Origin of the sequence: Siccirubricoccus soli (assembly GCF_024178315.1) — a bacterium.
Lineage (GTDB): Bacteria > Pseudomonadota > Alphaproteobacteria > Acetobacterales > Acetobacteraceae > Siccirubricoccus > Siccirubricoccus soli.
Map to the genome: position 1 here is coordinate 1 of NZ_JAMZIK010000023.1, position 55,597 is coordinate 55,597.

52 protein-coding genes and 1 pseudogene are annotated in these 55,597 nt (G+C 71.9%); 25 read left to right on the forward strand and 28 right to left on the reverse strand.

Annotation, left to right across the window (positions count from 1 at the left end; genetic code table 11):
* Positions 1–131 precede the first annotated feature (131 nt).
* The 5 genes from NJ376_RS03725 to NJ376_RS03745 form a co-directional block, all read right to left on the reverse strand.
* Positions 132–680, reverse strand: coding sequence for a Smr/MutS family protein (locus NJ376_RS03725; RefSeq protein ID WP_252951883.1), 549 nt, complete (start codon positions 678–680; stop codon positions 132–134).
* The gene (locus NJ376_RS03730) at positions 680–1,390 is read right to left on the reverse strand and encodes a LutC/YkgG family protein (RefSeq protein WP_252951884.1); all 711 of its coding nucleotides are present in this window, start codon (positions 1,388–1,390) and stop codon (positions 680–682) included. Before NJ376_RS03730 ends, NJ376_RS03725 begins: the two co-directional genes overlap by 1 nt.
* Positions 1,387–2,820, reverse strand: a complete 1,434-nt coding sequence (locus NJ376_RS03735) for a LutB/LldF family L-lactate oxidation iron-sulfur protein (protein WP_252951885.1) — start codon at positions 2,818–2,820, stop codon at positions 1,387–1,389. The genes NJ376_RS03730 and NJ376_RS03735 overlap by 4 nt, the downstream gene beginning before the upstream one ends.
* Positions 2,821–3,422: 602 nt before the next feature.
* Positions 3,423–4,427 carry a 2-hydroxyacid dehydrogenase gene (locus NJ376_RS03740; protein WP_252951886.1) on the reverse strand — a complete coding sequence of 335 codons (1,005 nt, stop codon included), beginning with the start codon at positions 4,425–4,427 and terminating at the stop codon, positions 3,423–3,425.
* 298 nt (positions 4,428–4,725) lie between these two features.
* On the reverse strand, positions 4,726–6,015 hold the full coding sequence (locus NJ376_RS03745) for a methyl-accepting chemotaxis protein (protein ID WP_252951887.1): 1,290 nt from the start codon (positions 6,013–6,015) through the stop codon (positions 4,726–4,728).
* Positions 6,016–6,389: 374 nt separating this feature from the next.
* Here NJ376_RS03745 and leuS point away from each other — a divergent pair, with 374 nt between their 5' ends.
* From leuS to holA, 3 genes are read left to right on the forward strand one after another with little or no spacing between them, the layout of a single operon-like run.
* On the forward strand, positions 6,390–8,996 hold the full coding sequence (gene leuS / locus NJ376_RS03750; RefSeq protein WP_252951888.1) for a leucine--tRNA ligase: 2,607 nt from the start codon (positions 6,390–6,392) through the stop codon (positions 8,994–8,996).
* The gene (lptE, locus tag NJ376_RS03755; RefSeq protein ID WP_252951889.1) at positions 8,962–9,543 is read left to right on the forward strand and encodes an LPS assembly lipoprotein LptE; all 582 of its coding nucleotides are present in this window, start codon (positions 8,962–8,964) and stop codon (positions 9,541–9,543) included. The genes leuS and lptE overlap by 35 nt, the downstream gene beginning before the upstream one ends.
* A gap of 6 nt (positions 9,544–9,549) precedes the next feature.
* Complete coding sequence (holA, locus tag NJ376_RS03760) at positions 9,550–10,569, forward strand: DNA polymerase III subunit delta (RefSeq protein WP_252951890.1); 1,020 nt, start codon at positions 9,550–9,552, stop codon at positions 10,567–10,569.
* Here the strand turns inward: holA and NJ376_RS03765 are convergent, their stop codons facing one another.
* The 7 genes from NJ376_RS03765 to NJ376_RS03795 form a co-directional block, all read right to left on the reverse strand.
* Positions 10,570–11,424 (reverse strand): ParB/RepB/Spo0J family partition protein, encoded by an 855-nt coding sequence (locus tag NJ376_RS03765; protein WP_252951891.1) that lies wholly within the window; start codon positions 11,422–11,424, stop codon positions 10,570–10,572.
* Positions 11,421–12,230, reverse strand: coding sequence for a ParA family protein (locus tag NJ376_RS03770; protein ID WP_252951973.1), 810 nt, complete (start codon positions 12,228–12,230; stop codon positions 11,421–11,423). Before NJ376_RS03770 ends, NJ376_RS03765 begins: the two co-directional genes overlap by 4 nt.
* On the reverse strand, positions 12,211–12,831 hold the full coding sequence (gene rsmG, locus NJ376_RS03775; protein WP_252951892.1) for a 16S rRNA (guanine(527)-N(7))-methyltransferase RsmG: 621 nt from the start codon (positions 12,829–12,831) through the stop codon (positions 12,211–12,213). Before rsmG ends, NJ376_RS03770 begins: the two co-directional genes overlap by 20 nt.
* Entirely contained in the window at positions 12,828–14,696 is a 1,869-nt protein-coding gene (mnmG, locus tag NJ376_RS03780) for a tRNA uridine-5-carboxymethylaminomethyl(34) synthesis enzyme MnmG (protein WP_252951893.1), read from the reverse strand. Before mnmG ends, rsmG begins: the two co-directional genes overlap by 4 nt.
* 74 nt (positions 14,697–14,770) lie before the next feature.
* Positions 14,771–15,406, reverse strand: coding sequence for a hypothetical protein (locus tag NJ376_RS03785; RefSeq protein ID WP_252951894.1), 636 nt, complete (start codon positions 15,404–15,406; stop codon positions 14,771–14,773).
* A 4-nt stretch (positions 15,407–15,410) separates the two neighbouring features.
* On the reverse strand, positions 15,411–16,727 hold the full coding sequence (gene mnmE, locus NJ376_RS03790) for a tRNA uridine-5-carboxymethylaminomethyl(34) synthesis GTPase MnmE (RefSeq protein WP_370287842.1): 1,317 nt from the start codon (positions 16,725–16,727) through the stop codon (positions 15,411–15,413).
* Positions 16,727–17,095 (reverse strand): (2Fe-2S) ferredoxin domain-containing protein, encoded by a 369-nt coding sequence (locus tag NJ376_RS03795; RefSeq protein ID WP_252951896.1) that lies wholly within the window; start codon positions 17,093–17,095, stop codon positions 16,727–16,729. The genes mnmE and NJ376_RS03795 overlap by 1 nt, the downstream gene beginning before the upstream one ends.
* Positions 17,096–17,219: 124 nt before the next feature.
* Between NJ376_RS03795 and NJ376_RS03800 the strand changes: the two genes are divergently transcribed.
* From NJ376_RS03800 to NJ376_RS03810, 3 genes are all read left to right on the forward strand, one after another.
* Positions 17,220–17,738 (forward strand): methylated-DNA--[protein]-cysteine S-methyltransferase, encoded by a 519-nt coding sequence (locus tag NJ376_RS03800; protein WP_252951897.1) that lies wholly within the window; start codon positions 17,220–17,222, stop codon positions 17,736–17,738.
* A gap of 12 nt (positions 17,739–17,750) precedes the next feature.
* Positions 17,751–18,719: a quinone oxidoreductase family protein gene (locus NJ376_RS03805; protein WP_252951898.1), complete on the forward strand. Its 969-nt coding sequence runs from the start codon at positions 17,751–17,753 to the stop codon at positions 18,717–18,719.
* A 170-nt stretch (positions 18,720–18,889) separates the two neighbouring features.
* Positions 18,890–19,801, forward strand: coding sequence for a LysR family transcriptional regulator (locus NJ376_RS03810; RefSeq protein ID WP_252951899.1), 912 nt, complete (start codon positions 18,890–18,892; stop codon positions 19,799–19,801).
* A 168-nt stretch (positions 19,802–19,969) separates the two neighbouring features.
* Here NJ376_RS03810 and NJ376_RS03815 read toward each other — a convergent pair whose 3' ends face one another.
* A complete protein-coding gene (locus tag NJ376_RS03815) occupies positions 19,970–20,779 on the reverse strand; it encodes a GNAT family N-acetyltransferase (protein ID WP_252951900.1) in 810 nt (269 codons plus the stop codon).
* Between the two features lie 31 nt (positions 20,780–20,810).
* Positions 20,811–21,152, reverse strand: a complete 342-nt coding sequence (locus NJ376_RS03820) for a type 2 periplasmic-binding domain-containing protein (RefSeq protein ID WP_252951901.1) — start codon at positions 21,150–21,152, stop codon at positions 20,811–20,813.
* On the opposite strand from NJ376_RS03820, the pseudogene NJ376_RS29135 reads away from it, so the two are divergent.
* Positions 21,087–21,251, forward strand: a pseudogene (locus NJ376_RS29135) (hypothetical protein); the annotation flags it as partial. The gene NJ376_RS03820 and the pseudogene NJ376_RS29135 overlap by 66 nt on opposite strands.
* On the opposite strand, the gene NJ376_RS03825 reads toward NJ376_RS29135, so the two are convergent.
* A complete protein-coding gene (locus NJ376_RS03825; RefSeq protein WP_252951902.1) occupies positions 21,176–21,364 on the reverse strand; it encodes a hypothetical protein in 189 nt (62 codons plus the stop codon). The pseudogene NJ376_RS29135 and the gene NJ376_RS03825 overlap by 76 nt on opposite strands.
* Positions 21,365–21,442: 78 nt before the next feature.
* Between NJ376_RS03825 and NJ376_RS03830 the strand changes: the two genes are divergently transcribed.
* From NJ376_RS03830 to NJ376_RS03850, 6 genes are all read left to right on the forward strand, one after another.
* A complete protein-coding gene (locus NJ376_RS03830) occupies positions 21,443–21,715 on the forward strand; it encodes an SRPBCC family protein (protein WP_252951903.1) in 273 nt (90 codons plus the stop codon).
* A gap of 15 nt (positions 21,716–21,730) precedes the next feature.
* Positions 21,731–22,303, forward strand: a complete 573-nt coding sequence (locus NJ376_RS03835) for a DUF1989 domain-containing protein (protein WP_370287844.1) — start codon at positions 21,731–21,733, stop codon at positions 22,301–22,303.
* A gap of 5 nt (positions 22,304–22,308) precedes the next feature.
* Positions 22,309–22,407 (forward strand): urea carboxylase-associated family protein, encoded by a 99-nt coding sequence (locus NJ376_RS03840; protein ID WP_252951905.1) that lies wholly within the window; start codon positions 22,309–22,311, stop codon positions 22,405–22,407.
* 34 nt (positions 22,408–22,441) lie between these two features.
* Positions 22,442–22,615, forward strand: coding sequence for a hypothetical protein (locus NJ376_RS29140; RefSeq protein ID WP_370287846.1), 174 nt, complete (start codon positions 22,442–22,444; stop codon positions 22,613–22,615).
* Entirely contained in the window at positions 22,573–22,782 is a 210-nt protein-coding gene (locus NJ376_RS03845) for a DUF1989 domain-containing protein (RefSeq protein WP_252951906.1), read from the forward strand. Before NJ376_RS29140 ends, NJ376_RS03845 begins: the two co-directional genes overlap by 43 nt.
* Positions 22,783–22,891: 109 nt before the next feature.
* Positions 22,892–23,455, forward strand: a complete 564-nt coding sequence (locus NJ376_RS03850) for a DNA-3-methyladenine glycosylase I (RefSeq protein WP_252951907.1) — start codon at positions 22,892–22,894, stop codon at positions 23,453–23,455.
* On the opposite strand, the gene NJ376_RS03855 is transcribed toward NJ376_RS03850, so the two are convergent.
* The 6 genes from NJ376_RS03855 to NJ376_RS03880 all read right to left on the reverse strand — a co-directional run bounded on the left by NJ376_RS03855 (position 23,444) and on the right by NJ376_RS03880 (position 29,078).
* Positions 23,444–24,178, reverse strand: coding sequence for an ABC transporter ATP-binding protein (locus NJ376_RS03855; RefSeq protein WP_256476131.1), 735 nt, complete (start codon positions 24,176–24,178; stop codon positions 23,444–23,446). The genes NJ376_RS03850 and NJ376_RS03855 overlap by 12 nt on opposite strands.
* Positions 24,165–24,905: an ABC transporter ATP-binding protein gene (locus tag NJ376_RS03860; protein ID WP_252951908.1), complete on the reverse strand. Its 741-nt coding sequence runs from the start codon at positions 24,903–24,905 to the stop codon at positions 24,165–24,167. The genes NJ376_RS03855 and NJ376_RS03860 overlap by 14 nt, the downstream gene beginning before the upstream one ends.
* Complete coding sequence (locus NJ376_RS03865) at positions 24,902–25,915, reverse strand: branched-chain amino acid ABC transporter permease (protein WP_252951909.1); 1,014 nt, start codon at positions 25,913–25,915, stop codon at positions 24,902–24,904. Before NJ376_RS03865 ends, NJ376_RS03860 begins: the two co-directional genes overlap by 4 nt.
* On the reverse strand, positions 25,912–26,793 hold the full coding sequence (locus NJ376_RS03870; protein ID WP_252951910.1) for a branched-chain amino acid ABC transporter permease: 882 nt from the start codon (positions 26,791–26,793) through the stop codon (positions 25,912–25,914). The genes NJ376_RS03865 and NJ376_RS03870 overlap by 4 nt, the downstream gene beginning before the upstream one ends.
* A 9-nt stretch (positions 26,794–26,802) precedes the next feature.
* Entirely contained in the window at positions 26,803–28,077 is a 1,275-nt protein-coding gene (locus NJ376_RS03875; protein WP_252951911.1) for an amino acid ABC transporter substrate-binding protein, read from the reverse strand.
* A gap of 86 nt (positions 28,078–28,163) precedes the next feature.
* Positions 28,164–29,078 (reverse strand): dioxygenase family protein, encoded by a 915-nt coding sequence (locus tag NJ376_RS03880; RefSeq protein ID WP_252951912.1) that lies wholly within the window; start codon positions 29,076–29,078, stop codon positions 28,164–28,166.
* 1,321 nt (positions 29,079–30,399) lie between these two features.
* Between NJ376_RS03880 and bcsQ the strand changes: the two genes are divergently transcribed.
* Positions 30,400–31,233 carry a cellulose biosynthesis protein BcsQ gene (gene bcsQ, locus NJ376_RS03885; protein ID WP_252951913.1) on the forward strand — a complete coding sequence of 278 codons (834 nt, stop codon included), beginning with the start codon at positions 30,400–30,402 and terminating at the stop codon, positions 31,231–31,233.
* Between the two features lie 527 nt (positions 31,234–31,760).
* A complete protein-coding gene (locus NJ376_RS03890; protein WP_252951914.1) occupies positions 31,761–32,081 on the forward strand; it encodes a hypothetical protein in 321 nt (106 codons plus the stop codon).
* A gap of 257 nt (positions 32,082–32,338) precedes the next feature.
* Here NJ376_RS03890 and NJ376_RS03895 read toward each other — a convergent pair whose 3' ends face one another.
* On the reverse strand, positions 32,339–33,187 hold the full coding sequence (locus NJ376_RS03895; protein ID WP_252951915.1) for a lysophospholipid acyltransferase family protein: 849 nt from the start codon (positions 33,185–33,187) through the stop codon (positions 32,339–32,341).
* Positions 33,184–34,608, reverse strand: a complete 1,425-nt coding sequence (locus tag NJ376_RS03900) for a cytochrome P450 (RefSeq protein WP_252951916.1) — start codon at positions 34,606–34,608, stop codon at positions 33,184–33,186. Before NJ376_RS03900 ends, NJ376_RS03895 begins: the two co-directional genes overlap by 4 nt.
* Positions 34,609–35,101: 493 nt before the next feature.
* Between NJ376_RS03900 and NJ376_RS03905 the strand changes: the two genes are divergently transcribed.
* From NJ376_RS03905 to NJ376_RS03915, 3 genes are read left to right on the forward strand one after another with little or no spacing between them, the layout of a single operon-like run.
* Positions 35,102–36,247, forward strand: a complete 1,146-nt coding sequence (locus NJ376_RS03905) for an efflux RND transporter periplasmic adaptor subunit (protein WP_252951917.1) — start codon at positions 35,102–35,104, stop codon at positions 36,245–36,247.
* Positions 36,248–36,251: 4 nt separating this feature from the next.
* A complete protein-coding gene (locus tag NJ376_RS03910; protein ID WP_252951918.1) occupies positions 36,252–39,377 on the forward strand; it encodes an efflux RND transporter permease subunit in 3,126 nt (1,041 codons plus the stop codon).
* A gap of 5 nt (positions 39,378–39,382) precedes the next feature.
* Entirely contained in the window at positions 39,383–40,708 is a 1,326-nt protein-coding gene (locus NJ376_RS03915; RefSeq protein WP_252951919.1) for a TolC family protein, read from the forward strand.
* A gap of 71 nt (positions 40,709–40,779) precedes the next feature.
* On the opposite strand, the gene NJ376_RS03920 is transcribed toward NJ376_RS03915, so the two are convergent.
* Both NJ376_RS03920 and NJ376_RS03925 read right to left on the reverse strand, forming a co-directional pair.
* The gene (locus tag NJ376_RS03920; RefSeq protein ID WP_252951920.1) at positions 40,780–41,247 is read right to left on the reverse strand and encodes a hypothetical protein; all 468 of its coding nucleotides are present in this window, start codon (positions 41,245–41,247) and stop codon (positions 40,780–40,782) included.
* A gap of 57 nt (positions 41,248–41,304) precedes the next feature.
* Positions 41,305–42,600: a thiolase family protein gene (locus NJ376_RS03925; RefSeq protein WP_252951921.1), complete on the reverse strand. Its 1,296-nt coding sequence runs from the start codon at positions 42,598–42,600 to the stop codon at positions 41,305–41,307.
* Between the two features lie 211 nt (positions 42,601–42,811).
* On the opposite strand from NJ376_RS03925, the gene NJ376_RS03930 reads away from it, so the two are divergent.
* On the forward strand, positions 42,812–44,866 hold the full coding sequence (locus NJ376_RS03930; protein ID WP_252951922.1) for an HWE histidine kinase domain-containing protein: 2,055 nt from the start codon (positions 42,812–42,814) through the stop codon (positions 44,864–44,866).
* 304 nt (positions 44,867–45,170) lie between these two features.
* Here NJ376_RS03930 and NJ376_RS03935 read toward each other — a convergent pair whose 3' ends face one another.
* A complete protein-coding gene (locus NJ376_RS03935) occupies positions 45,171–45,764 on the reverse strand; it encodes an ABC transporter substrate-binding protein (protein ID WP_252951923.1) in 594 nt (197 codons plus the stop codon).
* Positions 45,765–45,874: 110 nt separating this feature from the next.
* Here NJ376_RS03935 and hpnA point away from each other — a divergent pair, with 110 nt between their 5' ends.
* From hpnA to NJ376_RS03955, 4 genes are all read left to right on the forward strand, one after another.
* Positions 45,875–46,867 (forward strand): hopanoid-associated sugar epimerase, encoded by a 993-nt coding sequence (gene hpnA / locus NJ376_RS03940; RefSeq protein WP_252951924.1) that lies wholly within the window; start codon positions 45,875–45,877, stop codon positions 46,865–46,867.
* Complete coding sequence (locus tag NJ376_RS03945) at positions 46,867–48,021, forward strand: glycosyltransferase (protein ID WP_252951975.1); 1,155 nt, start codon at positions 46,867–46,869, stop codon at positions 48,019–48,021. The genes hpnA and NJ376_RS03945 overlap by 1 nt, the downstream gene beginning before the upstream one ends.
* A 28-nt stretch (positions 48,022–48,049) precedes the next feature.
* On the forward strand, positions 48,050–50,068 hold the full coding sequence (gene shc, locus NJ376_RS03950; protein WP_252951925.1) for a squalene--hopene cyclase: 2,019 nt from the start codon (positions 48,050–48,052) through the stop codon (positions 50,066–50,068).
* A gap of 68 nt (positions 50,069–50,136) precedes the next feature.
* Positions 50,137–50,799, forward strand: a complete 663-nt coding sequence (locus NJ376_RS03955) for a phosphorylase family protein (protein ID WP_252951926.1) — start codon at positions 50,137–50,139, stop codon at positions 50,797–50,799.
* A 39-nt stretch (positions 50,800–50,838) separates the two neighbouring features.
* Here the strand turns inward: NJ376_RS03955 and hpnH are convergent, their stop codons facing one another.
* Positions 50,839–52,008 (reverse strand): adenosyl-hopene transferase HpnH, encoded by a 1,170-nt coding sequence (hpnH, locus tag NJ376_RS03960; protein WP_252951927.1) that lies wholly within the window; start codon positions 52,006–52,008, stop codon positions 50,839–50,841.
* A gap of 205 nt (positions 52,009–52,213) precedes the next feature.
* Complete coding sequence (gene ispH / locus NJ376_RS03965) at positions 52,214–53,158, reverse strand: 4-hydroxy-3-methylbut-2-enyl diphosphate reductase (protein WP_252951928.1); 945 nt, start codon at positions 53,156–53,158, stop codon at positions 52,214–52,216.
* Between the two features lie 285 nt (positions 53,159–53,443).
* On the opposite strand from ispH, the gene NJ376_RS03970 reads away from it, so the two are divergent.
* Positions 53,444–53,824, forward strand: a complete 381-nt coding sequence (locus NJ376_RS03970; protein ID WP_252951929.1) for a copper resistance CopC family protein — start codon at positions 53,444–53,446, stop codon at positions 53,822–53,824.
* Entirely contained in the window at positions 53,824–55,482 is a 1,659-nt protein-coding gene (locus NJ376_RS03975; protein WP_252951930.1) for a CopD family protein, read from the forward strand. Before NJ376_RS03970 ends, NJ376_RS03975 begins: the two co-directional genes overlap by 1 nt.
* The last annotated feature ends 115 nt before the right edge of the window (positions 55,483–55,597 follow it).

The window sequence follows — 55,597 nt, forward strand, 5'->3', positions numbered from 1 at the left end:
AGCATTCCCCGCGACGTTGCTGCGCAACACCGCGAGGGCCCCGGGAGTCGCCATGCGGCCAGGGCCTCGTACAGCCTGAAGCGGCAAAGCCGCTTCAGGGCAACGGGCGGCGCGGTTCGCAAGGCGGGGGGTCACGGGCCGCGGGGGCGGCGCAGCAGCAGGTGGACGGCGCCGGGGTTGGTGGCGTGGGGATGGGCAGCGCCGAGCAGCAGGGCGCGCAGCTCCGGCGCGTTCAGCCAGTGCGGCAGTTCCCGCCGCAGCACGCCGCCTTCCAGGGAGGATCCCTTGCCGGTGACGATGGCGACGCAGCGCAGCCCCTCGGCATGGGCGGTGAAGAGGAAGCGGCGGACGGCGCCATGCGCCTCCTGCGCCCGCCGCCCGTGCAGGTCCAGGGTGCGTTCCGGCCTCATCGTGCCGCGCCGCAGCGCCTTCCAGCGCTTGGCGTCCAGCCCGGCCGGCGCGGCGCCCACATGCAGCTCCGGCGCCGGGCGCGGGGCGTGCCGTGGCGGGGCAGGGGGCGGTGGGGCGGGCGCGGGCGCGGGCGCGGCGGCCAGGGCGGGAGGTGCCGGCGGGGGCGGTGCCAATTCCTTGCCCGGCAGCGGGGCGATGGCGGCGCGCGCCGTATAGGCCTGCCACAGCGCGTGATCCGCCGCCGTCAGCCCGCGCCGGCGCGTGGACATCAGGCGCCGGGCGGCAGCGCCGCCGGGTCGTCATCCAGCAGCAGGATATGCAGCCGCCGCGGGCCATGCGCGCCGAGTTCCAGCGTCTGCTCGATATCCGCGCTGCGGCTGGGGCCGGTGACGAACATGATGTTGCGCGGCATGGGGCCGCCGGTCCGTGCGTCCCGGTGCTCGGCCCGCAGCGCATCCCAGGCTTCCTCATAGGCGCCATGGATGCGGCTGGCGCGCAGCAGCACCACGGCGGTGTCGGCGAGCAGGTTGAGGGTGGTCGGGCGCTCGGGCGCGGAGGGGAGCATGAGCGTCCCCGTCTCCGCGATGCCGGCGAAGCCGTGCTGCAGGCTGACCTGGTCCGTGCCCTGCGCGCGGCGCGGCTCCGGCTGCAGCAGGGGGCGGCTGTCCCAGGGAATGCCGAGCAGTTCGGGGTGCGGCGCCATCGGGAAGGCGGTGGGCAGGTTCTGCGCTGCCAGGTAGTCCGCCAGCGCGGCGGGCACGGCGGCGAGGTCCGGCACCCGCTCCACCGTGCCGAACTCCTTCTCCACATTGCGGATGAAGAGGGCGATCTGCTCCGGGCGGGAGACGCGGGAGCGGGCGGGGATGAGGTGGCGCGGATGGCTGGCCAGCCGCCCATCCAGCATGGCGCGCTGGTCGGCCGGCAGCGGGCCGCGCTTCAGGCCGCGGCGGATGGCGCCGAGGATCGCCTCCTTGCTCATCGCCGGGCGCCCCGGCGCTGCGCGGCGGCGTAGCGACTCATGAAAGTGCCGCCCGGCTCCGGCACCGGCAGATCCCGCCCCTTGGTCCAGTTGCCGGCGAGCGGCAGGGAGCGGAAGGCGCCCTTGCCGCGGCCGAGCAGGCCAAGCGCGCCGATCGCCGCGCGGGTGGCGAAGCGGTAGAGGCCGGGGCGGCGGGCAAACCAGGCCCAGGCGCCGAGGCCCCAGCGCGCGGCGGAGGGCGTCAGGTGCCGCTCGAATTCCCGTTCCCGCCAGTGGCGCATCATCTTCGGCAGCGGGATCTTCACCGGGCAGACGCTCTCGCAGCGGCCGCAGAAGGTGGAGGCGTTGGGGAGGTTGCCGGTCTTCTCCACTCCGACAAGCGATGGCGTCAGCACGCTGCCCATCGGCCCCGGATAGACCCAGCCATAGGCATGGCCGCCCACCGCGCCATAGACCGGGCAGTGGTTCATGCAGGCGGCGCAGCGGATGCAGCGCAGCATCTCCTGGAATTCGGTGCCGATCATGTTGGAACGGCCATTGTCGACCAGCACCACATGGTATTCCTCCGGCCCGTCCAGGTCGCCGGGGCGGCGGCTGCCGGTGGAGAAGGTGGTGTAGACCGAGAAATCCTGGCCGGTGGCGGAGCGCGCCAGCAGGCGGAGGAGGGAGGTGCAATCCTCCAGCGTCGGCACGACCTTCTCGATGCTCGCCAGCGCGATATGGATGCGCGGCAGGGTCTGGGTCAGGTCGCCATTGCCCTCATTCGTCACGATGACGGAGGAGCCGGTCTCGGCGATGAGGAAATTGGCGCCGGTGATGCCGACATCGGCGGCGAGGAACCGCTCCCGCAGGCGGGTGCGGGCCTCGGCCAGGATGTCGCGGCGCTCGGCGAAGACGCGGTCCTTCGGCAGGTCCGTGTGCATCCGGCGGAAATCCGCCTCCCAATCCTCCCGGTTCAGGTGGAAGGCGGGGGCGATGATGTGGCTCGGCGGCTCATCCCGGAGCTGGAGGATGTACTCGCCGAGGTCGGTCTCCACCGGCTGGATGCCGTGCCGTTCCAGGTGGCGGTTGATCCCGAGCTCCTCGGAGATCATCGACTTGCCCTTGGTGACGGTGCGGGCATTGGCGCGGCGGCAGATGGCCAGCACCGCCTCTCGTGCCTCGTCCGCCGTGCTGCACCAGTGCACCTGGCCGCCGGCCTTCTCCACATTGGCGGCGAAGGTTTCGAGGTAGTGGTCGAGGTTTGCCAGGGTGTGATTCTTGATGTCCCGGGCGATGTCGCGCAGGCGCTCGAATTCCGGGAGGTTGGCGACGGCAGCGGCGCGGCGCTGCAGGAAGGCGCCCTTGGCGGTGCCGAGCGCCTTCTGCAGCCCGGCATCTTCCAGGGCACGGGCGGCATTCTGTTTGAAGGCGGGGGAGGTGATCTGCACGGAAGGGCTCCTCTGGGCCCTATGTAGCGGTTTTGTCGCGCCGGGTCAGGCCGTGCGGCGGGTTCTCCGCCATTCGGTCGTGGCCCCAGGACGTGTCGTCCAGGCGCGCTCCACGCTCTCGACCCCGTCGAGCGCACCTCAAGCCCCAGCCATGGTGCCGGTTTCGCATCAAGGACGAAGCCGCGCGAAGCGCGGTGCCGCTGCGCGGCATCCTTGACTCGAAACCGGCACCATGGCCCTCGCGAATGGTCGCCTTCAACGGGGTCGAAGGCGCTTTTAGGCGCCCTCGGCGAGACGTGCAGCGGCAGCCCTCGTGCTTCGCGGTAGGCCGGAAACGTGGCTGGCCCGTGGCTACCTTGGGCGGTGCCGAAGGCGCCGATGAGCGCCTTCAAACGGCGAAAGGCACGGCGATGGCCCCGGCCGGTGCGTCGGGCGGGAAAGCGCGGCTGGCCTGTCGCCGCGTCGGGCGGCGCCGGAGGTGTCGACACGCGCTCCGACCGGCAGGAGGCGTAGGCACAGCGCCCAGCCGTTGCGGCAGGCAGCGAACCCATGGCCCGTTGCCGCATCGGTCATCCGGCCAGTAAGAGCTGCCGCAGCCGCGCTCAGCCCTCACGAGAGACGGGGAACCGCGGCACCCCCGTCGCCTCGAAGGCCGAGATGTTCCCGATCGTCACCTCGCCGATCGCCGCCAGCGCCTCCGCCGTGAAGAAAGCCTGGTGGGCGGTGACGAGGACGTTCGGGAAGGTCAGCAGCCGGGTGAAGACATCGTCCTGGATGACCTGGCCGGACAGGTCCTCGAAGAACAGCCCCGCCTCCTCCTCATAGACATCGAGGCCGAGATAGCCGATCCGCCCGCTCTTCAGCCCGGCGATCACCGCCGCCGTGTCCACCAGCGCGCCGCGGCTGGTGTTCACCAGCATCACCCCGGGCCGCATGCGCGCCACCGCCGCGGCGTCGATCAGGTGGCGGGTTTCCGGCGTCAGCGGGCAGTGCAGCGTCACGATATCGGCTGCCGCCAGCAGCTCCGGCAACGGGGCGTAGCGCACCCCGGCCGCCACCAGCCCGGGCTCCTCCACCGGATCGAAGGCCATGACCCGGCAGCCGAAGCCCAGCATGATCCGCGCCACCACCGCGCCGATCCGCCCGGTGCCGACCACGCCCACCACCCGGTCCTTCAGGTCGAAGCCTAAGAGCCCGTCCAGGGCGAAATTCCCCTCCCGCACCCGGTTGTAGGCGCGGTGGATGCGGCGGTTCAGGGCGAGGATCAGCGCCACCGTGTGCTCGGCCACCGCATGCGGCGAATAGGCCGGCACCCGCCCCACGGCGATGCCGAGCGCCGCCGCCGCGGCCAGATCCACATTGTTGAAGCCGGCGCAGCGCAGCGCCACCAGCCGCACGCCCTGGGCGGACAGCGCCGCCAGCGTCGCCGCATCCAGCTCGTCATTCACGAAGACGCAGATGGCCCCGGCGCCGGCGGCCAGCACCGCGGTGGCGGGGCCCAGGCGCGGTTCCAGGTAGCGCAGCGCATGGGGGCGGCCGGCGGCGGCATTGGCGGCCTCCAGGCAGGCACGGTCATAGGGCTTGGTGCTGAAGACGGCGACGTCCATCCGGGGTCTCCTCGCCAGAGGTCCCGCCCGGATGCTGTCCCGGCGGCAGGGGGCGGGGTGGGGTCAGCGCAGGGTGCCGGGCGGGCACGGGGGCAGCGTAGCGCAAAAGGGCTGCCCCCACCGGGCCGGGCTCACTGGGAGGCGCGGCTCACGCCATCGAATGCATGGCAGACGCGGCGTGGGCGCGCGAAGGTCCCTTGTCCACCCCATGCCTTGCCCATCGGCGAGGGGCAGGGCCGCGGCGCGCGGCATCGCCCCGGCCCGCGCCGATACCGCCAGATCCTTGGCCCGCAGCCGTTCAGGCCGCGCGCAACTGCCCCAGGAACCCGTCCACCTTGCCGCGCATCTGCGCCGCCTGGCCGGCCAGGTCGCGCGCGGCCTCCGCGATGCGGCCGGAAACCTGGCCGGTTTCCGAGGCGGCACCGTTCACCGCCCGGATGCTCGCGGTCACCTCCCCGGTGCCGGCGGCGGCCTGCTGCACGTTGCGGGCGATCTCCGCCGTGGTGGCGCCCTGCTCCTCCACCGCCGCGGCGATGGCGGCCGCCACCTCGTTCAGCTCGCCGATCGTGGCGGCGACCGCCTCGATCGCCCGGGCCACGTCGCCGGTCGCCCCTTGGACGGCGCCGATGCGGGCGGTGATCTCCTCCGTCGCGCGGGCGGTCTGGGCGGCCAGCGCCTTCACCTCGCTGGCCACCACGGCGAAGCCCTTGCCGGCCTCCCCGGCCCGCGCCGCCTCGATGGTCGCGTTCAGCGCCAGCAGGTTGGGCTGGCCGGCGATGTCGCTGATGAGCTTCACCACATCGCCGATCCGCTGCACGTCGGTGACCAGGCTCCGCACCACCTCCGTCGCATCCTGGGCCTGGCCCGTGGCGGTGGAGGTGGCGGAGGAGGAGCGGGTGACCTGCTGCCCGATCTCCCGGATCGAGGCCGTGACCTGCTCGGTCGCGGCGGCGACGCTGCTGACGTTGCTGCTGGTGGTGCCGGCCGCCTCCGCCACTTCCAACGCGCGGCGGGAGGTGGTGTCGGCCGCGCCGTTCATCGCCAGCGCATCCTGCTCCAGCCGCTCCGCCGCCGCTGCCACGGCGCCGACCGAGGCCATGATCTCCGCCTCGAACCGCTCCGCGATGGCGCGGGTGGATTGCTTCTGGCCGGTCTCCGCCAGCCTGGCGGCGTGGACATCGACCAGGCTGCCGCAGGCGCGGCGGGGCTTGCGGTTCTCGTCCAGGATGACGCCGCCGGTCGCGCGGAACCAGCGATAGCTGCCATCCTTCACCTTCAGCCGGTAGGTGACGTCGTAGCGGTTGCCGGTGGCGAGCGCCTTGTCGAAGGCGGCGAAGGTGGGCGCCGCATCCTCCGGGTGCAGCCGGTCCGACCAGCTCTGCACCACATCCGGGAATTCGGCGGCGGAGGCGAAGCCGAGCAGGCGGCGGAATTCCGCGGACCAGGTCCAGCGCGCCTTGGGATGCATCGCATCGCCTTCATGCAGGATGGCGTCCCAGAGGCCGACCCCGGCACAGCCGGACAGAACCTCGAGCCATTCGGCTTTCTCCCGCAGGTCGCGCATGCGGGCGGAGGAGAAGAAGGACATCGGCGTTTCCAATGGCAGGGCTGCGACCGCACCCTGCCAGGGGAAGGTGGGGGAAGGGTTAAATGCCCCCCGCAACACCGCTGCGCGGCTTGTGGGGAGGGTCAGAGGGTGCCGGGGTTCCTGGGTTTCGCCCGGGGAAGGAGACCGGGTGGCCTGCGCCCCGATGGTTGCGCAACTGCGCCTGTCATGCCGAGCAAGGAAATGGGCGCTGCCCTTGGCGGCCGTGCCGCCAGGACTGCGGGTCGAGCCCTTGGGTCTGGCCGGGCCCGAGGCTGGCTGCCGGCAGCACCCGGCGGGTTCAAGGGCGCAAGACCTTTCCCTCCCGCCAGCATGGCCGTATTCCAATGGGAAATTTCCCACTGCCAGCGATGGTCATGACCGACGCCACCCCGGAGACCCGCAGCGCCGAGCTGCGCCATGATTTCAAGACCGCCGAGCCGCGTTGGCAGGCGGAATGGGAAAGGCGCGGCTGCTTCACCGTGCCGGATGTGCCGGACGGGACGAAGCCGAAGTATTATGTTCTTGAGATGTTCCCGTACCCCAGCGGGAAGATCCATATGGGGCATGTCCGCAACTACACGCTGGGCGATGTGGTGGCGCGCTACAAGCGGGCCCGCGGCCATCAGGTGATGCACCCCATGGGTTGGGACGCCTTCGGCCTGCCGGCCGAGAATGCGGCGCGGGAGCGTGGCATCCACCCCGGCACCTGGACCTACCAGAACATCGCCAATATGCGCGCCGAGCTGCAGCGCATGGGGCTTTCGCTGGAATGGGCCCGGGAATTCGCCACCTGCGACCCCGAATATTACGGGCAACAGCAAAAATTGTTCCTCGACTTCTACCGGGCCGGCCTGGTGGAGCGGAAGGAAAGCTGGGTGAACTGGGACCCGGTGGACGGGACCGTGCTGGCGAATGAGCAGGTGATCGACGGGCGCGGCTGGCGTTCCGGCGCACTGGTGGAGAAGAAGAAGCTCAGCCAGTGGTTCTTCAGCATCACGAAGTATGCGCCGGATCTGCTGGAGGCGCTGGAGAAGCTGGACCGCTGGCCGGAGCGGGTGAAGCTGATGCAGGCCAACTGGATCGGCCGCAGCGAGGGGGCGCGGGTGCGCTTCAAGCTGGCCGAGGCGGTGGCGGGCCTCGAGGATGAGGTGGAGGTCTTCACCACGCGGCCGGACACGCTCTACGGCATGAGCTTCCTGGCCGTCGCCGCGGAGCATCCGCTGGCCGCGGCCGCCGGTGCGAAGGATCCGGGCGCGGCGGAGTTCATCGCCGAATGCCGCCGCATGGGCACCTCTGAGGCGGCAATCGAGCAGGCGGAGAAGCGGGGCTACGACACCGGCTTCCGCGTGGCGCACCCCTTCCTGCCGGGCGTCACCTTCCCCGTCTGGATCGCCAATTTCGTGCTGATGGAATACGGCACCGGCGCCATCTTCGGCTGCCCGGCGCATGACGAGCGGGACTTCGAATTCGCCACGAAATACGGGCTGGCCATCACCCAGGTGGTGCGGCCGCCGGAGGAAGGGGCAGCGGTGACGCTGCCCTTCACCGACCCGGGCGTGGCGGTGAATTCCGGCCCGCTGGACGGGCTGCCGACGGCGGAGGCCAAGCGCGCCGCCATCGCCCGGCTGGAGGAGAGCGGCCAGGGCACCGGCGTGGTGAATTGGCGGCTGCGGGACTGGGGCGTCTCCCGCCAGCGCTACTGGGGCTGCCCCATCCCCTTCATCCATTGCGAGGCCTGCGGCGTGGTCCCGGTGCCGGACGATCAGCTGCCGGTGAAGCTGCCGGAGGACGTGGATTTCTCGAAGCCCGGCAACCCGCTGGACAACCACCCGAGCTGGAAGCACGTGGCCTGCCCGAGCTGCGGCAAGGACGCGGTGCGCGAGACGGATACCTGCGACACCTTCGTGGACAGCTCCTGGTATTTCGCCCGCTTCTGCTCCCCGCGGGCGGCGCTGCCGGTGACGCGGGCGGCGGTGGATGCCTGGCTGCCGGTGGACCAATATATCGGCGGCATCGAGCACGCGATCCTGCACCTGCTCTACAGCCGCTTCTTCACCCGCGGCATGCGTGACACCGGGCATCTGGAATTGGCGGAGCCCTTCGCCGGGCTCTTCACCCAGGGCATGGTGACGCATGAGAGCTACAAGGGCGCCGATGGCCGCTGGCTCTACCCGGAGGAGGTCGAGTTCAGCCTGGCCGTGGACGGCAGCCGCAGCGCGACGGTGAAGGGCAGCAAGGAGCCCGTGACCATCGGCCGCGTCGAGGCGATGTCCAAGTCCAAGCGCAACACGGTGGATCCGGGCGCCATCATCGACAAATACGGCGCCGACACCGCGCGCTGGTTCATCCTCTCCGACAACCCGCCGGAGCGGGACATGGAGTGGACGGAGGCTGGCGTCGCAGGCGCCTACCGCTTCAGCCAGCGGCTCTACCGGCTGGTGGCGGGGGCGCTGCCGGGGCTGGCACCGGCCGGGGACTTGGCCGAGGGCGCGGCGGACGAGGCGCGGAAGCTGCGCCAGGTGACGCACCGGACCATCGCCGCGGTGACCGAGGCGCTGGAAAGCTTCGGCTTCAACGTCGCCGTCGCCCGCATCCACGAATTCGCCAATGCCATCGCCGAGAGCGCCGAGACGGGCCCGGCGAAGCGGGAGGCACTGGAGACGATTGCCCGCCTCATCTCCCCCATGATGCCGCATCTGGCGGAGGAGCTGTGGTCGCTGCTGCGTCCGGGCGAAGCGAAGCTGGTGGCGGAGCTGCCCTGGCCGGAGGCCGACCCGGCGCTGCTGCGGGCGGAGACGCTGACGCTGGCCGTGCAGGTTCTCGGCAAGTTGCGTGGCACGATCGAGGTGCCGGTCGATGCGGATGAGGCTACGATCTTCGCCCTGGCAGAGGCTGAGGAGAATGTCGCCCGCAGCATCGCCGGCCGTAGCATCCGGAAGCGCATTCATGTCCCAGGCCGAGTGGTCAACTTCGTCGTCTGAACCCGGCCGCCTGGGGCGCCGCGCCGCGCTGGCCGGGCTGCTGGGCCTGACTGGCTGCGGCTTCCGGCCGCTCTATGGGCCGGTCTCGGCCCTGGATGGCGGCACGGGGGATATCCGCGCCGAGCTGGCGGCGGTGCGGGTGGGGCCGATCTTTGAGCGGCAGGGGCAGCTCCTGCGCCGGAACCTGCTGCGAAAATTCGAGGACAGCGCGCCCGGCACGCCAGGGCGCTATCTGCTGCAGGTCTGGGTGAGCTCCGGCGTCGAGGTTCTGGGCTACCGCCGGGACGGCACCATCACGCGGGTGCGCTACACGGCCAGTGGCAATTGGAACCTGACCACCATGGGCACCCCGCCCCAGACCATCGCCGCCTCCGCCATCCCCTACCGGACGCTGGACAGCTTCAACATCCCGGACCTGCAATTCTTCGCTGCGGATTCCGCGCGGGACGCGATGGAGGCCCGGGTGGCGGACGACCTGGCCGAGGAGATCTTCCGCCGGGTGGCGGTGGAGCTGCGGCGGCGGAAGGAAAGCGGCGCGGCGGCCTGAGGCGGCATGCCGAAGATCGACCCCAGGCGGTTGCCGGCTTTCCTGGCCGATCCCGGCGGCTGCCGGGTGGTGCTGCTGCACGGCGACGACCCCGGGCTGATCCGCGAGCGGGCCGAGGCGCTGGTGCGGAGCATCGCCGAAGGCGATGCGCTGCGGCTGGTGGAGATGCCGAAGGAGGCACTGCGCAGCCCTGCCGCCCTGGCGAATGAGGCGGCAAGCTCCCCGCTGACCGGTGGGCGTGTGCTGGTGCGGGTGCGGGATGCCGGCGACGGCAAGCAGATCACCGATGCCGCCAAGGCGGCACTGGCCGGGAAGGGGCCGGGGGTGGTGGTGATCGAGGCGCCGGAGCTGCGGGGCAGCGCGGCGCTGATGAAGGCGGTAGAGGCCTCGCCCCAGGGTGCGGTGATTGCCTGCTACCGGGAGCGGGGGGCGGAGCTGTCGGGATCGATCGGGCGGATCCTGGGAGAGCTGGGGGTGAGCGCCGAGCCGGCGGCGCTGGAATGGCTGGCGCAGCGCCTTGGCGAGGACCGGATGCTGCTGCGGCGGGAGCTGGAGAAGCTGGCGCTCTTCGTCGGGCAGGGCGGGCGGGTGACGCCGGAGGATGCGGTGGCTTGCGTGGCGGAAGGCTCTGCCCTCGACCTCGAGGAGGCGCTGATGGCGGCGCTGAGCGGCGAGGTGGCGGTGGCCGACAAGGCGCTGGACACTGCCTTCGCCGAGGGCGCCAATGCCGTGCAGGTGGTGCGGGCGGCGCTGCGGCATGTGCAGCGGCTGTACCAAGCCTCGCTGGCCGTGGCGGCGGGGGCGGAGCCGCGCCAGGCGGTGGAGGCGCTGCGGCCGCCGGTCTTCTTCCGCCACAAGCCGGCGGTGGAGCGGGCGCTGCGGCTGTGGCGGAGCAGTGCGCTGGAGGCGGCGGGGAATGCGCTGCTGGAGGCGGAGCGGCGCACCAAGACCACCAGCATCCCGGCCGAGGTGGTCGCACGGAATGCGGTGGTCGGGCTGGCGCGGCAGGCGGCGGCGCGGCGCTGATCAGCCGCCCTGGAGGAGGCGGATCAGCCCGTCGAGCTGGTCCAGATCCCGGTAGGCGATGGTGACCTGACCGCCCTTGCCGCTCTGGCGGATCGCGATCCGCAGGCCAAGACGCTCGGAGAGGTCACGCTCCAGGGCCAGCACCTCCGGCTCGGCGCGTGGAGCACCGCGCTCCGGCCCGGGGTCGCGGGGCTTGGTGGCGGCCAGGGCTTCCGCCTGGCGGACATTGAGGCCGCGATCGACGACCTGCAGGGCGAGGCCGACCGGGTCCGGCGCGGTGAGCAGGGCACGGGCATGGCCGGCGGTGAGGGCGCCGTCCCGCAGCAGCTCTCGCACCCTGTCCGGCAGCCCGAGCAGGCGGAGGGTGTTGGCCACATGGCTGCGGCTCTTTCCCACCGCCTTGCCGAGCGTGTCCTGGGTGAGGCCGAATTCGTCGATCAGGCGGCGATAGCCCTCCGCTTCCTCCAGCGCGTTCAGGTCCTGGCGCTGGAGGTTTTCCACCAGGGCGGCGGCCATGGCCTCCCGGTCCCCGAGGGGACGGACCACCACCGGGACCTCATGCAGGGGAACGAGCTGGGCGGCGCGCCAGCGGCGCTCCCCGCCGATGATCTGGTAGTGGCCGGGCCGCTCCGGGTGCTCCCGCGCCAGGATGGGCTGAAGGACGCCATGTTCCCGGATGCTGTCCGCCAGTTCCTGCAAGGGGGCGGGGTCGATGGGGCCGCGGGGCTGGAAGGGGCCGGGTTCCAGCTTTTCGATCGGCAGGGTGCGGAGCGCCTCGCCGGCGTCGGTGGCGGGGGTAGAGGGCATTTCGCCGATCAGGGCGGAGAGGCCGCGGCCAAGACGGGGGGGCTTCATGCGGCGCGGACCTTCTCGCGGCGGCGCAGCTCGTCGGCCAGGGCGACATAGGCCTGGGCGCCGGGTGAGCGGGAATCATAGAGGGTGACAGGCAGGCCGTGGGAGGGCGCCTCACTGACCCGCACGTTCCGGGGGATCACCGTCTCGAACACCTTCTCCTTGAAGAAGCCGCGAACGTCCTGGGCGACCAGTTCGGAGAGGTTGTTGCGGCGGTCATACATGGTCAGCGCGATCCCCTCGAGGGCAAGGCCGGGGTTGAGGGCACGGCGGACCCGCTCGATGGTTTGGACGATCTGACTGACCCCTTCCAGGGCAAAGAACTCCGTTTGCAGGGGCACGAGGACGCTATCCGCTGCGACCAGGGCATTCAGGGTGAGCAGGCCGAGCGAGGGTGGGCAGTCGAGGAAGATATAGTCGTATTCGGCAAGCCGGGCGGCATCGGCGGTGAAGACGTTGCGGAGACGCCGGTCGCGATCCTCCAGCGCCACCAGTTCCACCTCCGCCCCAGCCAGGTCGGTATCGGCGGGGATGAGGGAGAGGGTGGGGACGGGGGTGGGGCGGATCAGCTCGGCGAGAGGCCGGTCGCCGGTCAGCAGGGCGTAGGTACCGGCGCCACGGGCGGCGCGATCCACGCCGAGGCCGGTGGAGGCATTGCCCTGTGGGTCGAGGTCGAGGAGCAACACACGACGATCCGCAGCCAGGACGGTGGCCAAGTTAATGGCGGTGGTGGTCTTGCCGACGCCGCCCTTCTGGTTGGCGAGGGCGATGACGCGCGGCTTGGCGCGCTCAGACGGCGGGGGAGACAGGGCGGATCTCGCTGAGGCGTAGGAGGGTGGCGGAGGAGTCGGTCCGGCTGGGAAACCGCTCAGTGCGCATGGTCCAGTGAGCGGCGGCCTCCGTCAATTCCTGATCCGCGCTGCGGCCCTTGGGAAAGAGGGCAGTGCCCCCCGGCGCGAGCAGACGATGGGCATGGGGGAGGAGCTGGGCCAACGGCGCAAGGGCGCGGGCTGTCAGGATGGCGGCCTGGGGCAGGGGGGCGTCCTCGATTCGGCTTGGGTGGATGGTGACGGTGGTGAGGCCGAGATGGCGGCTGACTTCCGCAAGGAAGGCGCATTTACGCCGATCCGACTCCACCAGGTGGGTAGGCACGCCTGTGGCGACAGCGAGGACGAGACCAGGGAAGCCGGCGCCTGAGCCGAGGTCGATCAGCGGGCCGTCCGGGGCTTCGGGCAGCAACGAGAGAAGCTGTAGCGAATCCAGCACATGGCGTTGCCATAGCGCGTCCTCTGGCGCCCGGGCCACGAGGTTGATGCGGCTGTTCCAGCGAAGGAGCAAATGGAGATAGGTGCGCAGTCGCTCCTCTGTTTCACGTGAAACGCCGAGCTCGGCAGCGGTAAGAGGTTTCACGTGAAACGCGGCTCCCGGCGGAGATGGACGGCCAGGGCCGCCAGCGCTGCCGGGGTAATGCCCGGAATGCGGCCGGCGCTGCCCAGCGTAGCTGGGCGGGTCTTCACCAGGCGCTGCCGCATTTCCGCAGATAGCCCGGGAATGGTCGCAAAATCCAGCGCGGGGGGGATGGCCAGCCGTTCCTCCCGCTCCAGCGCCCGCAGCTCGGCAGCCTGCCGGTTCAGATAGGGGGCGTAGAGGGCCTGAGCTTCCAGCTCCACCCGCACCCGGGCCGGCAAATCACGCAGCCAGGGAAAAAGCCGGCTCGCTGCCTCCGGCGTCATGACCGGCAGGGCCAGGGCTTCGAAGGTGCTCCGCCACCGGCCATCCTGGTTTACCGGCACGCCGGAGGCGGCGTATTGCGCCGGCGTTGCGCCTTCGGCCCGGGCGCGGGCGAGGGCATCCGCCAGCGCAGTCGCAAAGGCGCGGTGCATCGCGGCGCGGGCCGGGCCGACGCAGCCCCAGGCGATGCCCTTTTCCGTCAGGCGCAACCCGGCATTGTCTGCCCGCAGCGCCAGTCGGAACTCAGAGCGTGCGGTGAGCATACGATAGGGCTCCGTTACCCCCTGCAGCACCAGATCATCCACCAGCACGCCGGCATAGGCTTCGCTCCGCGTCAGCACCCGGTCCGGCAAGGCGCCGCCGGCACGCTGGGCGGCATTCACCCCGGCGAGCAGCCCCTGGGCCCCGGCTTCCTCATAGCCGGTGGTGCCGTTGATCTGGCCGGCGAGGAACAGGCCGGGCACCGTGCGCACCTCCAGCGCCGGTGTCAGGGTGCGGGGGTCTACATGATCGTATTCGATGGCGTAGCCCGGTCGTAGGATGCGCGCCTTCTCCAACCCCGGGATGGTGGCGATGAAGGCCGCCTGCACCGCTTCCGGCAGGCTGGTGGAAATGCCGTTGGGATAGACGGTGTCGTCGTCGAGCCCCTCCGGCTCCAGGAAGATCTGGTGCCGCTCCCGCTCCGCGAAGCGCACCACCTTGTCCTCGATGGAGGGGCAATAGCGCGGTCCCACACCTGCGATCCGGCCGCCATAGACGGCGCTGCGGTGCAGGTTGGCGCGGATCAGCGCATGGCCTCTCGGCGTGGTGGCGGTGATGGCGCAGTTCACCTGGCGGTTGGTGATCCGCTCCGTCAGCCAGGAGAGCGGCTCGGGCGAGTCGTCCCCCGGATCCGCCTGCAAGCCGGCCCAGTCGATGGTCTTCCCGTCCAGCCGCGGCGGCGTGCCGGTCTTCAGCCGGGCGAGCGGCAGGCCAAGCCGGTCCAGCGTGGCGGCAAGCCCGACCGAGGGCGCTTCCCCGACCCGCCCCGCCGGGATTCGGGTTTCGCCGATATGGATCTCCCCGCGCAGGAAGGTGCCGGCGGTGACAATCACCGCCCCTGCGCCGATGCGGCGGCCGGAGGCGGTGACGATGCCGGCCACCCGCCCGCCGGGGCCGAGGATCAGATCCTCCGCTGCTTCGGCCAGGATGCTCAGCCCCGCCGTCTCCCGCAGCAGCGCCTGCACCGCCTGCCGGTACAGCTTTCGGTCCGCCTGGGCCCGCGGCCCGCGCACCGCCGGGCCCTTGCTGCGGTTCAGCAGCTTGAAATGAATGCCGGCGGCATCGGCGGCGCGGGCCATTAGCCCGTCCAGCGCATCGATCTCCCGCACCAGATGGCCCTTGCCCACCCCGCCAATCGCCGGGTTGCAGGACATTTCCCCCAGCGTCTCCAGCCGGTGGGTCAGCAGCAGGGTGCGGGCGCCGCAGCGCGCGGCGGCGGCGGCGGCCTCGCAGCCGGCATGACCGCCGCCCACCACCACCACATCGAAACCGAGATCGGACATGGCGGGCATATAGAGCAGATCGCGCCGCCGGGTGAACGCTCCGGCGCGAGACGCCGGCGGGAGGGTGGCGGCGCTCAGCCCCCACCCTGGTCCGGATGGAAGCCGAGCGCCCGTTGCCACATCGCCCGGGCGAAGCGCGGATCCTCCACCAGCGCGGCCGCCTCCACCCCGCCCTGGCGCAGCATGCCCTGTATGCCGCCCAGCATCGCCTCATCCAGCGGCGCCATCACCCCGGTGGTGATGGCGAAGCCCCCGACGCGGCCGATCCGGCTGGCGAAGACGGTGCCCGGCGGCGCCGTCTCCGCCAGATTCTGGTCCACCAGCCACACCTCGCCGCCCAGCAGGGCATCCTCCAGCAGCAGCCCTTCCTCCGGGTGCCGGTCCTGTACGCGGAAGACGGAGAGCCAGGACCGGGTCAGCGCATTCAGCACCAGCGCCGCTTCCCCCGGCAGCCGGGCATGTTGCCGTGCCACCCGGTCGATGGCGCGGCTGCGGCCGGGCGGGGCGGTGTAGATCGCCAGGTCGAAGGCATAAGCCAACTCCTCCCCGGAGGTCTGGCCCATCTCCTCATCCAGGCTGAGGCCGAGGCGCTGGATCTGCTCCCGGATCTTCTCCCGCGGCAGGGCGCGCAGCGCCAGCTCCTGCAGCCGCTGCCGGGCAGCGGCGCAGCGGCCATAGAAATCGCGGATCTCCTCGGCGCTCATCGCCACGGCGTCACTTCCCAATGCAGAATTCCCCGAAGACGGCATCCAGCACCGCCTCCACCCCCACCTGGCCGGTGATGCGGCCCAGGGCCCGCAGCGCCGCCCGCAGCGTCTCCGCCCGTAACTCCGGCAAAGGCGCCGCCGTCAGCTCCTCGAGCCAGCCCACCGCCTCCTCCAGCGCCGCCCGGTGGCGCGGGCGGGTCAGCACCGCCGCATCCGCCGTGCCGGCCAGTTCCGAGGCGGCCGCGGCCAGCCTCTCCTGCAACGCCGCCAGCCCCGCCCCGGTGCGGGCGGAGACCGCCAGCGGCACCGCGCCGCCGATTGCGGCCGGCGCCGGGGCCAGATCCACCTTGTTCGCCAGCACCAGCGTGCCGGGCCGCACCCAGGCCAGGGTTTCCGCATCCGGCGGCCGGTCCGCGGCGAAGACGGCCAGCACGAGATCCGCCTCCTCCGCCCGCCGCCGCGCCCGGCGCACCCCTTCGGCCTCGATCTCGTCCGTCGCCTCGCGCAGCCCGGCCGTGTCGGCCAGCGTCACCGGCACTCCGGCCAGGGCCAGCCGTACCTCCACCACATCCCGCGTGGTGCCGGCCCGGGCGGAGACGATCGCCGCCTCCCGCCCCGCCAGCGCATTCAGCAGCGAGGATTTCCCGGCATTGGGCGCGCCGAGGATGGCCACCAGCAGCCCCTCCCGCAGCCTCTCGCCCCGGCCGCCATCGGCCAGATGCGATGCGATCTCCGCCCGCAGCGCCGCCGCATCGCGCGCCACGGTATCATCCAGATCGGCGGGAAGGTCCTCATCCTCGAATTCGATGAAGGCCTCCTGCCGCGCCAGCAGCGCCGTCAGCCGCCGTGCCCAGCCGCCATAGAGCGTGGCCAGCGCGCCGCCCGCCTGGCGCAGCGCCTGGCGCAGCTGCGCCTCGGTCTCGGCGGCGATGAGGTCGGCGATGCCCTCCGCCGCGGTCAGGTCCATGCGGCCGTTCAGGAAGGCGCGGCGGGTGAACTCGCCCGGCTCCGCGGGGCGGGCGCCGGCGGCCACCAGCGCCTCCGCCACCCCGGCCAGCACCGCCGGCCCGCCATGCAGATGCAGCTCCGCGCTGTCCTCGCCAGTGTAGCTGGCCGGGCTGGGGAACCAGAGCAGTAGCGCCTCGTCCAGCACCTCTCCTGTTCCGGGGTGGCGCAGCTTTCGCAGGCTCGCCCGCCGCGGTGGGGGCAGCCGCCCGGCCAGCGCCGTGACGATGCCCGCGGTGCCGGCGCCCGAGAGCCGCAGCACCGCCACCGCCGCCCGCCCGGCGCCGGAGGCCAGGGCGAAGATGGCGGGGTGTTGGATCACTTCTGCTTCGGCGGCGGTACGTCCTTTTCGGTCAGCATCAGCCGGGGCACTCTGCCGCCTTCCACCAGATGCGCCGTCAGGATCTCATCCACATCGGCCGGGCTCTCCGGCCGGTACCAGATGCCCTCGGGGTAGATCACCAGCGTCGGGCCGAATTCGCAGCGGTCCAGGCAGCCGGATTGATTCACCCGCATATCCTTCAGGCCAAGCTCTTTCGCCCTGGCCTTCATGTAGTCCTTCAGCTTCTCGCTGCCCCGCGCGGCGCAGGAGCCGCGCGGATGCCCCTCCTGCCGCCGGTTGCAGCAGACGAAGACATGGGCGCGGTAATAGGGCGGCGGATCGCCTGGCCGGGCGGCGTCGGGCATGTCTCTACTCCATCGGCCGGCAGCCGGCCTCCGCCTTCTGATGTAGCTTCGCCCAGCCGTGCCGGCCAGGGTCGCCATCCCCTGCTTGACGCCCGCCCCTGGCCGGTGTGCCATCCCCCGCCGGATGCCGCATATCTCGCTCCACACCCCGATCGGCGAACTCACCGTCTTCGAGGCGGAGGGAAGCATTGTCGCGCTCGACTGGGGCCGCGCCCAGGCGGGAGAGATCACCCCCCTGCTGCAGCGCGCCGCGGACCAGCTCCAGGATTATTTCGACGGCCTTCGCACCGGCTTCGACCTGCCCTTGGCGCCGGAAGGCACTGCCTTCCGCCGCAAGGTCTGGGCGGCGCTCACCCGCATCCCGCCGGGGCAGACCCGCTCCTACCTCGATATCGCGCGGGAGGTGGGGTGCCTGTCCCCCCGCGCCATCGGCCAGGCCAATGGCGCCAATCCCATTCCCATCCTCATCCCCTGCCACCGCGTCATCGCCCATGGCGGCGGCATCGGCGGCTATTCCGGCGGGGAGGGGCTTGCCACCAAGCGTTTCCTGCTGGCCCTTGAAGCCCGGGCCGTTTCGCAACACAACGCCGACCCATTGCCCCTCTTCGGCCGCAGCCCTCCGCCCGCGGCCGAGGGCCATTGAAGGAACCCCTCGATGAACCACGCCATCCGCGTCCATGAACATGGCGGCCCCGACAAGCTGGTGTGGGAGGAGGTGCCGCTGCCCCACCCCAAACCGGGTGAGGTGCTGGTGCGCCATGGCGCCGTCGGGCTGAACTACATCGACGTCTATTTCCGCACCGGCCTCTACAAGGCCCCTTCCATGCCGGTGACCATCGGCATGGAGGGCGCCGGCACGGTGGAAGCCGTGGGCGACGGCGTCACCGAGCTGAAGGTGGGCGATCGCGTCGCCTATGCCGGCGCCCTCGGCGCCTATGCCGAGGCGCGCAGCCTGCCGGCCGACAAGGTGGTGAAGGTGCCGGAGGGCATCGACTTCACCCAGGCCGCCGCCATGATGCTGCAGGGCATGACCGCCCAGTTCCTGGTGAAGCGCACCTATCCGGTGAAGAAGGGCGACACCATCCTGGTGCATGCCGCGGCCGGCGGCGTCGGCTCCATCCTGGTGCAATGGGCGAAGCATCTGGGCGCCACCGTCATCGGTGTGGTCTCGACGCCGGAGAAGGCGGCGCTGATCAAGTCGCTCGGCGCCGACCACGCCCTGCTGACCAGCGAGAACATCCCGGCGCGGGTGAAGGAGATCACCAGCGGCGCCATGCTGCCCGTGGTCTATGACAGCGTCGGGCGCGACACCTTCCTCACCTCGCTCGACTGCCTTCGCCCCTTCGGGCTGATGATCAGCTTCGGCAATGCCTCCGGCCCCGTCACCACGGATCTCGGCGTGCTGGCCGCCAAGGGCTCGCTCTACGTCACCCGTCCGACGCTCAACACCTACACCGCGAAGCGGGAGGATCTGGTGGCGACGGCCAATGACCTCTTCGCCGTGGTGAAGTCCGGCGCGGTGAAGATCGCGGTGAACCAGAAGGTGCCGCTGAAGGACGCCGCCCAGGCGCATGTCGCGCTGGAGGGCCGGAAGACCACCGGCAGCACCGTTCTCATGCCGTAAATCCTCCGAAAACGACGGCCGGGACCATGATTTCTTGCTACCGGAAAAATTCCGGCGAGAACTGCCCCGCGTGGCACTGCGCGGCTGCGGAGGCCCCGGATCCGCCGCCATCCCGGGGCCCGCACGGCCTGCCGCGGCCGGGCCCCGGCAGGCTTCGATAGGCGCACCGAATGGACCGGCTGCAGCAGCTCATGGTGTTCCGTCGCGTGGTGGAGACCGGGAACATCACCCGGGCCGCCCGCGACCTGAACCTCTCCCAGCCCTCCGTCTCCCGCCTGGTGGCGGAGCTGGAGCAGCGGCTGGGCGTGCCGCTGCTGCTCCGTTCCCCCCGCGGCCTGACCGTGACCGATGCCGGCGCCGCCTTCCATGCCGAGGCGGTGCGCATCATCGATGCGCTGGACGAGGCGGAGGCCAGCGTCCGCGGCGCGCAATCCGGCCTCTCCGGCACCGTCCGCATTACCTGCATCAGCGCCTTCTTCGATGCGGCGGTGATGGGCTGGCTGAGCGATTTCCTGCTGGCCAATCCGAACCTTGTGGTGGAGGCGCATCTCAGCCCCAACGTCATCGACCTGGTGGAGCAGGGGATCGATCTTGCCATCCGCTTCGGCGAGCTGCGGCACCAGTCGCTGATCGCCCGCAAGATCGGGCGGTTGGACTTCGCCTTCTATGCCTCCCCCGGCTACCTGGCGAAGGCCGGGGTGCCGGAGACGCCGGAAGCGCTCGCGGGGCACAGCTTCTGCTCCCTGCTGATCGGCGGCCGGCCGTGGGAGGAGGTGCAGCTCGAAGGGCCGGGGGGTGAATCCGTCACGGTGAACACGCCGAGCCGCTTCCGGGCTGACAACCTCATCAGCCTGATCAAGGCGACGTTGGACGGCTTCGGCATTTCCCTCCTCACGCCCTGGGCCGCCATCCCTCATGTCGACTCCGGCGCCATCGTGCCCGTCCTGCCGGGCTGGCGGAGCGAGCCGCATGACGTGCATGTCGCCTGGCCTTCCACCCGCGCCATGCCGCGGCGAGTGCGGGCGGTGCTGGACGTGCTGGTGAAGAAGGCGGCGGAGGATCCGCGGATGAGGGCGCGGTAGAGCAGCCTACGACCTAATGGATCACGGCGTGGTCCATCAGGTCGTAGGCTGCTCTGGATATCGCTCTAGCCAGGGGCTCTGCCCCTTGGCGGCAGTGCCGGCCTGCCGGGGCGAGAGCCTGGCCCGAGGCTTGCCCGGAGCGGTCGCGACCGATGGCCGCCGGACGGGTCAGCCCGGCGCCAGCAGGTAGCGGTAGCGATAGGCTGCGCGCAGGCCGAGGCTCTCCTGCAACGCGATCGAGGGTGCGTTGGTCGTGGCCACCTGGGCCGTCAGCACCTCCGCGCCGCGGGCCGCGGCCCAATGGGCGGCGGCGCGGATCAGCCGGGCGGCGAGGCCGCGGCGGCGGAATTCCGGGCGGGTGACGAGGTCGAAGAAGCCGCAGAAGGGGCCCTCCGCCACGGCGAAGAGGCAGGCGGCGTCCACCCCCTCCTCCCGCAGCAGCAGCCAAGCGCCGGCGGCGGCCAGCAGATCCGGGTTGCGCAGCTTCTCCGCCTGGCGGGCGGGCACCTGGTACTCGGCCGTGGCCACCATCGCCATCCAGGCCTCGCTCGGCCCGCCCTCGTCCCGCACCGCCGCATCCGGCGCCGCGACCGGCGCCAGCGGGCCGGCCATCACCAGGCTCTCCTCCGTCTCCACATAGCCGCGCGCCCGCAGGAAGGGGTCCAGCCCGGCGGGGTCCAGCGGCGTGCAGCGGAAGCGCGGCCGCAGCCCCATGGTGGCGAAGCATTGTTCCACCCGCGCCACCACGCCCGGCAGCTCCGCCAGCGGCGCGGGGTCCAGGGCGCTGGCGGCATTGCCGCGCCCGGTGCCGCCGAGGAAGCCCTTCACCACGAAGGGGCCGATGAAGGCCTGGCGTGGTGCCGGCAGGGCGGTCAGGCAGAAGCGCTCCAGCGCCAGGATGTCGTACCCCATCGGGCCCCCGCGAAGCTGCGTGGCCGCGCCGGCGCGGCCGAAGCCGCGCTCATAGAAGCCAGGCAACGCCGCGCCAAGCCCGCATGGCGTTGCCGTGTCAGGCCTCCGGCCCGAAGGGGAGGGGCTGCGGCTTCGCCCAGAAGCGGCCGGTGGCGCCGTAGGGCTCCGCCATCTTCTCCCACCGCCCGGTGGTGCGCATGAAGTCGATGGCGGTGTTCATGAACTCCACCAAGTCCTGGTTGCCGCGCTTGATGGCCCGGTTGATCGGCAACACGTTGTAGGGGGCGCTGCCGAAGAGAGCGACCACGGCGGGCTGCGCCGCGGCGAAGCGCCGCGCCTGCCACGCATCCTCCACGCCGACGCGGTCGGCACCATGCTGGGTGATGACGCCGCTGACGCCGGAGACGCGCCATCTGACCGACGCGAGGCGATCCGCCATGAAGCCGGGCGCCGGAGTGGGGATCACTCGGCGCTGGGCGAAGGGCTGCGTTCAGGCAGACTCTCCGGTGCGGTGCTGGACGCGTTCGACCCGGAGCCGCTGCCAAGAAGCGATCCGCTGTGGCAGGTTCCGAACCGGATCATCGCGCCGCATTGCTCCTCGAACGACCTGGACAACGGCATGCCGCTGACGCTGGATTTGATGATGAGCAACCTGGCGCGGTTCCTGGCAGGGAAGAAGCTGAAGAACGCGGTCGATCCCGAAACCGGCTATCGACAGGGCGGCAGGCGATGGACGTCCCGGTGGCGATCTTCCACCCGCGCCACGACAAGGCGGTGCAGAAGCCCCTGTTGCAGGCGGAGACATTGCTGGTCTGGCGCTACATCTCGGACGCCTTCTACAAGCGCCGGGACATCGCGCTGGAGGAGGATATCATCGCTCCCGACCGGCAGCAGAAGGGGGTGAACCCGCCCTGCTGCCTGCCGGGCCGCTTCTCCCTCCGCGAGCCGCTGGTCCACGCCACCGACAATTGGGCGCTGGACCGCGTGCTGGATCCCGCCTGATGCGGGGGCGAGATCATTCCCGCCGGCGCACCCTGGTCCGGCATCGTCAAGCGCGGCCAGATGCTGCGCATCACCGACCTGCATGGCAGGCAGGCGGTGGATTTCCTCTGCTACAATGCCGAGGACAAGCTGGAACGCTACCACGCGCCGAACAGCATGAAGGCGGCGGGCAGCATCTTCCTCACCACGGGGCACGTTCTTTATTCCGACATCGCCCGGCCGATCTTCACCATCATCGAGGATCAGTTCGGCGGGCATGACACGATCGGCGGCTGCTGCTCCACGCCCTCCAACCGCATGCTCTATGGCGTGGAGAACTGCCCGGGCTGCCGGGAGAATTTCCTGACGGCGCTGGCCTGCGACGGCCTCGGCCGGCGCGACATCGTGCCCAACGTCAGCTTCTTCATGCGGGTGCCGGCGGACCGGGATGGCGGGGCGGCCATTGCCCTCGGCGTCTCGCCGCCCGGCTGCCAGGTGGCGCTGCGGGCGGAGATGGATGCGCTGGCCGTCATCTCCAACTGCCCGCAAATCAACAACCCCTGCAACGGCTACAATCCGACGCCCATCCGCGTGCAGATCGAGGATTGAATGCCATGGAGATCATCCCCACCCGCCGCGGCAAGGCCGTCTTCCTGAAACGGGGCCAATCCATCCGCATCATCAACACCCATTGGCGAGCAGGTGGTGGATAGCTGGGCCTTCACCGCTGGCATGCTGACCGAATTCATGTCCATGGCGCCTACCCGCGCCACGCTGCTGAAGCTGCAGCCGCAGCGGGGCGACGGGCTGTCCACCAACCGCCGCCGCCGCATCCTGACGATGACCGAGGACACCAGCCGCGGCGACCACGCACGCCGATGGCCGCATGCGACAGCGAGCGCTACATCCTGCCGGGCGTGAAGGAGTACCACGACAATTGCACGGACAATCCCTTCGCAGTCATGCAGCCGCTGGGGCTGACGCCGCCGGAATGCCCGGCGCCGCTCAACCTCTTCATGGACATCCCCTGGACGCCGAGCGGCGGCCTCTCCTTCGACCGCCGACGACGAAGCCGGGCGACTACGTGACCTTGCGGACGGAGCTGGACCGCATCGTCGCCATGTCCTTGCCAGCAGGAATCCTGCCGATCAACGGCAAGGCCGGTAAGCCGACCGAGGCCCAATACGAGGTCATAGGATGAGCGACCGCCCGCGCTGCCACTGGGCGCGCGACCCCTTCCACCACGCCTATCACGACGAGGAATGGGGCGTGCCGCAGCATGACGACCGCATGCTGTTCGAGATGCTGACCCTGGAAGGCGCGCAGGCCGGCCTTTCCTGGCGCACCATCCTGGGCAAGCGCCAGGGTTACCGGGACTGCTTCGCGGGCTTCGATCCGGAAGTGGTCGCCGGCTTCGACGCGGCGAAGGTGGAGGCACTGGTGCAGGAGCCGCGCATTGTCCGGCATCGCGGCAAGATCGAGAGCACCATCACCAACGCCCGCGCCTTCCTGGAGGTGCAGCGGGAATTCGGCAGCTTCGACGCCTTCCTCTGGGCCTTCGTGGATGGCAGGCCAGTGGTGACGCGGCGCGCCGCCGGAGATCCCATCCCGGCCCGCACCGAGCTTTCCGACCGTGTCAGCAAGGCGCTGGTGAAGCGCGGCTTCCGCTTCGTCGGCAGCACCATCATCTATGCCTATCTGCAGGCGGTCGGCGTGGTGGATGACCACAGCGCCGAATGCTTCAGGGCGTCACAGGCCTAGATAGACCTTCCGCACCAGCTCGTTGTCCTGCAGGGCTGCGGCGGAGTCGCCCTGGAAGGCCAGATGGCCATGGACGATGACATAACCTCGGTCGGCGATGCGCACCGCCTGGTGGAAATTCTGCTCCGCCATCAGCACGGTGAGGCCAAGCCGCGCCTTCATCTCCGCGATCATCTCCATGGTGCGGGAGACGAGGATGGGGGCGAGGCCGACCGAGGGCTCATCCACCAGCAGGATCTGCGGCGCGGTCATCAGCGCGCGGCCGAGCGCCACCATCTGCTGCTCCCCGCCGCTCATGCTGCCGACGAGCTGGGCGCGGCGTTCGGCCAGGCGCGGGAACATGTCGTAGCAGAGCTCGAGGTTCCGCCCCAGCGCGGCGCGCGCCGCCTGGCGGTAGGCGCCGAGCTGCAGGTTCTGCTCCACCGTCAGGCGGGGGAAGAGCCGGCGGCCTTCCGGGACCAGCGCGATGCCAAGCTCGACGATCGCCTCGGGCGAGAGGCCGATCAGCTCATGCGTCACGCCGTCCAGCGTCGCGCGGATGCTGCCGCGGGTGGGCCGCACCTGGCCCATGATGCTGCGCATCAGCGTCGTCTTGCCATTGCCGTTGGTGCCGAGCAGCACCACCGTCTCCCCCGCCGGCACGGTGAGCGAGACGTCCTCCAGCACCCGCACGGCGCCATAGCCGGCATCGATGCCCGAGATTTCGAGGCTACTGCTTGCCAAGATAGGCGCCCTCCACCTCCGGCATCGCCAGCACCTCCCGCGGCGCGCCATCGGCGATCTTGCGGCCGGCGACGAAGACGATGAGGCGTTCGGAGAATTCCGTCACCGCGCGCATGATGTGCTCGATCATGATCACCGCCGTGCCGGCCGCGTTCAGCCGCAGCAGCAGGGCGAGGATCTGGTCCACCTCGGCATGGGAGAGCCCGGCCATCGCCTCGTCGGCGATGAGCAATTGCGGGTGCAGAGCGATGGCACGGGCGAGTTCCAGGCGGCGCTGCTCCACCTGGGTCAGCTCGCGTGGCAGCTTCGTTGCCTTCGCCGCCAGCTCCACCTGCTCCAGGCAGGCCATGGCGCGTTCCGTGGCCTCCGCGGCATGGCCGCCGAACAGCAGCGGCACGCGCACATTCTCCAGCACCGTCAGGCTGCCGAAGGGCTGGGGGAGCTGGAAGGTGCGGGCCAGGCCGCGGCGGGCGCGGGCATGCGGCTTCAGCCCGTCCAGCTTCGCGCCCGCCAGGGTCACGCTGCCATCATGTTGGGCGAAGTCGCCGCTGATGCAGTTGACGAAGGTGGATTTGCCGGAGCCGTTGGGGCCGATCAGCCCCAGCCGCTCGCCCGGCCGCAGCACCAGATCCACCTCCGCCAGGGCGACGAAGCCGCCGAAGCGCTTGCCGACCTTCTCCGCCCGCAGCAGCGGCGCGGGGTCCGTGGCTTGCAGCGCCGCGCTCATGCCCGCCTCCGGAACCAGCCGATGATGCCGCGCGGGAAGAGCGCGACGAAGATCACCAGCATCCAACCGACGATCCAAAGGTTGAGGGCGGAGGAGATGGTGACCGTGGCCGCCTGCTGCAGCCCGCCCAGGAGCACCGCCCCGATCACCGGCCCCAGCCAGCTTCCGGCGCCCCCGATCAGCGGCATGGCAATGGCATTCACCGCATAGGCCAGGCTGAAGGCCGCCTCGGGGTTCAGATAGCCGGAATAGTAGGGCAGGGGGGCGCCGGCCACGCCCATCAGCACGCCGCAGAGCGTGGTCGCGATCAACTTCAGCCGCAGCGTCGGCACGCCCACCGCCTCCGCCGCGCGTTCATTGTCGCGGATCGCCTGCAACCCGCGGCCGAGGCGCGAGAGCTCCACCGTCCGGCTGATGCCGACGGCAAGGATCGCCAGCATCAGCATGACGACGAACATGTACTCGCCATAGCTGACGAAGGGCGGCACCTCCCGCGGCCGGACGATATAGGCGCCGCGAGAGCCGCCAACATAGTCCCAGTTCACGATCAGCGTCTGCAGCACCACGGCCAGGCAGAGCGTGGCGATGGAGAAGAACACGCCACGCAGCCGCAGGGTCAGGTAGCCGGTGCCGAGGCCGAGCAGCCCCGTGACGAACCCTGCCGCGACGATGCCCGGCAGCAGATCCAGCCCGAAGGCCTTGCGCAGCGCGATGGCGGTGTAGGCGCCGGCGGCCATGAAGCCGGCGGCGCCGAAATTCACATAGCCCGCATAGCCGCCCAGGATGTTCCAGGCGCTGGAGAGCACGATGTATTGCAGGATGAAGTAGCCGGCGAAGTAGCCGTACTCATTCCCGATCAGCCGCAGCCCCACCACCAGCGCGGCGCCGAGCAGCACCGCGCCCAGCCAGAACAGCGCGTGGTGCGGCGAGGGCGCCAGCAGCTTCGGCGCCGCGCGTGGTGCGCCGAGGCCGACCGCGGCCTCGACGCCGCGCTCGCCCGCCGCGCTCATGCCATCCTCCCGAACAGGCCCTGTGGCCGGAAGGCCAGCACCAGCAGCAGCCAGCCGAAGGCGACGGCGGGGGACCAGGAGGGGCCGTAGAAGGTCGCCGTCACATTCTCCACCACGCCGAAGAGCAGCGCGGCGGTGAGGCAGCCCGGCAGGCTGGCCATGCCGCCCATGATGCAGATGGCGAAGACGCGGCCGATGAAGATCTGGCCGGAGGAGGGATCCACCGGCTGCACCACCACCAGCGCCCCGCCGGCGATGGAGGCGAGCGCGACGGAGAGGCCGAAGGCGAGCCGCTTGATCCGTACCGGGTTCACCGCCATCAGCCTGAGCGCTTCCGCATCCTGCGCCACGGCGGCCACCGCCAGGCCGGTGAAGCTGCGCTTCAGGTAGAGGTGCAGCGCCCCCAGCGCTGCCAGGGCCAGCAGCGCCGGCGCCAGCATGCGCAGCGGCAGGTCGATCTCCCCGATCCGCCAGGTGATGAAGGCATAGGGCGGATCGAGGAAGCGCTGCTCCGGCCCGAAGGCCATCACCAGCCCGACCTCGATGATGAACATGACGCCGAAGAAGAAGGCGAGGCCCTGCAGCGCCTCCTCCCCCCGCTTTTCAAAGAAGTGGTGATAGACCCCGTAGATGAGGATGCCGAGCAGGTAGAAGAGCGGCGCCTGCAGCACCGCGACCAGCAGCGGGTCGAGGCCGAGCGCGGTGCCGATCAGCACCACGCTGAAGGCGCCCATCACCATCAGCGCCGGATGCGCGATGTTGACGATGTCCAGCATGCCGAAGGAGACGGCGAGGCCGGTGGCGGCGGCGGCGTAGAGGCCACCCAGCAGCAGGCCGCTGACGATGCCGTTCAGCAGCAGGACGAGATCGGGGTCCATCCCGCCACCTCAGCCCGCGGCGCCGTAGGGCGTGCGGAGGGAGCCGGATTTCAGGCTGGCGGGCGCCAGGATCACCTTGGCGCCGGGGCGCTTGTAGCGCTCCAGCTCGTTGTCGGTGATGCCCTGGAACTGGACGAAGAGGTTGCGCGGCTCTGCCCATTCGCCGAGGGCGCTGAAGCGGAACTTGCCCACGATGGTGTCGAATTCCTGGGCGTGCATGTCGGCCGCCATCGCCGCCTGGTCGATCTTGCCGATCCGGGTCAGCGTCTGCTCCAGGGTCTGCATCTGGGCATAGGCGTAGGGCGGGATGTAATTGCCCAGCAGGTCGGTCTGCTCGCGCGGCGCCAGCTCCCGGTATTTCTGCAGGAAGGTGGCGACGCCGGGGAAGTCCATCGTCGGCTCGGGCGAATAGACGTCCCAGGTGACGAGGTTGTTCAGCAGCGGGCCGAACTGGCTCTGGAAGCTGGCGAGCTGGGGGCCGACCAGGCCGCCGCCGAAGATCGCGGGGGTGAAGCGCAGCTCATTCGCCGCGCGCACCAGGCCGGAGGAATCCGGCGGGTAGGAGGCGATGAAGACAAGGTCCGGCCGCCCGGACTGCATGGCGCGGATGATCGGGGTGAAATCCACCGTGCTCGGCGGGTAGGAGCGGTCATAGACGATGCGGATGCCGCGCTTCTTCGCGTGGTAGCGCGCGCTTTCGGCGGCCTTCTGGGCGAATTCATTGTCCACGGCGGCGATCGCGATGCTGCGCGGCGGCGCCGGCAGCATGGCCGCCACCTCGAAATAGCCGGTGGCGTAGGTCTCCTTCATGTTGTCGCCGACGACGTTCACGTTGAAGTGGCGGTCGTATTTGAACGCCTCGTTCACCCCGGCGCCGAAGATGGTCAGGAAGGTCACGTTGCGCTGCATCACCACCGGCATGGCGGGGGCGATCATCGCCGTGGCGTAGGGGGAGGTGACGATGTCCACCTTATCCACGTCCAGCAGCTTGGTGTAGATGCCGGGGACGAGCCCGGGCTGGGTCTGGTCGTCATAGAACACCAGCTGCACCGGGCGGCCGAGGATGCCGCCGCGCGCATTCACCTCCTGTGCCCAGATCTGGTAGGCCAGCAGCGTGGCGCGGCCATTGCCGGCGAGGCCGCCGGAGAGCGCCATGGCAAAGCCGATGCGGATGGGGTTGGCGGATTGCGCAAGGGCGGGAAACACCCCCGCCACCTGCCCCGCCCCGGCGATCGCGGCGGCCAGCGAAAGGCGGCCGAATTGGCGCCGCGTGAGATGGTCCATGCCTGTCTCCTCCCCATGGTTCTTCGCATCCGGCCTTGGACAGGGAGGGCGGCATCTGTCGCGCCGCCTCTCCCGCCGGATGCCCGCTATTCGGCAGCGGGCAGTATCTGCGAGGGATCGGCGCCGACCCGCCCGCCCGTCTCCCCGGCCGCGCGGCGGGAGAGGCGGAAATCGTAGCGCAGGCTCGGCAGGTCGGGCCGCGGCGTGCCGGGCACGCCCATCGCCGCCTCCACCACCAGGGAGGAGCTGACGCCGAACACCGTGTCGCTGTCCACATTCGGGTCGTCGGCGAAGTAGAGCGCCGTCACCAGCTCCCGATGCCCCTCGGCCGCCACCAGCACATGGATATGCGCCGGGCGCTTGCCGTGGCGGTTCTGGCGGTGGACGAAGGCGCCGACCGGCCCGTCCATCGGGATGGAATAGCCGATGGGCTTCACCGTCCGCAGGTGGTAGCGGCCTTCCGCATCCGCCTGGAAGCGGCCGCGCATGTCCATCACCGTCGCGTCATTCGCCTGCAGGTCGTAGAGCCCCTCGGCATCGGTCTGCCAGACATCGATCCAGGCATTGGGCAGCGGCCGTCCCGCGGCATCGGTGATCTGGCCGAACAGGCAGATCTCCTCGCCCCCGGTCTTGTGCACGGCGATGCTGCCGCCGAGCGGGAAGACTGGCGCCTTGTCCCGGAAGAAGGGGCCGAGCAGGCTGGTCTCCGTCCCCGCCGTCTCGCGCCCCTCCGCGTCATGCATCAGGTTCACCAGGCGGGAGAGGCCGAGCACGTCCGACAGCAGGATGAATTCCTGGCGATAGGGCGTGCAGGCTTGGCCGACGGCGGTGAGGAAGGCGATGCCGGCGAGCCATTCGTCCGGCGTCAGCTTCACCTCCTGCGCGAAGCCGTGCAGGTGGCGGACGGCGGCGGCGGTCACTTCGCGCAGCCGGGCATCCGGCGTGTGCGCCATCTGCGCCAGGACTTCCTTCAGCAAGCCCTGCGGATCGAGATCCTGCATCACGCTCACTCCCTGCATGCGGTCCCGGACCGGAGGATTTTCCGACACGATGCGCGGGGTGCAGGGCTGCGGTCAATCGCCATGCTTCACCTGTGGTCAGGCGCGCTTCGCTACCACCCAGCCAATGCCCCCCTGCGCCGCCGCCTGCTGGCCATGCTGCCTTTCCTGCCGGCGCGGCGGGCCCTGGCCAGGCCGTAACACCCCGAATGGCGCCTGTTCCGCCAGCGCTTCCCGGCGCCGGAGGGGCGGGTGGACAGCGGCCATGGCGGCGTCTCCCATGCCGAGGAGCAGGGCTAGAGCAGATCGCCGTAGGGCGGCATCGCCCGAAGGCGTGACTCTGCTCTGCAAACAAAGACTTAGAGCGTTTTCGGTGAACGCATGTAAACCGAAAACGCTCTAGGGGCTGCTGGCGGCGGCCGATCCCGGCCTGCCGGCCTGGCTACCGGCGGAGGCGTGGAAGGATTCACCCTTCCCTAGCAATTCCTCCTGTAGCGGTGCCGGTCGGTCGGGTGCGGGACATCCACATGCAGAGGGCGAATGACGACGGCGACGTCGCGCGGCTGGTCCAGGCCTTCGGGATAGGGGGCTTCCGCTACCGGAGCTTCGGCAACCCCCCGACGCGGCCCGCGGCGCCGGCGCTGACGACGCAGGCGGCGGCCTCCGGCGCAGCCCTGCCCGGGATGGCGCTGGCGGCGCCTGACTTCGCGCAGATGGCGCCGCCGCGGGAGATGCCCGCACCGGCTGGGCCGGCAGCCTGGCCCGTGGCTGCGCCGCCGATGCGCATGACGCGGAGGCCTGCCTCGCCGGCCATGGCGCCTGTCATCGGGCCCGCGCCGGCGCCGGCCGGCGCCCCGGCCCCCCATGCGACGCCGGACCATGCCATGGTGCCGCCCGGCTTCGGGATGGCCCCGCCCCCCAATCTGCTGCCCGTTGCGCCTTGTGGCGATGCGCCGTTCTTCGCCATGGCGCCCGCACCCCCGCACGGCCCGGTGCCGCCCGCCCATCCGCGGACAGCCCATGCTGCGATGCCGCCCGCGCCCCCGCCCGGCCAGTTACCGCCAACCTACGCCCCGGCTGCCTCCCTTTTTGCCCCGGCGCTGCCGCAGGCCGCGCCTGTCCATGCTGCCTTCATTCCGGCCCCGCTGCCCGCCGCGGCGGCAGCCTTCGCTGCGTCGCCCCTGCCGCGCTTCCGCCTGCTGCAGCAAGTTTCAGGCGGACCGCCGGAGGCAGCGCCCACCCCACCCCCGCCCGGCCCCGCCGCGCGGCAGCCGGCCTTCGCCCTGGTGGCCGGCGCCCGCACCGCCGAAGGCGTGGGGGCCTGATGCCGCTCATCTGCATCGCCTCGCCCAAGGGCGGCGTTGGCAAGACCAGCATCGCCGCCAACCTGGCCCATGCCCTGGCCCGCACCGGCCGCCAGGTGCTGGCGATGGATCTCGACCCGCAGAACGCCCTGCGCCTGCATTTCGGCATCCCGCTGGAGGATGGCGCCGGTTTCCTCGCCGCCCTGCCCCAGCGCCCGGACTGGCGGGAGGCGGCGCGCCACGTCGCGCCCGGGCTGCGCCTGCTGCCGCACGGCATGGTGGACCTGCACCAGGCCCTGGCGCTGGACGCGGCGCTGGAGCGCGACCCGGAGCTGCTCGCCACGCCGCTCGCCTCCATGCTGGCGGAGCCCGGGCTGCTGGTCATCGCCGACCTGCCGCCCGGCCCCTCCCGCGCCCTGGCCGCGCTGGTGCCGCAGGCGGCGCTGGTGCTGGTGGCGCTGCTGGCGGATGGCGGCAGCGTCGCGCAGCTCCCCGCCTTGCGGAGTGGCCGCTTCCTCGGCAACGGCACCCTCGGCAGCCTTCTCGCGGCCCGGCTGCGGGTGGTGGTGAACGAGGTGGAGGCCGCCTCCCACCTCGCCTGCGAGGTGGCACGCGCCATGGCGGACACGCTGGGGCAGCGGCTGATCGGCGCCATCGCCCGCGACCCCGCGATGGCGGAGGCGCTGGCCTGCCAGACCCTGCTGGCGGAGTATGCGCCGGGCTGCCGCGCGGCGGAGGATATCGCCACCATCGCCCGCATCCTGGACCGCGCCTTGCCGGCCCCCGTCGCCACGGCACCGGCGCCACCCACCCTTGCCGCGCTCTGGGGCGCCAATTGGAGCGCGGCGCCATGACCGCGTTGCCCCGCTTCCTGCCCTGCACATGCGCCATCCGCTGGCGGCCGGGCAAGGGGGCGGGCTGCTGGCGCGCATCCTCTTCGTGCCCCCGGACGCGGTGCGGCAGGGGCTCCACTGGTGAAGCGTAGCCAGGGAAGGCTTGCCTCCACCGTCCTCGCCCTGCCCGCCTCACCGTCACGCCGCGCCGCCTGCATTGCGATGGGCCGAGGCCGCCGAATGCGACGGCGCGCTGCAAGGCAGCAGCAGGTGTGGCCGGCCTGCCAGTGCGGATTGGCGAGCGGCGGCGTGCCGAAGTCGAGGCCTGTCGCGCCCCTGTCTGCTGCCCGAAGGCCGGTTCCGCAGCGCCGTCCACACGGTCTGTACCGGCAACACGATTCGGTCAGCCACCGGGCCAGCGCGGGTTGCAATTCGGCCGGAATGTCAGGTGCTTGGCCGGTCACCGCAGGGCGCGCCGCCAGGGCGGCCGGACCAGGGCGGAAACCAGCCGGGAGCCTCGGCGATTGGGCGGGCGAAGGAGAAACGCCATGTCCCGATTACCCGCCCTTGCCCTGCTGCTGCTGACGCCGGCCTGCGCCTATGTGGAGCGGCCGGTGGAACCCCGGCCCGTCGCCTATTCCGCCCCGGCCTATGCGGCGGCGCCCGGCTATGCCGTCCCGCCCTCGGGCTATGCCGCGCCGCCCGCCTACACCGTGGCGCCCGCGCCCGCCGTACCCCCGAGCAGCTACTGCGCCGAGGCCGTGGCGGAAGCGCAGAATGCCGCGGCACGCGCTGCCTATACCGGATCCTCGCTGGATGCCGGCCGTGCCAACCGCACCGCGGACTACGCCGTGCGCGATTGCCGCTGAGACAGGCCGGGGCTGCCGGCGCCCTCGCGGCCGGCGCCGGCGGCAGCAATGCGTGCGCCGCGTGACGGACCGCACGGTGTCCGCTGCCGCCTCAGACCGAGCGCAGGATACCAAGGCGCGCCACCCATTCCGGCTTTCCGCCAGCCGCCGGCCCTGCCAATCGCATTGCGCCTGACGCCATACGCGGTTGCCGCCGCGACAGGCCGGGCCGCCGGCCAGGCACCGCGTGGCGGGCCGGCGCGGCGCCCGTCGCCGCCTCAGCCCGGTCGCCAGGAAATGGTGAAGAGCCACTGCGTCAGCCGCTCACGCACCACCGCATCCACCACCGCATCCAGCGCCGCCGCGCCCTCCTCCAGGCTGCCTTCTGGCGGCAGGGCAACGGGCGGCAGGAAATGGGTGCGGAAGCGGGTGCCCGGCAGCCGCTCCACGAAGCCCGGCACGATGGCGCAGCCCGTCAGCCGCGCCAGCCGCACGGCATAGGGGATGTTGCCCTCGGTGCGCGGGCCGCGGCCGAGGGAGGGGCCGCGCACCACGCCGCCGATATAGTCGTCCATCCAGAAGAGCAGCGTCTCCTGCCGCCCCTCCAGCACGCGGATGGCCGGCCGCCCGGCGCCGCGATCGGCGCGGATCATCCGCCCGCCGCCGCGGAGCCGGATATCGGTGATGACCTGCTCGCGGAAATCGCTGGGCTGCCGGGTGGCGACGCCGACCGGGCGCAGGCCGAGCTTCGCGAGGGTCAGCCCCAGCACCTCCGGATTGCCGAGATGCAGCCCGGCGAGCAGTAGCGGCCCGGCGGTGCGGGCGGCGCGCAGATGCGCCTCCCCCACCACCTCCACCCGCCCTTCCTCCCAGAAGCGGAGGATGCGGGACATCTCGGCGAAGCTGGCGGCGATGTTGCCCCAGCTCTCGGCCGTCGCGGCCTCCGGGTCCAGGTCCGGGCGCAGGGCGCGGAAGGTGGCCATCGCCCGTTCCTGCAGATGCGGGTAGAGGCGCGGCACCACGCCGCGCGCCAGCCCGGCGCCGATCCGCGTCACCGTCTCGCTCGGCAGCAGCTTCAGCGGATGGAACAGCGCCCGCTCCAGCCCGGCGGCGAGCAGCGCCCTCATCCGGCGCGTTCCGGCAGCATGGGCAGCGTCTCGCCCGGCCGCAGCGTCAGCCGCGCCACCGGGAAGACCTTCGCTCCCGGCGCCAGGCGCGGGGCGAAGCGCTGGCCGAGCGTCGCCAGCACGATCGCCGCCTCCGCCATGGCGAAATGCGCGCCGGTGCAGACCCGCGGCCCGAGGCTGAAGGGCACATAGGCGTGGCGCGGCCGCGGCGGGGCGCCGGGCAGGAAGCGGTCCGGCAGGAAGGCATCCGGCCTCTCCCACAGCGCCTTGTGCCGATGCAGCAGCCAGGGCACCACCATGACCAGCCCGCCCTGCGGCAGGGTCCTGCCGCCCAGCACCACCTCCCGCTGCGCCTCCCGCGCCAGGACGGGGATGGGCGGGTAGAGGCGGAGCGTCTCCTCCACCACCGCGCGGGCGAAGGGCAGCTTCGGCAGATCCTCGAATCCCGCCGGGCGGCCGCCGAGCACCGCCCGCGCCTCCGCCCGCAGCCGGTCGGCGCTGCGACGGTCCTGGCTCAGCAGGTACCAGCACCAGGCCATGGTGGAGGCGGTGGTCTCATGCCCCGCCAGGAAGAGCGTCGCCGCCTCGTTGCGGAAGGCGGTGCGGGACATGGGCTGGCCGCTGCCGGCCAGCTCCGCCTCCGCCATGGCGCGGATCAGGCTCGGCTCGCTCTCCGGGGCGGAGAGCGCGGCCTCGATCATCGCCTCCAGCACGTCGTGGATGCGGCGGACCTCCGGCCGCAGCCGCCAGCCCTGCAGCCGGTGCAGCCAGGGCGGCGCGCCGATCAGGGCCAGCAGCCCGCCGGCGCTGACCTTGCGCTGATAGGCGGCGAAGGCGGAGACGACCTGGCCCGCCCGCGCCTCCCCCAGCGCCCGGCCGAAGACGCTGCGGCAGATCACCTCCGCCGCCAGGGCGCCCATCTCCGCCAGCATGTCGAAGGGCTGCGCCGGATCTCGTGCCGCCCAGGCGGCGGCGCGTTCCGCCACCGCCTCGGTCATCACCGGGGCGAGGTCGGCGATGCGGGAGGCATGGGTGACGGGCGCCACGACGCGGCGGCGGTCCTTCCAGACCAGCCCGTCGGAGATGATGAGCCCGTCGCCCACCAGCGGCTCCAGCGCATGGCGCTGCTGCGGCGATTTGCGCTCGAAGGCCTCGGCCTGGCGGATGAAGGCGTCCTGCACCGTCTCCGGGCTGTTGCAGATGAGGATGCGGCGGCCGAGCAGGGCGGTGGCGATGAGCGGCTCGGTGAACTGCCGTTCATGCCACACTTCCAGCATGTTCCGGCGCAGCCGCCGCACCAGCTCCGGCAGGGGCAGGCGGCTGCGGGGCCGGTCCGGATAGGGCGGGGTGAAGACCCCGTCCCGCGCCACGGGGTGGGGGAGGGCAGCCTTCCGCCGCGCCCCCGCTGCTGCGTCAGCCACGCTGCACCCGGAGCGGACCACGGTCCCCCGCCTCCCGCCCGGCGGGGATGCTTTCCGCGCCAGCGGCGGCAAGGCGCCGGGCGAGGCAGGGCCCGGATCCGGCGCTGGCGCCGGTGACGATCATGGCAGGCTCCTTCTCTCTGGCATGATGCCTGGGAACGCTTCACAAAGCCGCCGTGCGGCGTCGTGACACCCACGGCTTTGCCCAATTTCCGGGACCTTGCACAGGCGTCCCCGGCCCGGCCGCGGCAGGACACGGGGCGGCCGCCGCTTCGATAGGAGGGCAAAGGTTAACCCGGGGGGGTTGAATTAGCTTACAAGATGTCCATCTTGGGCCGCGCTGGCCGGCGCAGGAGACCCCCGGGGGGAGGGGCGCACTCCACCACATGCGGAGCTTGTCGAGCCAGACCTTCCGAAGCGCAGCGCAGGCTGCCGGTCCGCCCCTCAAGGGTGCCGCGCCTTGCGTTGCTATTGGCCTTGAGGAGGCTGCAACTTGCCCAGCCGGATCGGCGCGCGCCATCTGCGATGCGTCCTGTCATCTCTCTCCCTGTTCTGGATCGCGGTGGCCCTGGCGGCGCCGGCCCGGAGCGAGCCTGCCCAGACGGAGATCCTGATCCGGTTGGATGAGCGGCAGCAGCGCGCCGCCGGCATCGACACGGTGGCCGCCCAGGCGGAGGCCGGCACCACTCCGACCAGCCTGCCCGGGACGGTCAGCGTGCCGCCGCGCCAGCTTCGCGTCGTCGCCGCGCCGGCGGCGGGGCTGCTGGAAGCCGTGCTGGTGGCGCCGAATGAGCCGGTGCGGGAAGGCCAGCCCATCGCCCGGCTGCGCAGCACGGAGCTGCTGGAGGCGCAGCGCCTCTACCTCCAGGCGCTCTCCGCCGAGCGCCTGGCGGCGGAGCGGCTGCGGCGGGACGAGCAGCTCTTCCGCGAGCGCATCATCGCCGAGCGGCGGCTGATCACGACCCGCGCCGACCACGACTTCGCCCGCACCAGCCTGCAGGAGCGCGAGCAATTCCTCGCTTTGGTCGGCATGTCCGACGCGGCGATCGCCGAGCTGAAGGCGCAGCGCCGCATGGCCCCGGCGCTGACCATCACCGCCCCGGTCGAGGGCGTGGTGCTGGAGACCAACGTTTCCGCCGGGGAACGGGTGGCGCCGGCCGCGCCGCTCTTCAGCATCGCGGAGCTGAAGCCGCTCTGGATCACCTTGCAGGTGCCGCTCTCCCAGGCGGTGGCGGTGGAGACCGGCACAAGGGTGAACGTGCCCGGCACGCCGGCGCAGGGGGAGGTGGTGCGGCTCGGCCGCAGCGTGGATGCGGTGACGCAGAGCATCGCCGCGGTGGTGGAGGTGGAGGACGGCGCCGAGGCGCTGCGGCCGGGCCAGGTGGTGACGGCGAGCGTGGCGCTGCGCCCGAACGGCACGCCGCAATGGCGGCTGCCCGCCGGCTCCGTGGTGCGGCATGCCGGCCGCTCCTGGGTGTTCGTCCGCACCCAGGAAGGCTTCCGCGCCCGGCCGGTGACGGTGGTGGCGGAAAGCGGCAGCGCCGTCACCATCCGCGCCCATCTGGGGCCGGAGGACCAGGTGGCGACGCGCGGCATCCTCGCCCTGCTGGCCGAACTCTCCAACCTCTACGGGGGCTGACCGCATGCTCGGACGCATCGTGGACCTGGCGCTCCGGCAGCGCCTGCTGGCCCTGCTCGCGACCATCGGGCTGATTGCCTGGGGCGTGGATGCCTATCGCCGCCTGCCGATCGACGCCTTCCCGGATGTCTCCCCCACCCAGGTGCTGGTGGCCATGCAGGCGCCCGGCCTGCCGCCGGAGGAGCTGGAGGCGCAGGTCACCAACCCGGTCGAGGTGGCGATGAAGGGCATCCCCAACCTCGTCAACATCCGCTCCGTCACCCGCTACTCCACCACGCTGATGACCTTCGAATTCGCGCCGGGGACGGACATCTACTGGGCGCGCACCCAGGTGGACCAGCGGCTGGACGACCTGGAGGAGCAATTCCCGGACGGCGTCTCGGGTGGCCTTGCGCCCGTCGTCACGCCGCTCGGCGAGATGCTGATGTTCACGCTGGAAGGCGGCGCCATCTCGCCCATGCAGCGCCGCACCATCCTCGACTGGGTGATCCGGCCGCAGCTCCGCGGCCTGCCCGGCATCGCGGACGTCAACACCCTCGGGGGCTTCGTCCGCACCTATGAGGTGGCGCCGGACCCGGCCGCCATGGCGGCGCGCGGCATCACCACCGCCATGCTGGCCGAGGCGCTGGGCGAGAACAACCGCAATGACGGCGCCGGCCGCGTCAGGGATGGCGAGGAGGCGCTGCTGGTCCGCGCCGAGGGCCGCATCCGCACCATCGAGGACATCCGCAGCATCGTCGTCGCGGCGCACCCTACCGGCATCGTCCGCGTCTCCGACATCGCCGATGTGCGCTTCGGCGCGCTGGCGCGGAACGGGGTGGTGACGCGGAACGGGGAGGGCGAGGCGGTCTGGGGCATCGTGCTTGGCCTGCGCGGCGCCAATGCCAAGACGGTCGTCGGCGGCGCCAAGGCGAAGCTGGCGCAGATCCAGGAGACGCTGCCGGAAGGCGTGCGGATCGAGATCTTCTACGACCGGAACGAGCTGATCGAGGCCGCGGTCTGGACCGTGCAGCGCGTGCTGCTGGAAGCCATCGCCCTGGTCGCCGTGCTGCTCATCCTCTTCCTCGGCAACCTGCGCGCCGCCATCGTCGTCGCGCTCTCCCTGCCGCTCGCCGTGCTCGCCACCTTCGGCGTCATGCGGGCCACCGGCATCTCGGCCAATATCATGTCGCTCGGCGGCCTCGCCATCGCCATCGGCCTGCTGGTGGACTGCGCCGTGGTGGTGGTGGAGAACGCCACCCACCGGCTGGGCGAGATGGAGGGGCGGCAGGACTACCGGGCGCGCATGCACGTCACCGGCCAGGCGGTGCGGGAGGTGGCGGTGCCGCTGGTCTCCGGCGTCGTCATCATCGTCACCGTCTTCCTTCCCCTGCTCTCGTTGCAGGGGCTGGAGGGGCGGCTTTTCGCACCCGTGGCGCTGACCATCGCCTTCGCGCTCTGCGCCGCGCTGCTGCTCTCCCTCACCGTGGTGCCGGCGCTGGCCGCCACGGTGCTGAAGGCCGGCGGCCACCAGCGGGACCCCTGGCTGGTGCGGCTGCTCCACCGGATCTATGACCCCTTCCTCGGCTGGGCCATGCGCAACCCGTGGAAGGTGGCGGGCAGCGCCGTGCTCGGCCTGGTCATCGCCGGCCTGCTCTTCACCCGCATCGGCTCCACCTTCATGCCGGTGATGGATGAGGGGACGCCGGTCATCACCCTGCGCAAGCATCCCACCGTCAGCGTGGAGGCGGCCGCCTCCACCGACCTGCTGATCCAGCAGCAGCTCCTCGCCGAAGTGCCGGAGGTGCGGGGCATCATGGGCCGCGCGGGCGCCGATGAGCTCGGCATCGATCCGGTCGGGCTCAATGACAGCGACCTGTTCCTTACCATCGCTCCGCGGAAGGAATGGCGGGAGCCGAAGAACCCGGATTTCGTCGTGGAACGGGTGCGCGAGGTGCTCGACCGCATCCCCGGCGTCTCCTACGCCATCAACCAGCCCATCGACATGCGGGTGCAGGAGATGATCATCGGCGCCCGCGGCGACGTCGTGGTGAAGGTGTTCGGCTTCGGCATCCCGGAGCTGAACCGCATCGCGCGCGAGGTCGAGGGCATCATCAAGGGCATCCATGGCAGCGCCGATGTCTTCGCGCTGCGCAACGAGGGGATGAAGTACCTGAAGGTGGAGATCGACCGCTTCGCCGCCGGCCGCCTCGGGCTGAATGTGCGGGAGGTGCAGCAGGCGCTGCGCGTCTGGGTCGATGGAAGGGAGGTCGGCCTGGTGCTGGAGCAGGAGCGGCGCATCCCGCTGATCCTGCGCGGCGAGGGCAGCCTCCGTCGTTCCGCCGCCGACCTCGCCCGCGTCATCCTCGCTTTGCCGGGCGGGCGCACCGTCGCCCTTTCCCAGGTCGCGCACATCACGGAAGAGGAGGGGCCGATCCAGGTGATACGGGAAGGCACGCAGCGCTACGCCACCATTCTCGCCAATGTCCGCGGCCGGGATCTGGTGGGCTTCGTCGCGGAAGCCCGGGCGGCGGTGGCCGAACGGGTGAACCTGCCGGCCGGCTACCGGCTGGAATGGGGCGGGCAGTTCGAGAACCAGCAGCGCGCCTCCGCCCGCCTCGCCGTGGTGGTGCCCATCGCGCTCGCGCTGATCTTCCTGCTGCTCTACTTCACCTTCAACTCCGCGCGGCAGGCGGCGCTGGTCTTCTGCAACGTGCCCTTCGCAGCCATCGGCGGCGTCATCGCGCTGTATCTCTCCGGGGAGTTCCTCTCGGTGCCCGCCTCGGTCGGCTTCATCGCGCTGATCGGCATCGCGGTGCTGAACGGCGTGGTGCTGGTCTCCACCATCAACCGGCTGATCGCCGAGGAAGGCCTGGCACTGCGCCAGGCGGTGATGGAGGGCGCCAAGCGACGGATGACGCCGGTGATCCTGACCGCAACCATCGCCGCCTTCGGCCTCGTTCCCTTCCTCTTCGCCGAGGGTCCAGGGGCGGAGATCCAGCGGCCGCTCGCCGTCGTCGTCATCGGCGGGCTGGTGACGGCGACGATCCTGACGCTGGTGCTGCTGCCGATCCTCTACAACCGCTTCGCCCTGCCCCGTGCGGCGCGGGAGAAGCCGATGCCGGCCACCCAGCCGGCGGTGGCGGAGTGACGCGCATGCGCTGGCTGGTTCTGCCCCTGCTGTTCGCCACCGCACCCGTCGCACTGTCTCCGGCGCTGGCGCAGCAGACGCCGCTCTCGCCGCGCCCGCTCGGCGTGCCGCCTGCGGTCAACCCGCCGCCGCCGCCCGTTGCCAGCCCCCCGGTGCGGCCCGGCCCGGCGGCGCGCGCCGTCCCCGCCCCGGTCGCCGCCGGCCTGGCGCAGGATCTGGAGGCGGCGCTCGAGATCGACGCCGTGGCCCGTGGCCTTGCCGCGCAGCGGGATGCGGTGCGGGCGCGGGATGCGCAGGTCCGCTCCCCCATCGCCGGCAGCCCGGCCATCGGCGGCAGCTTCCGCGCCGACACGCGCGGCGTGAACCGGGCGCGGGAATGGGATGTGGAGATCGGCGCGCCGCTCTGGCTGCCGGGCCAGCGCAGCGCCCTGGCGGGCACGGTGGAGGCCGGGGTGGCCGAGCAGGCGCGGCGCCTGGCGCTGCGTCGGCTGGAAGTCGCCGCCCTGCTGCGCGACGCCTATTGGGCGGTGGGGCTGGCGGAGGCGGAGCTGGCCGTGGCACGGGACCGGCTGGCCACCGCCCGCGACGTGGCGCGGGATCTCGACCGCCGCGCCGCGCTCGGCGACATCTCCGCCACCGATGCGCTGCTCGGCCGCAACGAGGTGCTTTCGGCGGAGCTGGAGCTGGCCCGGGCGGAGGCGGCGCGGGAGACCGCCCGCGCCGCCTATGCCACGCTGACCGGGGGCAGCGTCACGGCGCTGGCCGGCATCCGGCCCGAGGCACCGGCCCGCAGCGCCGAGGACCATCCCGCCCTGGTTGCGGCGGAAGCGGCCCTGGCCACGGCGGAAGCCCAGTCCCGGCTGGTTGCGGCGACGCCGATCGACAATCCGGAAGTCGGTCTCTTCACCCGCCGCCAGGGCGGCAACCTGACGGAAGATGGCTATTCCTTCGGCATCCGCCTGCGCGTGCCGCTGCCGACCGATGCCCGCAACACGCCCCGCCGGGCGGAGGCCGAGGCGGGGCGGACCAGGGCGAGCGCCGACCTCGCCCAGGCGCGCCGCACGGTGCAGGGGGAGATCGCGCTGGCGCGGGTGGCGCTGAATGCGGCGGAGGCGGAACGGCGGCTGGCGGCGCAGCGGAAGGCGGTGGCGGACCAGCAGCTCGCCGCCTCGCGCGCTGCCTTCCGGGCCGGCGAGATCGGCGCCTTCGACCTGTTCCGCGTGCGGCAGCTGCAGATCGAGGCGCAGGCCGCCGATGCCCGGGCGGTGGTGGCGGCGGGCCGCGCCCGCTCCCGCCTCAACCAGGCGATGGGTGCGGTCCCCGGCGGCTGAGCCGCCGGGAGCGCTCCGCCGCCCGTTGCCCTGCCGCGGCAGGGCGCGGGACGCCGGCGGCTTCGCCGGGATCAGTGGGTGTCCTGCAGCACCTCCAGGTCGCAGGAGATGTCCACCTCCAGCTCCAGCGCCGCCGCTTCCTGCTTCTTCACCGTGATGTCCGCCTTGGTGTCGGAAACCACCAGCCGGTCCACGCTGCGATTGGCGTCCTTGCCGCCTTCCACCTTGTACTTCCAGCCCTTGCCGTGGACATGGCCGGGGTGCTTGTTGATGTCGGGGTAGCCGAAGCCGTTGACCCGGGCGGTGGGCGGGTCGGTCTTCTTCTTGCGCTGGATGTCGAAGGCGAGGGTCCAGTCCCCCGTCGCCGCCAGCCCGTCCAGCACCTTCTGCAGCCCGTCCTTGCTCGCATCGGTCCGCAGGTAGTCGTTGACCGACTTGTCCTTCTTCAGGCTGACGCTCTTTACCTTGTAGGTATGACGACCTTGTCCACCGTGACCTTCGGCATCGCTGTCCCTCCCCGGCCGGCAGCATAGGATCATGCCGGGAAAGGAAGGAAGCGGCAGTTGCGGGCCGGGCGGGCGCCCGGCCCGTGGCGGTCAGGCCACCTCCACCAGCACCGCCATGCCCTGGCCGCCGCCGGCGCAGGCGCCCGCGATGCCGCGCTTCGCCCCGCGCCGCTTCAGCTCCAGCAGCAGGGAGTGGACGCAGCGCACGCCGGTGGCGGCCAGGGGATGGCCGAAGGCGATGGCGCCGCCATTCACGTTGAACCGGTCCCGTCCCACGCCAAGAGCGCGCCGCACCGCCTCCGCCTGGGCGCCGAAGGCCTCGTTGATCTCGAACAGGTCGATGTCGGCGACCGTCAGCCCGAAGCGGGCCAGCAGCGCCAGGGTGGCGGGCACGGGGCCAATGCCCATCACCTCCGGCGGCACGCCCGCCGCCGCGGCGCCCAGCACCCGGCCGAGCGGCGCCGCGCCGCCCTCGGCCGCCGCCTTCGCCGTCGTCACCACCACGGCCGCCGCGCCATCCACGATGGCGCTGCTGTTGCCGCCGGTCTGCACCCCGCCGAAGACCGGGCGGAGCTTCGCCAGCACCTCCACCGGCGTCGGGCGGATATGGGTGTCCAGCGCCTGCTCCCCCGCCTTGCGGGGCAGGGAGAGCTTGCGCGGCGTCAGCCCCTCCGCCTCGAAGACCGCCTCCGTCACCGGGGCGATCTCCTCGGCGAAGCGGCCGGCCTGCTGCGCGGCGAGGGCACGGGCGAAGCTCTCGGCGGCGTAGGCGTCGGTCTCCTCCCGGCTGATGCCGTGCAGCCTGGCCAGGTTCTCCGCCGTGTTGCCCATCGCCGTGCCGGAGGCGGTGTCCAGCAGGCTCTCCCAGAGGAAGTCCTTGAACTCCACCTGCCCCAGGCCGAAGCCGCCGCGATGGGTATAGGCGGCGATGGGGGCGCGGCTCATGCTCTCCGTCCCCACCGCCAGCACCGCTTGGGCCTGGCCCTCGCTGGTCATGCGGGCGGCCTGGGCGATCGCCTCGAACCCCGTGGTGCAGAGCCGCTGCACGCCATGCGCCGGCTTGTCGTTGCGCATGCCCGAATAGAGGCCGATATGCCGGGCGAAGAAGAGCGTGTCGAAGCTCGCCTGGGTGCAATTGCCGGCGATGGTGGCGCCCAGCGCCTCCCCTGCGATGCCGCTGCGCGCCAGCGCGGCGCGGGCCGCATGGATGCCGAGATCGGTCGGCGAGACCAGGGCGAGGGCGCCGTTGTAATCGACGAAGGGGGTGCGGGCGCCGCCCGCGATGGTGGCATCGGCGAAGCGCTCCACGATGGCGCCGGCGGCGAAGCGGGCCCAGTCCGGGCTGCCATGCGCGGTGGTGCCGGCCAGGGGCATGTCGTCGGGCATCTCTCTCCTCCTTTTCCCACGTGCCGGGGGTGGGCGCAGCATGTCATGCCGGGCGGTGCCGGCGGAAGGGTGGGTGGCGCCGGGCATTTCCGATCCGCAATGACTCCCGCAGATGACAGGCCGGGCCGCCGGGGATAGGGTGTGCCGATTGTATGTTTTCGCACCTAATTCCACCTGCAGGATGGGGCAAGCGATTCCGGGAGCCGTGACGATGCCGTGGACGATGGCCTGGCCGAAGCCGCCGCCCAGTGCGGCGCAAGCAGCCCCGCGTCGCGACTGGACCCTGCTGCATGCCGTCCTCCTCGGCTCTGTGCTGCTGCCGACCCTGGGCATGGCGGCCCTGGCCTGGGCCGGCTGGCACGCCGCCCAGGCGGATGCGCAGCGGGAGCTGGAGCGGAGCGCCCTGGCCTCCGCCGAATACGCGAACCGGGTCATCGAGGCGCAGCGCTTCGCCGGCCTCTCCGCCAATGAGAAGCTGCGCGGCCTGAGCGACGCGGCGATCCGCGCGCGGGAGGCGGAGCTGCACGCCGCCCTCGCCTCCATCCTGGCGCAGACGGAGCTGGTGCAGTCCATCCACGTCACGGACCGCCAGGGCCGGCCGCTGGTCTCCGCCACCCTCTTCCCGGTCCCACCCGAGGGCGACATGGCCGCCCGCGACCCGGCCTGGCCGGCCCCCAACCCGGAGCAGCACGGCCCGGTCGATATCAGGCGGGCGGATGGCGCGCTGTTCTACGCCCTCAGCCTGCGCCGCACGGGGGGCGGCAACGGCCTGCCGGAGGGCGCCTTCGACGGCGCCATCAGCGTCGTCATCAACCCGAACCAGGTGGCCGCCGGCTTCACGGCGCTCGACAGGGCCGGCGATATCACCGCCCTGGTGCGGCAGGATGGCGAGGTGCTGGTGCGCACGCCGGTGCTCGCCACACCCATCCCGCGCATCCCGGCGGCCAGCCCGCTGCACGGCTATATGCGGGAGGGGGCGCGGAGCGGCAGCTATGTCGGCCTCACCCTCGGCTTCAATGAACCGGCGGGGCGCTGGGAAAGGCTCGTCGCCTTCCACCGCATTGGCACGCTGCCGCTCTACGTCACGGTCGGCCGGCCGCTGGGGCTCATCGCCGCGGCGTGGCGGGACAGGCTGCTGCTGCAATTGGCGGTGGCCGGGCCCTTCGCCCTGCTGCTGGTGGGCCTCGCCTGGCTGGCGCTGCGACGGACCCAGGCGGCGGCGGCGGCCGAGGCCGCGCTGCAGCGGGAGATGGTGGAGCGCCAGGCGGCGGAGCGCGCCCGCGCGGCGGAAAGCCGGTTCCGCGGCGTGTTCGAGAGCCGGGTGATCGGCATGGCGATCTTCGACTGGGCGACCGGCGAGGTGGAGGCGGTGAACGACCGGCTGCGGGAGATGACCGGCCAGCCGCGGGGCACCACGCCCTGGCACCTGCGCATGCGGACGCCGCCGGAATATGCCGCGGCCGATCTCCACGCCATCGAGGAAGCGCGGCAGCGCGGCTGGTGGAGGCCCTACGAGAAGGAATACGAGCGCGCCGACGGCACGCGCCTGCCGGTGCGCATCGCCTCCGCGCCGCTGCCCGGGGAGCCGCACCGGGTGGTGGTGACGGTGCAGGACATCACCGAGCAGCGGGAGGCCGAGGCGCGGCGCGACCTGCTGCTGGGTGAGATCAATCACCGTGCCAAAAATGTGCTGGCGACGGCGCAGGCGGCGCTCCGCCTCTCCCGCGCCGGGACGGTGGCGGAGCATATCCGCGACGTGGACGGGCGGATCGGCGCGCTGGCCCATGCCATGGCGCTGCTCTCCGCCTCCGGCTGGCAATCCGCCGATCTCGAGGAGCTGGTGCGGGCGACGCTCGCCCCCTTCCTGCTCCCCGGCCATGACGGCCCGCTCTGCCGCATCGAGGGCCCGCCGGTGGCGCTGGCCAGCAACGCCGTGCAACCGCTGTCCATGGCGCTGCACGAGCTGGCGACCAATGCGGCGAAATACGGCGCGCTCTCGGTGCGGAGCGGGGAGCTGAGCATCACCTGGTCCGTCTCCCCGGCCGGGCTGCGGCTGAACTGGCAGGAGCGGGGCGGCCCCGTCGTCAGCGCGGCGCCGAAGACGCATGGCTTCGGCACGCGGGTGATGGAGGCGACGATCCGCCGCCAGCTCGGTGGCAGCCTGGTGCAGGAATGGCTGCCGGAAGGGCTGCTCTGCCGCATCGAGCTTTCCGCCGGGCGCGGCTTGGCGCAGCCCGCCCCCGTCGCGGAGGTGGCGGCGGCCTGAGACCCGGTTCGGGACCGCCCTTACGGTCCGAGCCGGGCGTCGCGGCGCAGGGTTGGTATGGCGGCTGCGCCCTTGGGCTGATATCGGTCAGCATGTCGCGCGGCCGGTATGGGGCCGGCAACGCCGGGAGCCGTCCCGCCGGGCGCCTTGACCGGCGCCGTCTGTTGTCCCGCCGCGGCAGGCTGTGCGAGGCCGCGGGGCGCTAGAGCAGATCGCGTTCGGATGGAAGCATCCCAACGCGTGAACATGCTCGCAAACAACGGCCTGGAGCATGCTGCGTGAGCGCAAGCGAACGCAGCATGCTCTAGCGCAGCAGTGCGGCAGTGCGCTGGCGCAGCTCCTGCAGCAGCCGCTCCGGCCCGCCCTCGCGCAGCAGGACGGTGAATTCCGCGCGGCGGCTGGCCAGCTCGCTCACCGTGCCGGTCAGGTAGATGTCCACGATGCGCCAGGCGCCGCCCGTATCCCGCAGCAGGTAGTTGAGCTGCACCGGCGCATCGTTCGGCCGCACCAATTGCGTGCGCACCAGCCGGTCGCCATTCGCCAGGGTCTGCTGCCCCTCGGTGACGAAGCGCTCTCCGCCATAGCCGTCGAAGCGGCTGGCATAGGTGGCGATGGACCAATCGGCGAAGGCGCGGGTTAGGGCCTGCTGCAGCGGCGGGGCGATGCCGGTCCAGGCCGGGCCGATGGCGATGCGCGCCATCGCCGGCAGGTTGAAGGCCGCCTCCATCGCCGGGCGCAGCCGCGCTTCCCGCCCCTTGACGCCGAGCGCCTGCGCGTTGCGCATCACCTCCAGCAGGGTCGCGTGGAAGGCCTCCACCTCCGCCACCTGGGCCCGGGCCGGGCGCGATGGCAGAAGGGGGAGCAGGAGCAGGGCGGGCAGGGCTCGGCGCGGCGACATGAAACGGGCATAACACGGCGCCCACCGATGTGCGATCACGCCCGGGACAAGCGCCGGGATCGTTGCGGACCATCAACACCGCCCCGGAGGGGCGCGGCAGCAGGAGACCCATGCAGGAGACCGTGATGCTCACCGGCGCGACCGGCTTTCTGGGTTCGGCCATCGCGCTGGCGCTGCGGGCGGAAGGCCATGCGGTGCGCGCCCTGGTGCGGCCGGGCACGCCGCGCGACGTGCTGCAGGGCGCCGGGGTGGAATTCATCCCGGGCGACCTCACCGACGCCGCCTCCATCGCCGAGGCGGTCCGCGGCTGCGGCGCCGTCATCCATTGCGCCGCGGATTACCGCATCTTCGTGCCCGACCCGGCACGCATGCGGGCGGTGAACGTCGGCGGCACGGAGGCGGTGATGCGCGCCGCGCTGGCGGCGGGCTGCCGCCGGGTGGTGCATGTCTCCTCCGTCGCCACGCTGAAGCCGCGCCAGGACACGCTGCCGGCGACGGAGGCCGATGCGGCGCTGCCGGAGGAGGCGATCGGCCCCTACAAGCGCAGCAAGACGGAAGCCGAGCGGCTGGTGCTGCAGTTGGTGGCGGAGGCGGGGCTGCCCGCCATCATCGTCAACCCTTCCACCCCCATCGGCCCGCGCGACCGGCGGCCAACGCCGACCGGGCGCGTCATCCTGGAGGCGGCGCGCGGCAGGATGCCGGCCTATGTCGATACCGGGCTCAACCTGGTGCATGTGGACGATGTGGCGCGGAGCTGCGTCGCCGCGATGCGGCGGGGCGAGGTGGGCGCGCGCCATATCCTCGGCGGGCAGGATGTGTCGCTGGCCGAGTTGCTCGGGCATATCGCGGCGCTGCACGGGCGGCGCCGGCCGGTGCGGCTGCCGCGCGCGCCGCTCTGGCCCCTCGCGCTGGTGTCCGAGGCGGCGGCGCTGCTGACGCGGCGGGAGCCGATGCTGACGCGGGACGGGCTGCGCATGGCGAGGACGCCGATGTATTTCTCCTCCGCCCGGGCGGAGCAGGTGCTGGGCCACCGGGCGCGGCCCTGGCAGGAGGCGGTGGGGGAAGCCATCGCCTGGTTCCGTGCCGCGGGGATGCTCGCGTGATGCTCTGGCTGGCGGCGGCCGCCGCGCTCGCCTGGGCGGTGCTGCTGCTCGGCCGCGGCTTCTTCTGGCTGGCGCGGGACGACGATGCGGACGCGGTCGCCCTGCCGGAGCCGGCGGCCTGGCCCGCCGTGGTCGCGGTGGTGCCGGCGCGGGACGAGGCGGCGACCATCGGCGCGACGGTGCGGTCGCTGCTGGCGCAGGATTATCCCGGCGCGTTCCGCCTGGTCGTCGTCGATGACCGCTCCACGGATGGCACCGGGGAGGTGGCGCGGGCGGCGGGGGACGGGCGACTGACCGTGCTGCGCGGCGGGGCGCGGGAGCCGGGCTGGAGCGGCAAGCTCTGGGCGCTGGAGCAGGGGTTGCGCGAGGTCGCGTCCGGCGGCGCGGCGCCCGATTTTCTCCTCTTCACCGATGCCGATATCCGCCACGCGCCGGACAGCCTGCGCCGCCTGGTGCAGCGGGCGCTGGCCGGGCGGCTGGTCCTCGTCTCGCTGATGGCGAAGCTGCGCTGCGAGAGCGCGGCGGAGCGCTGGCTGATCCCGGCCTTCATCTTCTTCTTCCAGATGCTCTACCCCTTCCGCTGGGCGCGGAACCCGAAGGCACGCACGGCGGCGGCGGCGGGCGGCTGCGTGCTGCTGGACCGCGCCGCCTTCCTCCGCGCCGGCGGCCTCGCGCCGATCCGCGACGCGCTGATCGACGACTGCGCCCTGGCGGCGGAGATGAAGCGCCAGGGGCCGATCTGGGTCGGGCTGACGGAGCGCGTCGAGAGCCTCCGCCCTTATGAAACGGTGGGGCCGATCCGCCGCATGGTGGCGCGCACCGCCTATGCCCAGCTTCGCTACAGCCCGTTGCTGCTGGCGGGGATGCTGCTGGCGCTGGCGCTGGTCTTCCTGGCGCCGCCGCTGCTGGCATTGTTCGCGGACGGTGCCGCGGCGCTGCTCGGCGCCGCCGCCTGGGCTGCCATGGTGCTGGCCTATGCGCCCACGCTCCGCCGATTCGGACTGTCTGCCACGCGCGGCTTGGCCTTGCCCGGGATCGCCGCCGCCTATATGGCCTTCACTTTGGATTCGGCGCTGGCGGAATGGCGCGGCCAGGGCGGGATGTGGAAGGGCGAGGCGGGACCACGCGCCGACCATCCCACGAGCCCGGGCTGAGGCTACGCCGGCAGAGGGGACCTGACCTGTGTCGCTGACAGAGGAGACGGAGGAGGTCGCCGCCGCACCGCTGGATGCGGCGATCGACCGGGCCACCGCGCATCTGCTGGGTCGCCAGCAGGCGGATGGGCATTGGGTGTTCGAGCTGGAGGCGGATGCCACCATTCCGGCCGAATACGTCATGCTGAAGCGCTTCTTCGGCCGGCAGGACCCGGCGCAGGAAGCCCGCATCGGCCGCTACCTGCGGCGCATCCAGGCGGAGCAGGCGGCGCGCTGCCAGGGCGGCTGGCCGCTCTTCCATGGCGGGGCGCTCGACATCTCCTGCTCGGTGAAGGCGTATTTCGCCCTTCGGCTGATCGGCGACCCGGCGGATGCGCCGCATATGCGCCGGGCGCGGGAGGCGATCCTCGCGGCCGGCGGGGCGGAGAAATCCAACGTCTTCACCCGCTCCACCCTGGCGCTGTTCGGCCAGGTGCCCTGGCGCGCGGTGCCGGTGATGCCGCCCGAGATCACCCTGCTGCCGCGCTGGTTCCCCTTCCACCTCAGCAAGGTCAGCTACTGGGCCCGCACCGTGCTGGTGCCGCTGACCGTGGTGATGGCGCGCCGGCCGCAGCCGGTGGCGCCGGTCGGCGTGACGCTGGGCGAGCTGTTCCGCACGCCGCCGGAGCAGGTGAAGCGCTGGCCCGCCGGGCCCTATGCGGAGGAGCCCTGGAAGACGCTCTTCGCCTGGCTGGATGCGGTGCTGCAGCGGACGCAGGCCCTGTTCCCCCGCGCGACGCGCGCCCGGGCCGAGGCGAAGGCGGAGGAATTCGTCACCGAAAGGCTGAATGGCGAGGACGGCCTCGGGGCCATCTACCCCGCCATGGCCAATGCCATCTGGATGTATCACTGCCTCGGCGTCCCGGAGAGCGATCCGCGCGTCGTCACCGCCTGGCAGGCGGTGGAGAAGCTGGTTTACGACCGGCCCGCCGGCGTTGCCGGCACCGGCGACCTCGGCGAGACCTATGTGCAGCCCTGCCTCTCCCCGGTCTGGGATACCGGCCTCGTCGCCCATGCGCTGCTCGAGACCGGCGCGCCCGCGGCGGCGGCGGCGGCCCGCCGGGGCCTCGACTGGCTGCTGGACCGGCAGGTGACGGAGGTGGTGGGGGACTGGGCCGAGTCCCGCCCCGGCCTGCGCCCGGGCGGCTGGGCCTTCCAATACGCCAACCCGCATTACCCGGATGTGGACGACACCGCCGTGGTGGTGCTGGCGCTGGACCGCGCCGCGAAGGATACGGGCGAGGCCGACCCGCGCACGCCGGAGGCCATGGCGCGGGCGACGGAATGGATCCTCGGCATGCAGTCGAAGGGCGGCGGCTGGGGCGCCTTCGATGCCGACAACACCCATCACCACCTGAACTCCATCCCCTTCGCCGACCATGGCGCGCTGCTGGACCCGCCCACCGCCGATGTCTCCGGTCGGTGCCTGGCCATGCTGGCGCAGCTCGGCCACGCGCCGGACAGCCCGGCGATGCGCCGGGCGGTGGACTACCTGCTGGCGGAGCAGGAGGAGAACGGCGCCTGGTACGGCCGCTGGGGCGTCAATTACGTCTATGGCACCTGGTCCGCGCTGACGGCGCTGAACGCCGCCGGGCTGCCGCATGAGCACCCCGCGATCCGCCGGGCGGTGGAATGGCTGGCCCTGGCGCAGAACCCGGATGGCGGCTGGGGCGAGGATGGCGACACCTATCCCCGCCGCGGCGGCACCAAACCCGATGCCGATCTCCGCATGGGCCCGAGCAGCGCCAGCCAGACCGCCTGGGCCCTGCTGGCCCTGCTGGCGGCCGGGGAGGCGGACCACCCCGCCGTGGCCCGGGCCGAGGCCTGGCTGCTGCGCCACCAGGGGGCGGATGGCGGCTGGCCGGAATCGGACTACACCGGCACCGGCTTCCCGCGGGTCTTCTACCTGAAGTATCACGGCTACTCGCGATTGTTCCCGCTATGGGCGTTGGCCCGCCTGCGAAGGATGCGTCAGAGCAACACGAAGCGGGTGATGCACGGTCTTTAGGCGTAGCCCCCTTCCGATCCGCGCCGCCCAGGCTTAGTGTGCGGCGCAGCATAATGGGAGGCGCCGCGATGAAGCCGTCCGCCATCCTTGCCGTGGTGGGGATGCAGTCCGAGGCCAGGCTGCTGCCGCCGGAGATGCCGGTGGTGGTCAGCGGCGGCGACCCGCTCCGCCTGCCCGCCCTGCTGGAGGCGGCTCCGAAGGACATCCTGGCAGTGCTGAGCTTCGGCATCGCCGGCGGGCTGGACCCCGAGCTGCATTGCGGCGATCTGGTGGTGGCGACGCGGGTGCGGGGCCCCGGCGGCGCCTATGCCGCGCATCTCGGCTGGTCTGCCGCCCTGGCCGGCGTCTGCGGCGCCCGGCTGGGCATGGTGGCCGGCGCACCCGCCGTGGTGGGGCAGGTGGCGCGGAAGCGGGCCCTGTTTGCCGCCACCGGCGCCATCGTCGTGGATCTGGAAACCGAGGCCGCCGCCGCCTTCGCTGCCAGCCGTGGCCTGCCCTTCGCGGCGCTGCGCGCGGTGGCCGATACGGCGGAGGAAGTGCTGCCGGAAGCGGCAGCGGTGGGGCTGACGCCGGATGGCAGGCCGGCCGCCGGGCGGGTGGCGCTGGCGCTGCTGAAGCGGCCGCGGGAATTGCCGGCGCTGCTGACGGTGGCGAAGCGCAGCCGCATGGCGCTGGAAGCGCTGGGCGCCGCCGCACGCCGTGCCGGCCCGGCCTGGGCCTCGGCCGCCTAGATCGGGGCTTGGTCGGGGCCCCGGGGCAGCGCCCCCGCCCTACTCCGCCGCCAGCGTCGGCGGCGCGGTGCCGCCATGCTTGGCGCCCTTGGCCGGCCCCTGGTGCGCCAGCTCCGCCATGGTCTTCTCCACATGGCGGCTGAAGACGTATTCCGCCGGGCGCTGCTGCGTCAGGTCGATCTCGGGCGCCATCTCGCCCACCACCTTCGGCCCGCGCAGCTGCACCGCCAGCGCCTTCCAGGGGCGCTTCACCGCATCCACCACCGCCGTCGCCTCGAACCCGCTATGCACCATGCAGTCGGCGCATTTCTCGTAGTTCCCGGTGCCGTACTTGTCCCAGTCGGTGGTCTCCATCAGCTCCCTGAAGCTCTTCGCATAGCCCTCGCCCAGCAGGTAGCAGGGGCGCTGCCAGCCGAAGATGTTGCGCGTCGGGTTGCCCCAGGGCGTGCAGTGGTAGCTCTGGTTGCCGGCGAGGAAGTCGAGGAAGAGCGGCGAGTTGCCCATCTTCCACCCCTTCCCCTGGCCGCGGGCGAAGATGCCGCGGAACAGCTCCTTCGTCTTGCGGCGGTTGAGGAAGTGCTGCTGGTCCGGCGCCCGCTCATAGGCATAGCCGGGGGAGACCATGATGGCGTCGACGCCCATCGCGGTGACGTCGTCGAAGAACTTCGCCATCCGCTCCGGCTCGGCATTGTTGAACAGCGTGCTGTTGATGGCGACGCGGAAGCCCTTCTCCTTCGCCAGCTTCAGCGCCTTCACCGCGCGGTCGTAGACGCCCTTCTGGCTGACCGCCCAGTCGTGCTGCTCCTTGTCCCCATCCAGGTGGATGTCCCAGGTGAAGCGCGGATGCGGCCTGTACTGCTCGATCCGCTTCTCCAGCAGCAGGGCGTTGGTGCAGAGGATGATGATCTTGCCGCGCGCCAGGATCTTCTCGACGATCTCCGGCATCTCCTTGTGCAGCAGCGGCTCCCCGCCGGCGATGGCGACGACGGGCGCGCCGCATTCATCGACCGCCTGGAGGCATTCCTCCACCGAGAGGCGCTTGTTCAGGATCGGGTCCGGATAGTCGATCTTGCCGCAGCCGGCGCAGGCCAGGTTGCACTTGAACAGCGGCTCCAGCATCAGCACCAGCGGGTAGCGCTTCCGCCCGAGCAGATGCTGTTTCAGGATATAGGCGCCGACCTTCACCTGCTGGCGCAGCGGAATACCCATCTAGCTTCTGCTCCTGCCTCTGTCGTGTCGGGCCTGGCTGGGGCAGTGCCGCCCTGGGCTGATCCGACCGGGCGGCATCGGGCCGCCATCATGTTGCGCTGCACTTCAGGGCTTGGGGCGCCGGGGTCAAGGGCGGAATGTCGGGAAGCAGGCAGGCGTGGCGGGAATGCCGCGCCCTGGTCGCCCCCCGGCCCCTGTCCGGGGTTCAGCTCGCCGCGCTCGCCGCCGGCTCCGTCAGCGCCGCGGGCAGCTTGAACTGCACATCCTCGACGATGCCGGGCAGGGTGGAGACCTCCACGGGGCCCAGCCGGCGGAGCGCCGCGATCACCTCCTGCACCAGGGTCTCGGGCGCCGAGGCGCCGGCGGTAAGGCCGATGGTTCCCACCCCCGCCAGCCATTCCGGGCGGATCGCCGCGGCATCCGGGATCAGGTGGCAGGCCACCCCCTCCTCCGCCCCGATCTCCGCCAGCCGGTTGGAGTTGGAGCTGTTCGCCGAACCCACCACCAGCAGCAGCTCCACCTGCCGCGCCAGCGCCCGGACGGCGGATTGCCGATTCTGGGTGGCGTAGCAGATATCCCTGGTGTCCGGCCCGACGATGTCGGTGAAGCGGGCCCGCAGCGCCTCGATCACCGCCCGCGTGTCATCCACTGAGAGCGTGGTCTGGGTGACGAAGGCCACCGGCCGGTCGGTCGGGATCGGCAGTCGGTCGACCGCCTCGGCGGAGCCGACCAGATGCACCTCCCCGGGGATCTGGCCCAGTGTGCCCTCCACCTCCGGATGCCCGGCATGGCCGATGAGGATGATGGTGCGCCCCTGCGCCAGGTAGCGCCGCCCCTCCGCATGCACCTTGGAGACGAGGGGGCAGGTGGCATCCAGCACCGGCAGGCCGCGCGCCGCCGCATCCTGCTCCACGGCGCGGGAGACGCCATGGGCGCTGAACACCGTGACGGCGCCCGCCGGCACCTCGTCCAGCTCCTTGACGAAGCGGGCGCCCTTGCCCTCCAGCGTCTGCACCACCCGCTTGTTGTGCACGATCTCGTGGCGGACGAAGACCGGCGCGCCGTATTTCTCCAGCGCCCGTTCGACGATCTCCACCGCCCTGACGACGCCGGCGCAGAATCCCCTCGGCTGCGCCAGTATGATCCGCATCTGCCCGCCCCCCCCCATTAGAGCGCTGTCCGACGGGCGGAACACCCGGTCCGACGTCCCGCTCCAAAATACAATCTTCAGAGCAGCCGATATCCGATCGGGGCAACCGCTCAGCGGTTCCTTCCGACCGAAGGCTGCAAGGCCCACCCCCGTCCGCAGACCGTTCCGCATCGCATACCTTGCGCTCCGCATCTTTTGCGGCACCTTGCCGCCGCGTTGCAACCGGGGAGTCACACGCCCCAGCTACGCCGCTCGGGGGCGCGACCGCCCCGGAAGGAGACTGCCTTGTCCCGCACCCGGCTTGCCTGCCTGTTCGTGGCCCTTGTTGCCCTGCCGCTGTTCGGCCCGAAGCCGGCCGCGGCGCATGCCGTGGTGGTGGGCTCCACCCCCGCCGCCGCGGCGGTGCTGCCCGCCCTGCCGGACACGGTGACGATTCGCTTCAACAGCCGCATCGACCAGGCCCGGAGCCGGCTGCTGCTGGTGCCGCCGGAGGGCGAGCCGGTGGCGCTGGAGCCGGCCCCGCCCGCCGAGCCGACCATCATGGAGGCGCCGATCCCCGCCGGGCTGGCGGCGCTGCCGGGCGGCTGGCGGCTGCGCTGGCAGGTGCTGGCGATCGACGGCCACATCACCCGCGGGGACATCCCCTTCCGGCTCGGCGCCCCCTGATGGAGCAGCTTCTCGACCTTTACGGCTTCATCAATGTGGTGCTGCAGGTGGTGGAGCTCACCGCCCGGACCGCATTGCTCGGCGGCGTCGCCTTCTGGCTGCTGGTGGCCATGCCGCTCGCCCCGCTGATGCCGCCGGGCGATGCGGCGGTGCTGCGCGGGCTGGCGCGGCGCCTGGTGCTGTGGGGCGCCGCGGCAGGATGCCTTGCCACCCTGGCCACGGCCGGGCTCGGCCTCGGCGCCCTGGCGGCGACGCTGGAGGCGCCCTTCGGCGTGCTGCTCGGCGCCGATTTCGTCTTCGCCGCCGGGCTGGCCCTGCTGGCCCAGCTTGCCCTGCTGCTGCTGGCCCTCCCCGGGGCGCGGCCCGACCCGGTCCGTCAGGCGGCGCTCGGCATCGCGGCGCTCGCCCTGCTCGGCGCCGTCACCGCCGGCAGCCATGCCCTGGCGCGGGAGGAGGAGCGGGCCCTGCTGCTCGCCGCCACGGCCAGCCACCAGGCGGGCGCCGCACTCTGGATCGGCGGGCTGCCGGCCCTGCTCGGCGCGCTGCGGCGGCTGACGCCGATCTCCGCCCGGGTGGTCGGGCGGCGCTATTCCTCCCTGGCGGCGGGGGGCGTCGGGCTCATCCTGCTCGGCATCCTCGGCTTCTGGCGCGGCTATATCGGGGAGGTGGAGGCGGTCTACGGCACCGCCTATGGCGCCATGTCCGGCACCAAGGCGGTGATGCTGGTGCTGCTGCTGGGGTTGGGCGGGGCGAATTTCCTGTTCCTGCACCACCTCCAGACGGCGCCGGAGGGGCTGCTGCGCGTCCGCCGCTTCGTCGAGAGCGAGATGCTGATCGGCCTCGCCATGCTGGCCGTCGCCGCCTCCCTCACCTCCGTCCCGCCCGCCGCCGACCTGACGGAGGATCGGGTCACCTGGGGCGAGATCGTGGCGCGCTTCACGCCGCAATGGCCGCGCCTCACCTCGCCCAGCCATTCCGACCTGGCGATCCCGGCACTGCAGGCGCAGCTCGATGCCGAGTGGCAGCAGCGCCAGGCGGCGCAGCGGCCCCAGGCCTTCACGCCCGGCGAGGGGCTGCTGCCGCCGCGCAACGCCGGCGACATCGCCTGGAGCGAGTACAACCACCATTGGGCCGGCATCCTGGTGCTGCTGGTGGGGCTGGCGGCCTTGCTGGATGCCTCCGGCCGGGTGCCCGTGGCGCGGCACTGGCCGCTGCTCTTCATCGGCCTCGCCGGCTTCATCCTGCTGCGGAGCGATCCCGAGGCCTGGCCGCTTGGCGATATCGGGCTGCTGGAGAGCCTGCGCGACCCGGAGGTGGTGCAGCACAAGATCGCGGCGCTGCTGGTGGTGGGCTTCGCCATTGCCGAATGGTGGGTGCGGCTGGGGCGGGTGACCGGCGGGCTGCGCTTCGTCTTCCCCGGCGCGATGGTGGCGGGCGGGGTACTGCTGCTGGCGCATACCCATGCCATCTCCAACCAGAAGGAGGCGCTGCTGGTGGAGCTCTCCCACCTGCCGCTGGCGGTGCTGGCGGTGGTGGGCGGCTGCGCCCGGTTCACGGAGCTGCGAGGACCGGAGAGGCTGGCGAAGGTGGCGCGCTGGATCTGGCCGGCCGCGCTGGTGCTGATCGGGTTGCTGCTGCTGCTGTACCGGGAGGCCTGATGTGCTCCCCACGACGCCGCTGCGCGACGCCGTGGGGGCCCCGGGGCGCTCGGGGAGCGGCATCTCGCACAGCCTGCCGCGGCAAAGCCGCGGCAGGGCAACGGGCGGCGCCCTG

Coding starts and splice junctions, on each gene's coding strand:
- NJ376_RS03925 (WP_252951921.1), bottom strand. CDS start 42,600: ATGCCCGACGACATGCCCCTGGCCGGCACCACCGCGCATGGCAGCCCG.
- NJ376_RS03725 (WP_252951883.1), bottom strand. CDS start 680: ATGTCCACGCGCCGGCGCGGGCTGACGGCGGCGGATCACGCGCTGTGG.
- NJ376_RS03955 (WP_252951926.1), top strand. CDS start 50,137: ATGAAGCCGTCCGCCATCCTTGCCGTGGTGGGGATGCAGTCCGAGGCC.
- ispH (WP_252951928.1), bottom strand. CDS start 53,158: ATGCGGATCATACTGGCGCAGCCGAGGGGATTCTGCGCCGGCGTCGTC.
- NJ376_RS03915 (WP_252951919.1), top strand. CDS start 39,383: ATGCGCTGGCTGGTTCTGCCCCTGCTGTTCGCCACCGCACCCGTCGCA.
- NJ376_RS29140 (WP_370287846.1), top strand. CDS start 22,442: ATGTCCATGGCGCCTACCCGCGCCACGCTGCTGAAGCTGCAGCCGCAG.
- bcsQ (WP_252951913.1), top strand. CDS start 30,400: ATGCCGCTCATCTGCATCGCCTCGCCCAAGGGCGGCGTTGGCAAGACC.
- NJ376_RS03975 (WP_252951930.1), top strand. CDS start 53,824: ATGGAGCAGCTTCTCGACCTTTACGGCTTCATCAATGTGGTGCTGCAG.
- NJ376_RS03800 (WP_252951897.1), top strand. CDS start 17,220: ATGCCGCATATCTCGCTCCACACCCCGATCGGCGAACTCACCGTCTTC.
- NJ376_RS03795 (WP_252951896.1), bottom strand. CDS start 17,095: ATGCCCGACGCCGCCCGGCCAGGCGATCCGCCGCCCTATTACCGCGCC.
- NJ376_RS03850 (WP_252951907.1), top strand. CDS start 22,892: ATGAGCGACCGCCCGCGCTGCCACTGGGCGCGCGACCCCTTCCACCAC.
- NJ376_RS03845 (WP_252951906.1), top strand. CDS start 22,573: ATGGCCGCATGCGACAGCGAGCGCTACATCCTGCCGGGCGTGAAGGAG.
- NJ376_RS03860 (WP_252951908.1), bottom strand. CDS start 24,905: ATGAGCGCGGCGCTGCAAGCCACGGACCCCGCGCCGCTGCTGCGGGCG.
- NJ376_RS03910 (WP_252951918.1), top strand. CDS start 36,252: ATGCTCGGACGCATCGTGGACCTGGCGCTCCGGCAGCGCCTGCTGGCC.
- NJ376_RS03810 (WP_252951899.1), top strand. CDS start 18,890: ATGGACCGGCTGCAGCAGCTCATGGTGTTCCGTCGCGTGGTGGAGACC.
- leuS (WP_252951888.1), top strand. CDS start 6,390: ATGACCGACGCCACCCCGGAGACCCGCAGCGCCGAGCTGCGCCATGAT.
- hpnA (WP_252951924.1), top strand. CDS start 45,875: ATGCAGGAGACCGTGATGCTCACCGGCGCGACCGGCTTTCTGGGTTCG.
- holA (WP_252951890.1), top strand. CDS start 9,550: ATGCCGAAGATCGACCCCAGGCGGTTGCCGGCTTTCCTGGCCGATCCC.
- NJ376_RS03890 (WP_252951914.1), top strand. CDS start 31,761: ATGTCCCGATTACCCGCCCTTGCCCTGCTGCTGCTGACGCCGGCCTGC.
- NJ376_RS03920 (WP_252951920.1), bottom strand. CDS start 41,247: ATGATCCTATGCTGCCGGCCGGGGAGGGACAGCGATGCCGAAGGTCAC.
- NJ376_RS03880 (WP_252951912.1), bottom strand. CDS start 29,078: ATGCAGGATCTCGATCCGCAGGGCTTGCTGAAGGAAGTCCTGGCGCAG.
- NJ376_RS03820 (WP_252951901.1), bottom strand. CDS start 21,152: ATGGCGGATCGCCTCGCGTCGGTCAGATGGCGCGTCTCCGGCGTCAGC.
- NJ376_RS03930 (WP_252951922.1), top strand. CDS start 42,812: ATGCCGTGGACGATGGCCTGGCCGAAGCCGCCGCCCAGTGCGGCGCAA.
- NJ376_RS03840 (WP_252951905.1), top strand. CDS start 22,309: ATGGAGATCATCCCCACCCGCCGCGGCAAGGCCGTCTTCCTGAAACGG.
- NJ376_RS03765 (WP_252951891.1), bottom strand. CDS start 11,424: ATGAAGCCCCCCCGTCTTGGCCGCGGCCTCTCCGCCCTGATCGGCGAA.
- hpnH (WP_252951927.1), bottom strand. CDS start 52,008: ATGGGTATTCCGCTGCGCCAGCAGGTGAAGGTCGGCGCCTATATCCTG.
- NJ376_RS03740 (WP_252951886.1), bottom strand. CDS start 4,427: ATGGACGTCGCCGTCTTCAGCACCAAGCCCTATGACCGTGCCTGCCTG.
- NJ376_RS03730 (WP_252951884.1), bottom strand. CDS start 1,390: ATGAGCAAGGAGGCGATCCTCGGCGCCATCCGCCGCGGCCTGAAGCGC.
- NJ376_RS03875 (WP_252951911.1), bottom strand. CDS start 28,077: ATGGACCATCTCACGCGGCGCCAATTCGGCCGCCTTTCGCTGGCCGCC.
- lptE (WP_252951889.1), top strand. CDS start 8,962: ATGTCCCAGGCCGAGTGGTCAACTTCGTCGTCTGAACCCGGCCGCCTG.
- NJ376_RS03745 (WP_252951887.1), bottom strand. CDS start 6,015: ATGTCCTTCTTCTCCTCCGCCCGCATGCGCGACCTGCGGGAGAAAGCC.
- NJ376_RS03895 (WP_252951915.1), bottom strand. CDS start 33,187: ATGAGGGCGCTGCTCGCCGCCGGGCTGGAGCGGGCGCTGTTCCATCCG.
- NJ376_RS03945 (WP_252951975.1), top strand. CDS start 46,867: ATGCTCTGGCTGGCGGCGGCCGCCGCGCTCGCCTGGGCGGTGCTGCTG.
- mnmG (WP_252951893.1), bottom strand. CDS start 14,696: ATGTCCGATCTCGGTTTCGATGTGGTGGTGGTGGGCGGCGGTCATGCC.
- NJ376_RS03865 (WP_252951909.1), bottom strand. CDS start 25,915: ATGAGCGCGGCGGGCGAGCGCGGCGTCGAGGCCGCGGTCGGCCTCGGC.
- NJ376_RS03805 (WP_252951898.1), top strand. CDS start 17,751: ATGAACCACGCCATCCGCGTCCATGAACATGGCGGCCCCGACAAGCTG.
- NJ376_RS03870 (WP_252951910.1), bottom strand. CDS start 26,793: ATGGACCCCGATCTCGTCCTGCTGCTGAACGGCATCGTCAGCGGCCTG.
- NJ376_RS03935 (WP_252951923.1), bottom strand. CDS start 45,764: ATGTCGCCGCGCCGAGCCCTGCCCGCCCTGCTCCTGCTCCCCCTTCTG.
- NJ376_RS03830 (WP_252951903.1), top strand. CDS start 21,443: ATGGACGTCCCGGTGGCGATCTTCCACCCGCGCCACGACAAGGCGGTG.